Source organism: Caldimonas caldifontis (assembly GCF_002930615.1).
Lineage (GTDB): Bacteria > Pseudomonadota > Gammaproteobacteria > Burkholderiales > Burkholderiaceae_C > Caldimonas > Caldimonas caldifontis.
Map to the genome: position 1 here is coordinate 1 of NZ_PSNX01000014.1, position 54,253 is coordinate 54,253.

Sequence of the window (54,253 nt, forward strand, 5' to 3'; positions counted from 1 at the left end):
CAGCGAATTGCTCGGGCGTGATTTCCATGCCCCCAAGTGTCCAATGCCCCGACCATCATCGCAATTAGTGTGAACACGCCCTAGACGCGGTGATCCGCCTCATGGCCGATGCCATCGACGCCAAGAGCCCCTACACCGGCGGCCACTGCGAGCGCGTGCCGCAGCTGGCCACCCTGCTGGCCGATCGCATGATGGCCGACACGAGCGGGCCCTATGCCAGCTTCTCGATGACCGCGGACGAACGCTACGAGTTTCACCTCGGAGCCTGGCTGCACGACTGCGGCAAGGTCACCAGCCCCGAGCACATCGTTGACAAGGCCACCAAGCTCGAGACGATCTACAACCGCCTGCATGAGATCCGCATGCGCTTCGAAGTGCTGTGGCGCGACGCCGAGATCGAGCACCTCCAGCGTCTGGCCCGCGGCGAGGCGGCTGAGCCCTCGAAGCGCCTGCGCGACGAACGCCAGCGCGGCCTGCAGGACGATTTCGCCTTCATCGCCCAGTGCAACATCGGGGGCGAATTCATGGCCGATGACGCCATCGAGCGACTGCATGGCATTGGCCGCCAGACCTGGTTGCGGCACTTCGACAACCGCATCGGCGTGTCGGCCGAGGAACTCGAACGCCTGCGCCACACCGCTCCCGAGGCGCCCCCGCTGCCCGTGGCCGAGCCGCTGCTGGCGGACCGGGCCGAGCACCTCGTGCCCTGGACCGGCCCACGACCACCGGTCGAAAAGCACGATCCGGCCAACCGCTACGGCTTCGACATGGTCCTGCCCGCGCACAAGCAGCACCTCGGCGAATTGCACAACCTCAGCATCCGCCGCGGCACCCTCACCGACGAGGACCGCTTCCGCATCAACGACCACATCGTGCAGACCTACATCATGCTCAAGGGCCTGCCCTGGCCGCGACACCTGGCGCGTGTGCCGGAGATCGCCGCCACTCACCACGAAAAGCTGAACGGTCAGGGCTACCCGCGCCGCCTGGCGGCCCCCCAGCTCACCGTGGTCGACCGCATCATGGCGCTGGCCGACATCTTCGAAGCCCTCACCGCCGGCGACCGCCCCTACAAGGCCGCCAAGACCCTGTCGGAATCCTTGCGCATCATGGCCTTCATGTGCAAGGACCAGCACCTCGACACCGACCTCTTCCGCTACTTCCTGCGCAGCGGCGTCTGGCGCGACTTTGCACAGCGCCACATGCAGCCCGCACAGATCGACGCGGTGGACATCGCGGCGATCGAGCGTCTCCTCCCTGAAGGATCCATCGCCCGGGCTTCTGTCACCGGAGCCTGAGTCTGCAGGTTAGGGGGTTTTCGTTCATTGCATCATCCTGTCGGGATGGCGAAAGACCGCAGCCAGGGATCGAGGTGGGCGATATCAAAGGTGCCCGACTCGAACATCTGCATCATCTCCGCATGGATCTGCATCGGCACACGCCGCAAGCGCCAGCCATTGATGCGCAGGAACACATCGGCAGCCGCAAAGGCTATGCGCTTGTTGCCATCCACAAACGGATGGTTGATCGCAAGGCTTTCCATCAGGGCCGCCGCCTCGGCCACGATGTCATCGTAGTAGCCGGTCTGTGGTCGGAACAGTGCGGCCTCCAGTGCCCCGGGATCGCGTACGCCGGGCGCGCCGCCAAACCTTTGCATCAGCACCGTGTGCATGCCGAGCACATCGGCCACGGTCAGGTGATCGTGAGCCACGGGTTACTTGGCCAACTCTCGGTAGAGGCTGTCGAACTCATCCAGGCTGGATGCGAACGAGGCCATCACGTGCCGGCGGGGACGCTCCTTTTGCTGCCGGTCGATGTAGTCGCGCAGGGCGTCATCGAGCACCGCCTGGAACTGGCGGCCTTGGCTTTCTGCGATCTGGCGCAGCGCTGCCAATACATCAGGCGCGGCCTGGGAAGAAAACTTTTCACGGACAACAGTCGTCATGGCCACCTCCATCAGGATGCATCATGACATTTCATGATAGAGCAAGATGGAGATGTTTGCCACCGCCTGAACTGCGTTCGACGCCTGATCGCTGGCCATGTCTGGCGATGAACCAGCGCACACAAGTTGTTGATTTTTCTGAATTTTTGTCAGATGACCACCCGCAGCGCAGGTGGCTGCACCCCCGCGTGGCGCGGGGATCGCACGCAAGAAAAAGGGCCCGGAGACTATCCAGGCCCTTGATGTTGGTGGCGGAACACGGAACCGAACCCGCGTCCGTTTGCCGAGCCAGATCGTAACGCCTCGGCCTTGAGGACGTGATTTCGATCGGTTGGGTGTGATCAGCTGCCCGATGAATGCGACGCTACCGTCTCGCCGGACAGCGCAGCAGTCGTGAGTTCCGCCAGCCCTTCACGCAGCGCCTGGCCTGCGCCGGGTGGGAGCTGGGCCTCCAACAGGGCGTGACTCTGGCGCCAGATCCCGACAGCTTCTCGCATCAACGCCACGCCCGAAGACGAGATGCGCAGCCGCTTCGAGCGGCCATCTATCGGGTCGCGTTCCATTGTGATGAGCCCACGTCGCTCCAGCACCTTCGCGGCCGCGCTCAGCGTCGAGGGCTCCATCGCCAGGAACTCGGCCAGTTGCCCCATCGGCGGCGGATCGGGCTGGTTCAGTGCCATCAGCAGCGAGAACTGACCGTTGGTCAGCCCCGTCGGCTTGAGCGCCTGGTCGAAGTGCCGCGCCAGCCGGCGCGCCGCGCGTTGCGCGGCCAGGCACAGGCAGGTGTCGCGCACGTGAAGCACCGTCTCGCGCGGCAGCAGCTTGACAGTTCCCTTTTTTGCCACAATAGTTTGATATCGAAGTTTAGTGATGACTTTACTCTGTCCGAAAGGTGCCATCAATGACCTCACCCAACCCGATGCAGGGCGTGCTGCCTTACCTCTTCATGGCCGGCCGCACGGCCGAGGCCATGGACTTCTACGCACGCGCGTTCGGTGCCGAAGACATCGGCCGCATGCCCTTCGACGACGGAACCGTACGCCTGATGCACGGACAGGTGCTGATCAACGGCGGTGCACTGATGATGACCGACAACGGCATGAACCCAGGCGGCGCGGACAACGCGCACATCGAGACCAACTTCGGGCATCTGCAGCTGGTGGTCGATGATGGTCGCAGGTGGTGGGAACGTGCCACGGCTGCCGGCTGCACCGTGCTTGCGCCCTACGAGCGCCAACCGTGGGGCGATGACTGGGGGCTGCTGCAGGATCCCTTCGGAATCAGGTGGGGAATCATGCAGGACGGCTCGGTTGAACCGCGGACGACCTGAGGAGTCCGCGTAAACCCATTGCGTCCCGTGTCAGAAGGGGCACGGCGGATCGATCACTCACTGAAGAGGAGAGAACCTGTGATCCCCAAGAACACCATCTGCGTCTGGTACGACACTGAAGCTGAAGCCGCAGCGCGTTTCTATGCCTCGGTCTTCCCCGACAGCGAAGTGCAGCAGGTGATCCGTTCACCGATGGACAACCCCAGCAACAAGGCGGGCGAGGTGCTGGTGGTGCGCTTCACGGTCTGCGGCATCCCCTGCATCGGGCTCAATGGCGGGCCGATCTTTCCGCACACCGAGGCGTTCTCGTTCCAGATCGCCACCGATACGCAAGAGGAAACCGATCGCTACTGGAACGCCATCGTTGGCAACGGTGGGCAGGAAAGCGAATGCGGCTGGTGCAAGGACCGATGGGGCGTGAACTGGCAGATCACCCCGCGCACCCTGACCGAGGCACTGGCCGCCGGTGGCGCGGAGGCCGAGCGCGCCTTCGCGGCAATGATGACCATGCGCAAGATCGATTTGGCGGCGATCGATGCCGCGAGGCGGGGGTGATCAATGACCAAGTTTCTGATCGCGTTTCCGGCGGCGGCTATGGTGGTGCCTGCGGAAGAAATGGCCGCAGTCGATTGCGATGCGCATGCCGTGATCGCCCAGACCAAGGCCGAAGGCGTTTATGTGTTCGCAGCCCGGATCGATGGCGGCTTGCCGCCGGTGCGGGTTTCAGCCGACGGCACGGTCACGCAGGGCGGCTACCCAGCGGCGCGCCCGCTCGACGGTGGATTCGCGGTGCTCGAGCGTCCATCGCATGAAGCCGCCCTGTCCTGGGCGGCGCGTTTTGCTCGGGCATGCCGCTGCGACCAGGAAGTGCGGGCCTTCGGGTTCGATCCGCAGTCCTGATCTAGGTGAGTTGCGAGCTGACTTCCGGGCGATGTGTGAGCAAAACGATGGCGGCCCTGTCTTCACGTCTGAAGTCGATCCTCGATGCGCTGCCCCTTCGCCCCGGCTTGCGCGTGCTCGAGGTTGGCTGCGGCCCTGGCGCGCTCGCCCGTGCGATCGCGGCGCGGGTTGCGCCGGTCGGACACGTGCTCGGCCTCGACCGTTCGGAACGTGCCATCGCTCAGGCCATTGCCGGCTCTGCCGCGGAACTTGCTGCCGGTATGGTGTCATTTCGGCGAGGGGCGATCGAGGAGTTCGCGCTGGCTGCTGGCGAAGCGCCGTTCGACCTGATCATTGCCGTCCGAGTCGGCGCGCTGGACGGCCGCCACCCCGATGCGCAAGCCCAGGCTTGGCCACGCATTCGTGCCGCTCTCGCCCCGGGCGGCTGCATTTTCGTGGATGGGGTCGAACTCACGCACGCTGCCATCCCCGACGCCGCATCTCGATAGTCGGAGTGCCGGCGAAGCGCCTGGCAAATGAACGGGAAGATCCAGACGCATAACCATCGATCACTTTGGAGTCACACATGGCCCTCTCGACCCCTCCGATCGCACGCGCGACCATGCTCATTCGCCGGCCGGTGGCCGAAGTCTTCAATGCCTTCGTCGATCCGGCCGTCACCACCAGGTTCTGGTTCTCGCGCGCCAGCGGCCGCCTCGAGCCCGGTACTACCGTGACCTGGTACTGGGATCACTACGGCGTCTCGGGCGAGGTGACCGTCACGGCGCTGGAGCCCAACCGCCGCCTTGCCATCGCATGGCCGACGCCGGTGGAGTGGACCTTCACGCCCCGAGAGGATGGCACCTTCGTGTCCATCGTCGCCTCGGGCTTCACCGGCACGGACGATGAACAGGTGGCACAGGCGCTGGATTCAACCGAGGGGTTCAACCTCGTCATCTCCGCCTGCAAGGCCTGGCTGGAGCATGGCATCGAGCTGCGGCTGGTCACTGACAAACACCCAGACGAAATGCCTGGCGGCGAATGATCAATACGGCTCGGTGACGGCGCGCACAACCCTTGCGCTCACCCCCGGCGCACGTTACGCAATGACCTCGAGGGGCGACTGCGCGCCAACGACATCGAACGCCTGGTGCTTGAGCTGCGTCCCGAGCCGGCCGAACAACAAGCGGAGGCCATCGCATGAGCGACATTCACATCCAGAAAATCGGTGAACCGGACATCCTTCAGACGAGCGATGGCAGACTGACACTGTCCGTGCCGATCCAGATCAAGCGTCGCAGTGGCCGCGAGCTGGTCCCCTTGCCAAATGGCGAAACCGCCCCGGTCAGGCCGTGGGACGTTGCACCGACCTCCATTCAATTGGCGCTTGCCAGGGGGCACCGCTGGCTGGCGATGCTGGAATCGGGGGAAGCGAAGTCTTTGAAGGAGATCGCCGCACGGGAAGGCATCGACAACAGCTATGTCAGCCGGATGGTGAATCTGACCACGCTAGCCCCCGATATCGTGGCGGCCATCCTGGACGGCGCACTGCCGAACCACATCGCGTTGTTCGATCTGGCGGTTGATCCGCCGGCACTGTGGGATGAGCAGCGAGCACGGGTCGGGCTTTGACCCGTTTCACCCCACCACTGATGACCAGGGTCCACCAGCGGGCCAGTGTTGCGGGTAGTCGGCTTCAGCGTTCGCTGCCGCGATGACTGGAAGCAGGAAATCTCGAAGCGATGCCACGACGTCCTCCAGACGCAGCGCTTCGAGTCTGTTTTTTCCCAGAAACGCCTGCCACTGCGTCTGCTTTTGCGCGTCCTGAGCAAAAGCGTCGGTAAGCCCCAAGGGTGCATCCGAGGCCAACTTCGTTTTCCGGCGATCGAAGGTTGCCTGGATGGCGCGGCGTAGAGTGTCGCCGTCAAATTCGGTGTGCCGCGACAAGATCCAAAGGTCGAAGTAATCCTTCATCCGGCTGTTGGCTATACCCAACGAGGCCAACGCCTCCAGCTTTTCTGCCACCACGGTGTAGCGCGGATAGACGCGCAGTCTCGGCGCCGCGAACTCCGACAGCATCACGGGGTACTGGACATCTTCCGGCCCTGGTGTGACGGCATCGCCGAAACCGATGTCGACCTGAATCGGGCAGCGTGCTCCATCGATCAGTCCGAGCAAGGTGACGCGCACGCCGGCGTAGTTGGCCTCCTTGCGGATCTCCGCCGCTTGAACGGTGTCCGGTCGAAACGTAACACCGTCGTCAGTCTCCATCGCGCAGATGTCCTTGAAGACGGCCTCCAGGTGCGGCAACTCGGCCGAACCAAAACCCAGAAAATCCGCATCCCGCGTCGGCCGGTGCGGGATGTCGAACCACAAGTCGAACAGCAGCGCGCCTTCCAGCAGGAACTGGTCAGCATGGGGCGAGATGCTGAGTCGGTACAGCAGCCGCTCAAGGGCGTAGCGGGTCAAGACCAGATTGAAGTCTTGTCGGGTCTCGCGGGCACGGGTGAGCAGACGAGCCCGCACCGAAGCGGCCGTGTTGCGCTGGTTCATGACAGGCTTTCCATGTAGGGGCGCATCACATTGGCCACTCGGCACAGCGCGGCATAGCGCCAGAGTTCGTCCATGCTCACGCGCTTGGCTCGCCAGGCTTCCTGCAGGGCTTCCATCGCGACATCGAGGCCGATCTTGTTGCGGAACTTGAAGCAGTCGGCCACGGTGCGGGCGACGTTGGTCACGCGCACGGTCACGCCATCGATCTGGTGCTCTTCAATCCCATCGGTCAGCGCAGCACCGGAGAAGCGCACGATGCGCAGCGGCGGATAGTCCATCTTCGGCGCACGCGCCTTGTTGGGAATGGCGAGCCAGACCTCGAATGGCGACTGCGTGGTGAGGTCGTGCACCCGCAGTGCTGACAGCAGGCAGACGATGGCTTGCGGATGTTTGCGGGCCACCTCGGCCAGCGTGCCATGCTCGGATACGCTGCGATCGGGACAGGCATACAGACCGCGACCCACTCGAACAAGCAGGCCCCGCCGAACCAGCCGAGTGAGGGCGACACTGGGCAGTCCCAGCGCATCAAGATCGCGCGGGCGTATCAGGCCGTGCTGGGCGGCGAGATCCAGAATGGTCTGATGCGTAGTTTCCATGCCGCCATGGTGTTGCATTACGTCGGTAGTTGTCAATTTTTACCGACAAAACACAACACAAGCGGTTTCCTTTGCTATCCGATGCCGCAATCCAACCGCTTGATTCGTCCGTGCGTAACCCTTTGATCTCTATAGCGCTGACTTGTGACCTTTGCGGACTTCGGGCCGGTTTCAGGGAGCGAGGAATGGCCAGGAGAGCGTGAAATGTGGACCAGAACGGGCTGGAAGGCTGACCGGCGAAGTCCGCAGGCTTCCGCAGGAACCCCCAAGAACACGCGGGAACCGGCGCGATCGGGCAAGAAAAAAACCCCAACCGAGAACGGTTGGGGTTTCGTTATTGGTGGCGGGTGGTTGTCGGACGCAAACCGCGCCCTTTGAGCTTACGAGTCATGCCGAGGGCATCCGCGGACTTGCGCGTAGAGGGCCGACGGATGCCCTCCCATCAAGGCCGGAGGGGCGGCCACAGATGAGCGGTGTGCACCAGAGCCAGGACACACATGGCAGCGTGCGGGTTGTCCTGGGCGATGAAGTCGACGATGTCGGCGCGGTCCTGCTCGGCGGCGAGGGTCCACAGAACCCTCATGCGTCAGTGCCGCCGGCCTCGGCCCGCAGCGCGGCGCGGCGGGCGGCAAAGCGCGCTTGGACGTCGGCGTTGCTCACAACCAGGCCGGAGGCGATTTGCGCGCGCGCCGTCTCGACCTTGGCGCGCAGGAGGGCGTTGTACTCGCGGGCCTGCCGTTGACGCTCGACGAACTCGCGCATCAGATCCCGAACGATCTGTGACGCCGGGCGGTGGCTGGCCTCGGCCTCGGCCATGAAGGCCTCGCGCAGTTCAGGCTCCAGCTTCATGGTGAACACGGCTTCTTTGGGCATGACCGGCTCCTGGAGGGATGATGATGACGAAGGATAGACAACATCGGTACGAGCTAGCACGCAACCCCGGTCAACCGGGGCCGGGCCGCTCGGCTCGATTCAAGCCCGTTGACTGCCCACTAAGCGCCCAGGAGCCGGCGCGCCAGCACCGACTGCATGTCCCGGCGGCCATCGACGATCAGGTAGATCACGACCCGGCTGTCCAGGACGCGATAGATCACCCGGTAGGGCTTGAACGCCGTCTGGCGGTAGTCCTTGATGCCCAGCGCGACGAGTTCCCTGGGGTAGCTGCCACGCTCGGGGAACTGGGCGAGCCCGTCCACGACTTCCATCAAGCGGTCGAGAACGTGGTTGGCGTTGGCCACATTGTCGAACTCGGCGATGTGGTCGTAGAGCGCCTCCAAGTCCTGCTCTGCACCTTCGGTCAGCAGGACCTCGTAACGCGTCGGCCTGCCGACCATCAGGCCGTGGCCCGCTTCGCGCGCAGGCGCGCCACGACATCGGCGACCGGCTTGACGCGACCGGCCCCCACGTCCTGCTGCCCCAGCGCCAGGATCTTCAGCAGGGCCAAAGTCTCTTGCGTTTCCTCGAAGGACGCAACGTCCTGCAGCACGGCCTTGGCTTCGCCGTTCTGAGTGATGACCAGGGGCTCGCGCTGTTCGGCAAGCCGGGTGAGCACCTCGGCGGCGTTGGCCTTCAGGTAGCTGATGGGCTTGACTTGGGATGAGTAGCGCATGGTCGTTTTGTTGCGATCGACAAGACCGAATATAGTCTTTTAACGGTCCTTGCGCAATCTGTGCCCGTGTGTATGCGATCGGGAAGTTCAACCAACGGCGTTCAAGGCACCCTACGGCATACAGGCGATCCACAATGCCGCCCTGTGCTCCAAGGGCAAAGTCACTTCAATGCCCAAGCAAACATGGGCTACACCAGCCGAAAGTGCGCTTCCAGCGCTGTAACAAGCTTTTCCTTGAGATCTAGCGTGTCGTCGAAGCGCACTTGCTGCCAGTGGCGCAGGTTGAATCCGATGGCAGCGTCGCTCTGTATCTGCTTGTTGTCCGCTAACAGGATGAAGTTATCCTGCTCTGCAGTGCGGCCCTGGTTCAGGCCCATCAGGAAGCCGACCTCGTGGTACACGTTCTTGTTGCCCTGCGTCAGGTCGGCGATCAGCAAGCCGCAGCCGTTGACAACCTTCAGAATCTCGTCGGCGATGGTGTAACTGTGGCCCTTGTTCACGTGGTCGATGCGCACAGGGGTCAGGGCCAGATCGGCCTGGAGCCCGTGCTTGGCATTGACCGCATCGATGGCTTCCTTGATGGCCTTGTAGACCGGCTCCTCACCGGCCGGCGTGCCGAACTGCATCGAGACGAACACCTCGCGGCTGCGTGCCGAGAGCACGCTCTCGAACACATCCACCAGGCTGGCGGCATCCACCGCCTGGGTGCGCCCCAGGTGGTAGTGGTAGCCCAGGCCGCGCGTGGTGGTGGCCGGGCTCAGGCGGTCGATGCGGTTGGCCTCGATCCAGCGGGCAAAAGCCGGTAGCTGGCGCCCCTGGTTCTTGAGCGCGAAATAGACGAAGGCGGTCAGCACGCCATGACAACCGGCACCGCGCAGGGCGTGGCAGTCCGGCTTGGCATAGTGCGTGTTGACGTCGATCAGGGCCCCCCGAATGCGCCCCACTTCGCCCTGCAAGCCCTGGGCATCGGCCTGGCTGGCCACCAGCTGCTTGGCCTGGAGAAACTGCGCCAGCGCAAGGGCCAGCGTGTGCCGGTTCTTGAAATGCTCCGACAACCCGCCCAGAAAATCGGTATTGAACTGCGGCAGCAGGTGCCGCGCCAGCCAATAGGCCGGGCCGAAGCTCGGTTTGGTGAGCAGCTCCTCGTCGGTGAACAGCGCGCCCTCGCCCGCCTGCAAAATGAGCCGGAGATTCTCCTCGGAGGTCAGCGGGATCTGCTTGGCGTTGATGTTGTGGAACACGACCTTCTCGAAGCGCTGCTTCTCGGTGGGGTCTTCGTGCAGCACCACGCAAAACGGTGTCTCCAGCTGATAGGTGGCATCACCCGGTTTGAGGTCGCGCGCCGCGCTCAGGCGATGGTTGCCGTCGATGCGAAAAAGCCGCAAGCCGTCCTCTCGCGTCAACTGATCTTCGGGGATTTCCAGATAAGCCAGCGTGGGCGCTGCGTTGCCGCCCACGATCTCCAGACCCTTGGGCAATTTGGTTTTGAGCACCCGCACCGACAGGCCATCGACATTGGACTTGAAGGCTTTGCCGGCGTGCAGGTCGGCCAGGGGCTGCACGGACTTGCCGCGAGCCTTGTCGAAATTGAAGCTCAAGGACGCCGACAGCACCACCTCGGGGAAAAACAGAAATTGCCGGTCGGCCAGGAACTGCTTGATCTCGCTGCGGTGAGTCTCGATGAGGTTGCGCTGATAAGCCGCATCAAAACGCGAGCAACGCGCCAGCTCGCCCAGCGGCGCCACGCCGCGGATGACGGTAAAGCCACCCAGCGAGGTGTGCAGAAGGCCCGAAAGCATCATGGGTGCACTCCTTGCAAGAGTTGTTGTTCGAAGCGTTCGCGGGCGTTGCGCCAGACAATTTCGGCGTGGGCGTGCAAACGCAGCGCTTGCGCCTGTCGGGATGCCACCTCATCCACGATGGTTTGCTGTGTTGAGGGATCGGCCAGCGGTATCAGCAGATTGACCACGTCTTCATTGGCCAGCCTGGGATGGGTGTTGCCGGTCATCATGTGCTTGGTCTGCGCCACGATGAGTTTCGTGCGCAGCACCACGGCTAGATATGCCGGCAGCAACTTGCTGCCGTCGCGCACCCGCATCACGTGAAACTCGGTCGAGCACACACCGCCAAAAGTGGCTAACCAAACCTTGTTCAAGTACGGGCGCAGGCGGCCATACAGCACGTCGTCGGCTTGGAAGGCAAAGCATGCGCCGGTCGCAGTTTCCGCCGCTTCGGTCAATTGCCCGGTGTGACTGGCCACTGAAGCCAGGCCGATATAGCGCGCCGTCCCTGGGCTGGCAACCAACAGCCGCTCGAAGTTCACGAGTGCGCCAAGCGGTGCGTGCGGCAGTGACTGGATGGACCGGAGCGCCAACGTTCGTTCAGGGTGAAAGTAGTCGGCCGAAATGGATGCGCCGCGCCGGGCATCACCCAGGCGTATGGCGTAGCCCACGTGCGCCGGCCCCAGCCTCGGCGCAGCGGGCAATCTCAGTGCGGATTGAACGAGATCGTCAACCGAGGCGAGCAAGTCTTCGGCCTGCTGCAGCGCCTGGTCGCGCTCGGCGCGGGCGGCGTCGAGTTCGGCGACGAGGCGGCATTGCACATTGAGCGGCGGGAGGGGGATTTCGAGCTGTTCAAGAAATGAGGCGGGTACGCGTTGATGCCCCGATGATCCCGTGAATGCCGCTTGTGCCGCGTAGAGCAGCCTGGGCATGGAGAGCACGGCCCAAAGAAACCGTGGAAGTGCTCTTTCCCCCGCACGAATGACATGAAACTCAGTCGAGCCAAACCCAACGCCATTTTTCAGTCCACACACGACGGCAGATTTTCCGTTCTGCATGCAGGGGGTGATCTTTGCCCAGAGAAGGTCGTTATCCCGGAAGCAGCTGTATCCCTTTCGCACATCGGCAAGCGTGCGCACGGCGTGAGTAAAAGTATTTGTTCGCTCTGCAACCGACTCCATAGGTATGAAAGAAACAGGATCATCCCCAGTCAGGCCGTCTAAATCCGTTTTTGGATTGATCACAGATACCGCTGGGTCGCCCAGCCGAACCGGAGGCCAGCAGGATGTGCGCAATTCATCCCTCAGCTGCTGTAAGGCAACCGTCTGAGGGCTAACGGACAAAGCGCGATCTGCCACATCCCCCCGCCGCACCGCAAAGCAAATCGCTTGCCCTGCAGGGACGGGGGTCAGACGAAAAAAGGTTCGGGGTTGGCTTTGAACGCCGCGTACTGGCCGAGCAAGCCGCTACCAGCGACCACCTCGCGGTGGCGCTCGCTCCAGTGGCCGGGCTTCTTGCCTTCGCCAGGCACCCAGTCGAGGCGAACCTCCCAGTCGAACAGGTCGCAGCGCTGGCGTTCCACGCGGGTCTGCTGCGGCACTTCTTCCAGCACCTCCACCTGGTAGGTGGTGCGGCCGGTGGCGTCGTAGCCAATGTTCTCGGCCATGGCCATGAAGATGGCTTCATCGTCATGGGCCGGTTCGCTGGGCTGGCGCTTCTCCAGGAACACGACGCTGGATTTGACGCCTGCGCCGAAGTGCGCAAAGGCAAACTGCGGCAAGCTCACCACCGCCAGCACCTTGAAGCGCTCGAGCAGCCAGTCGCGCACGCCTTGCAGGCTGGCGTTGGTGAGCAAGCCATCAGGTAGCACCACGGCGGCCTGACCGCCGGGCTTGAGCAGTTGCCAGATGCGTTCGCAGTAGATGACCTCGGTCTTGACGCTGGCGCGCTGCTTGACGGCTTTCTTGCCTTTGCTCGGGTCGCTGTCTTCGAACGCGCTTTCGTCCTGCTCGGTTTGGCTTTTCCCGACGTAGCGCGAGAGCTCGTAGCTCTTGAGGTAGGCGTGCAGTTCTTCCTTGATGACCGCGCCAAACGGCGGGTTGGTGGGTATTTTGGAAAAGCCCTTGCGCTCGTCGCGGCGCACCACCTCTTCGATGCGGCCGGTCTCGGGGTTGAACTCGCTTTCGCGGTAGATGCCCATGACTTTGGCAAAGGCCGCGTTCTTCAGGGCGATGGCGCCAAGCGGTTCCAGCGCGTCGTGGCCGATGACGTTGGTGTGCCCGTCGTCGTGCACGATCATGTTCATCTTGGCCACGCGGGCGATTTCTTCGTTGATCTCGATGCCAAAGAGGCGCTTTTCGGCGAAGCTGTGCCAGTAGTTGAAGTGCTCGCGGCTGTCCTCGTCGTAGTACTGGCTGGCCTGCTTACGCACATGGTCGAGCGCGTGCAACAAGAACCCGCCGGAGCCGCACGCCGGGTCCATCACGTCGTCGTCGGCCTTGATGTCGAGCATCTGAATGGCAAAGGCGATGATATTGCGCGGCGTGAAGTACTGGCCGAAGTCGCCTTTGAAAAAGCCGTCCATGAACTGCTCGAAGGCCACGCCCTTGGTGTCTAGGTCGGTGGCCGTCAGGTTCACGCCCTCTAAGTGCAGCACGACGTTTTTGAGGGTGACGTCGTCGATCTTGATGTCTTCGTTGAAGACATCGGGCTCTTTCTGCCGTTCGATGGCATACAAGGCTTTGATGCGTTCGGCCAGTCGCTTGGGCGTCTCGAAGGTTTTGACCTGGAAGGCGTAGGGCTCGCCCTTCTTGCGTGGCGTTTTCTCGTCTCGGGTTTTGAGGAAGATGAGCTTGGTCAGTTCGCCAAAAGCCATGGGCGGTGAAAGCCGCCCGCCACCCCATAGGGTTTGGTGGCATTTTCGGATGGTCTTGATGAGGTCATCGCGGCTGACGGCGGCAATGTCTGGTTTGCCTGGTGCCTTGTGGTAGTACTTGTATTCCTCGGGCTTGCCGTATTGCGCAGGCAGGTCGGCAATGATGTTGGCCTCGCGTTCCAGAACGCCGAATTGGTCGGAACAATCAAAAAAGGCTCGCGTTTGCCCGGCGATCACGCCAACATATTCGGCACGAAATTTGTGGGCGTGGCCGTTTCCGAAGGCCTGCTCGATGGCCTGTTTGAACTCGGTGTCGGTGACACCGTCGCGCTTGCATTCGACGACGGCAAAGGGCTTGGTGCGCGCGGCGTCGCGAAAGACCACCAAGTCGGCACGGTCAACCGGGGTGCGGTCGGGCACGGTCACTTCCACGCCGATGCACTCGGGCGCGTAGCCTTTTTCATAAATCAGTTCAGCGTAATACGCGGCGCGGACCTTTTCCTCCGGGTCGGACCATTTTTCCGCGTGGTTGACCGCCACGTAGCGGATTTTTTCGGTCTTGCCACTCGTGATGAGCTGCAGGTGACCATCAGCAATGGCGCGCTGAATGAGTTCAGTAGGTTCCATAATGGTTGCGACCTTCAGTTTTTGTGTTGTCAGGTGCCGGTGCTTTCGTTTTCGCCGCCAGCATATACCGGAGCTGGGGCAGCCTCTTGCTGTGCGGAACCAGGGCGATGCAGTGGCGGCAGCGGTCTGCCGCGCTCCTGCTCATGCGCCGGCTCCAGACGTTTCGCTCGCCGACTGCTCCGCCGCCCCCATCCAGTAGCACAGCAGCGGCGCCGGAACGCGCATGATGCGCGTCGGCACATCGGCATCTTCGGCCAGCGGCAGGCCCTGCATCGGCCCGAAGTCGTCCAGCGCTTTGGTCACTACGTAGCCGCGCGCGATGCGCTTGGCCTGGCACAACTCGATCAGACCCTTGAGTTCACGTGCGCCGGTGTGCTGGGCGCGGTACTTCACCTCGAACGGAATGAGCTCGCCACCCACTTCAGCGACGAGATCGACTTCGTGCTCGCGCTTGCCGCGCCAGTAGGAGAAGCGCACGTTCTGCGCGTAGTAGCGGGCGAACAGGTGCTTGAACACGGCCGTCTCGGTGGCCACGCCCAGCGCCGCCGCATCCTCCAGGATGGCCTTGCCCTTGAGCATCACCGCCGGTGCGATGGCCGCGTCGGCCAAGTAGATCTTGAAGCGCGCGCGCAGCACGTCCTTGCCGTAGCCATAAGGCGCCAGGCGGTAGATCAGGTGGGTGGCCTCCAGCAGCTCGATGAAGTGCTGTGCCGTCGGGCGCTTGACTTCCAGGTTGCTGCACAGGTCCACCATGTCCAGCAGGCCGCCGTCGTGCAGGCACAGGTAGAGGAAGGTGTGTTCCAGGTCCAGCACGCGGCGCACGCCAAAGAGCGCGGTCATGTCGCGCTTCAAGACCTTGTCGATGATGTCCTCGCGCAGCAGGCGCTGCGCCTGCGTGACGCTGTCGACCTGCGCGGTCTGCGGAAAGCCGCCCCGCAGCAGGTATTCGTGAAAGTGGCCGACGTAGTCCTGCCCCAGCTCGGTGGCGCGGTAGAAGTCTGCCGGGGCCCAGTCGAACAGATCGCGCAGGCTGCGCAGCTTGGGCAACTCGGGCAGTTGCAGGCGCTTGATCTGCAGGTACTCGTAGAAGGACAGCGTGGTCAGCCGGATCGTGTGCCAGCGACCGACGCCGGATTCGGGGGCGGCCTCCACCAGCGGCATGGCCGATCCGGTGAAGGCGATGCGCCGGTCCTTGCGGAAGTCGACCTGGTGCTTGACCCACGTTCCCCAGTCCCGGATGAACTGGGCTTCGTCGAGCAGCAGGTATTCCGGCCCCTCGGCGCGCGGCTCGCGCTCGCGCCAGGCGTCGAGCACGGCGTCGATGCCGGCGAGCTTGAGGATCGGGTGGTCGAAGGTGGCATAAAGGATGTTGGCAGCGGGCACGCCGGCGCCCAGCAGCGCCTCCGCAGCCTGCAGCATCAGCGTGGTCTTGCCGATCTGCCGCGCGCCGGAGAGCATCACCGCCCGGGGCGCGGGCGGCGCGGCCAGCCAGGTGTGCAGCTCGCGGAAGGCCGCACGCCGCCATCTGGGCAGATCCGCAATGGACTCACCGCGCCACCAGGGGTTGAACTGGGCGAGGACGGCGACGAGCTCTTCTTTAGAAACTCTCATGCGGAAATTCTACCTGTCATCTGGATTTAGTTAAATCGTAGTTGTATTGTTTTGTCATATCAAGAAGAATTTCTTGTCGTCCGGGCGCTTGGCTTCCGCCCTCCGCAGCGCGTCAATCGCATCGTCGCGATCACCCGGAGATGCCGATGGAAACTTGCCCCAAGCTCACCCCGACCCAGGCCCTGCTGCTGCATGCCGCCGCTCGCCGCGCCGATGGGCGCGTGATCCCACCCGACACCCTGCGCGGCGGCGCGTGGGCCAAGGTGATGACCTCACTGCTGCAGCGTGGCTGGGTCGAGCCGGCAGGCCGTGGCCACGCGCTGACCGACGCCGGCTACGCCGTGGCCGGGCACAAGCGACCCGCACCCGCGGAGGATGGCCAGCCGGTCAACGCGTCTGACGCCCTCCAACTTCTGAAGAGCATCCCACTTCGCCCCGGCAGCAAGCTCGCCGCGCTGGTGGCGGGGCTGGGCCACCCGAATGGGGCCAGGTCAGAGCCCGCCATCATCCAGGCCATCCTGCCGGGCAAGCAGCCGCGCTGCATGAGCCTGCTGTGGCTCCAGCGCAACCCGTTGCCTATCGACTGGGCCGCGCAGCGGGAGATGGTGGCGCGGTTTGATACCTGACCGGGTTATGAGCCCTCGATCACCCGTGCCACATCACCGTGGCAGGCAGTGCACTGGCCCACCAGCAGCAAGTCGCCACCTTTGATGGCGCCGCTGAAATGCGTGATCGCGGTCTCGTGACGGCAGTGGCCGCACCAGACGTTGGACAGCAGCCGCTTGCGGGTGTCGGCAGGGATGGACTCCCAGCGCTGGCGGGCGGGTTTGGTGAAAGTCGGCAGTGATTCGATGGGCATGGTTCAACGGACCCAGCGACGGGCGTCCTTCAAGAGCAGCAACAATTGCTGTTCGCGCAGCGGTGACGCGATGAACCCGAACCGGGTGTAGAACCTCGCCGCTTCTTCATCGATGGGATGGGTCAGCATGGCACGGATGCCGGCCTGCTCGGCAATCAGCATCGTGCGACGAATCGCATCCTGAAGCATCCCGACGCCGATCCCGAGGCCCTGGTGCTCGCGTGACACGGCAAGCCGGGCCAGAATCACCACCGGCACCGGGTACTGTCCCATCCCTTTGCGAATGCGCTCCGGCGCCTCCAGCGTGTCGACCTGGCCCACGGTCAGGCTGAAGTAGCCCGCCACGCGGCCATCGTCCTCGGCAACGACAAAGGTCTTGGCGGAGCCACTGCCCTGCGCCTGGCGGGCGTGGCGCAACAGCCAGTCATTCAGCGCGGGCTTGCCGCAATCAAAACCCTCCAGCCGATGCTGCGCGGCCAGCGGCTCCGGTGCGCGCAACGTCACTTCGTGTCCCAGGGCGCCTTGCGAGCGAAGAGGTCACGCAAGCCGTCGTTAGCCTGCTCGGGGCGCTCCAGCAGATCCATCAGGGCCTGGTACTGGCTGCCCGAAACCATGAACAATCGTTGGTCCAGCAGGGTCTGCTCGGCGGCCAGGCACGCGCTATCGAGGATGAAGTCGGTCAGCGATTTGTGGGCCACCTCGGCGGCACGGCGCAGCACCGCCTCCTGTTCGGGGGTAGCGCGCAGCCCAAGTCGGGCGGAGCGAGCGGAAGGCGACGATGCAACGGCAGTCATGAAAGCACCTCTTTTGTTAGATCAACTGCCGCAATGTTAGTACAAATGACGCACGTCATCTAGTTGTACTGGTGACCGGCGGCCTTGGTTGACGATGAAACGCCGCGCGTAAGCCATTGATTTTGAAGGATCGGGTGCTGCGGCTACCCGCAGGCCAGACAGAGAACAGAGACGGCTCTGGCCGAGAAAGTGGCCGATTTCAGGCGTTTCGGCAGCAGGCCACCCGCAGGACGGATTGCCGGAACCCCGCGTGGCGTGGGAATTTCAGGCAAGAATAAGGGCCCGGAGACTTTCCGGGCCCTGGTGATTGGTGGAGCCGGGGGGAATCGAACCCCCGTCCGCAAGCCATCAACGGACAGTTCTACATGCTTAGCTGGCTGATTTGAGTCTCACGGCAGGGATCGCGCAGCAGCACGCTACCCCCATCGCCAGTCACTGGATCTCATCCTGCGGTGAGTGACCCACCACCGGACCAGCCGATATGAATGACCTCTCAGCCCTTGCGGGCCCGGCCTATCGGCCAACCGTTGAGAGGCTCACCGGTGTTAAGCGGCGAGGGCGAAACGTTCGTCGTTCGCAGTTACTTTGTTCCAGTGGATTTACGAGCGAACTGGTGCTCGGCATGCCCTGTTCCGAATCCGCACCCACGTCGAAACCAGGTCGGCCCCGGGAATCGGGAGTCGGATTGTATGTCGGGGCAAAGCAGACCGCTTCAAGCCCCCTTCAACCCCAACAGCGGCAGCAGATCCAGAGGTCGGGGAACGACATGGTCTGCCGCCCACGATGAGACGTCCGCATGTTCGCCCAGATAGCCATAGGCCGCAGCCACACAGGGCATGCCGGCCGCGCGTGCAGCCTGGATGTCGCGCAGGTCGTCGCCGACGTAAACGGCCTGCGTGGCCGCGGTCAGCAACCGCCGACAGGCTTCGAGCAGCGGTTCCGGGTGCGGCTTGGCATGCGGCGTGGTGTCGCCCGCGATCACCACCGCCGCGCGCTGCGACAGCCCCAAGGCTTCGAGCACCGGGCCTGTGAACCGCATGGCCTTGTTGGTGACCACACCCCAGCGCACCCCCGCGTGCTCCAGGCCGTCGAGCAGTTCAGGCACCCCTTCGAAAAGACGGGACTTCACGTCCAGGGCGGCAGCGTACTCGGCCAGAAATTCCTCGCGCAGGGCGTCGAACTCGGCATCGGCGGGCCCCTTGCCCAACGCCACACCGATCATCCCGCGGGCCCCGGCCGACGCCACCGGCCGCAGGCGATCCACGGACAGTGCCGGCAGCCCGCGTCGCTCGCGCATGCGGTTGGCAGCCCCGGCGAGGTCCGGTGCGGTGTCGGCCAGGGTCCCATCCAGGTCAAACAGCACCACCTGGGGAAGGCTCAGAAAGGCGCTCATGGCTTGCGACACGCGGTCATGTAGTTGACGCTGAGGTTGTCCGAAAGCCAGTACCGACCCGTGAACGGGTTGTACTCGAGCCCTCGACTGGCGCTCGGCTCGAGGTCGGCATCCCGGCACCACTGGGCCAGTTCCCTCGGCCGGATGAAGCGCGCGTATTCATGGGTGCCCCTCGGCAGCAACTTGAGCACGTATTCGGCCCCCACGATCGCAAAAAGAAAGGACTTGGGATTGCGGTTGAGCGTGGAGAAGAAGACCCACCCCCCGGGTTTCACCAGGGTGCTGGCCGAGCGGATCACCGACGCAGGGTCCGGCACGTGCTCGAGCATCTCCATGCAGGTGACGACGTCGAACTGAGCAGGCTGTTCTGCGGCCAGGGCCTCGGCAGAAACCTCCCGGTAGCTCACGTTGGGCGTGCTGGCCTCCAGGGCATGAAGCTGGGCCACCTTGAGGGGCTTGGCGGCCAGGTCGATGCCCAGCACATGGGCGCCTCGCCGCGCCATCGCATCGCTGAGGATGCCCCCTCCACAGCCGATGTCCACCACCCGCTTGCCGCTCAGGCCGGCCAGGGCATCGATCCAGTCCAGGCGCAGGGGATTGATCTGGTGCAGCGGCTTGAACTCACTCTCAGGGTCCCACCACCGGTGGGCGAGCTCGCTGAACTTGGCCAGTTCCTGAGGATCGGCATTGAGGGTGGTCTGTGTCATGGGCGCCATTGTGCACAAGGGCCAGGGGCAAGAAAAAACCCCGCCGAAGCGGGGTTTTGTGCGGGGTGCGCGAAATCAGCGGACGGCGCGCGTACCCACCACTTCGATCTCCACGCGACGGTTCTTCGCACGGCCCTCGCGGGTGCTGTTGTCAGCCACGGGCTGCTTCTCACCCTTGCCCTCGGTGTACACGCGGTTCTGTTCCACGCCCTTGGACACGAGGTAGTTCTTCACCGCTTCAGCACGGCGCACCGACAGGCGCTGGTTGTAGGCATCGTTGCCGACGGAGTCCGTGTGACCCACGGCGATGATCACTTCCAGGTTGATGCCCTTGATCTTGTCCACCAGGTCATCCAGGCGGGCACGGCCTTCCGGCTTGAGCTCGGCCTTGTCGAAATCGAAGAAGGCATCAGCGGCGAAGGTGACCTTCTCGCTGGTCGGAGCCGGAGCCGGAGCGGGGGCCGGTGCCGGGGCGGGCGCCGGAGCGGGGGCCGGTGCCGGGGCGGGCGCCGGAGCGGGTGCCGGGGCCGGAGCGGCCGGCTTCAGCGCACCGTCGCAAGCCTGGGCGGCCGTGGCGGGCGTCCAGGTGGCGTCACGCCAGCACAGCTCGTTGGTGCCGTTCTTCCAGAGCGTGCCGTCGGTTGCACGCCAGTTGTCCACCGTCTGGGCCAGCGCACCGGAGGCCAGAGCGGCCGAAGCAAACAGCGCCGCCACTTTGTTCAGTTTGTTCATGTTTCTCCTCGCAAGAAAAGCCGCAGACTGGCTGCGAAAAGTCCACCAAAAATGGGACGGATCAAGGAAACGCGCCGTAACGGCCGGGTTTCACTACCGACAAATCATTGTGCCATAGCGTGTCACTTGGACAAGTTTTTGTCCCTAGGCCCACTTTCGGCGGGGGCCCCTGTTGCTCTCGCACGACAACCCGCGCCGCTTAGAATGCCCGCTTGTCAGACATCGGCTGACACCGTCCTCGCACAGCCGCCCGGTTGTGCCGCCATCCCAGGGATCGCATGACTCAGTTCGCCAAAGAAACCCTTCCCGTCAGCCTCGAAGAGGAAATGCGGCGCTCCTATCTCGATTACGCGATGAGCGTGATCGTTGGCCGCGCCTTGCCCGACGCCCGAGATGGCCTCAAGCCCGTCCATCGGCGCGTGCTGTTTGCCATGCACGAGCTGAACAACGACTGGAACCGGCCTTACAAGAAGTCGGCCCGTATCGTCGGCGACGTGATCGGTAAGTACCACCCGCATGGCGACTCGGCGGTGTACGACACCATCGTGCGCATGGCCCAGGATTTCTCGTTGCGCCACATGCTGGTGGACGGCCAGGGCAACTTCGGTTCGGTCGATGGCGACAACGCCGCGGCGATGCGCTACACCGAAATCCGCCTGGCCAAGATCGCCCACGAGATGCTGGCCGACATCGACAAGGAGACCGTCGACTACGGCCCCAACTATGACGGCTCCGAGAAGGAGCCGCTGGTGCTCCCCACGCGGCTGCCCAACCTGCTGGTCAACGGCTCGGCCGGCATCGCGGTGGGCATGGCCACGAACATTCCGCCCCACAACCTCAACGAGGTGGTCGACGCCTGCCAGCATCTGCTGAAGAACCCGCAGGCCACGGTCGATGAGCTGATGGAGATCATCCCGGCGCCCGACTTCCCGACGGCGGGCATCATCTACGGCCTGTCGGGCGTGCGCGATGGCTACCGAACCGGCCGCGGCAAGGTGGTGATGCGCGCGCGCTGCCACTTCGAGGACATCGACAAGGGAGCGCGCCAGGCCATCATCGTCGACGAGATCCCCTACCAGGTGAACAAGAAGAACCTGCTCGAGCGCATTGCCGAGCTGGTTCACGAGAAGAAGATCGAAGGCATCAGCCACATCCAGGACGAGTCCGACAAGTCGGGCATGCGGGTGGTGATCGAGCTCAAGCGCGGCGAAGTGCCCGAGGTGGTGCTGAACAACCTGTACAAGCAGACGCAGCTGCAGGACACCTTCGGCATGAACATGGTGGCGCTGATCGACGGTCAGCCCAAGCTGTGCAACCTCAAGGACCTGCTGGCGATCTTCCTCGAACACCGCCGCGAGGTGGTCACCCGCCGCACGGTGTTCGAGCTGCGCAAGGCCCGCGAACGTGGCCATGTGCTCGAAGGCCTGGCCGTGGCGCTGGCCAACATCGACGAGTTCATCACCATCATCAAGAACTCACCGACGCCGCCGATCGCCAAGCAGGAGCTGATGGCACGCTCCTGGGACTCCTCGCTGGTGCGCGAAATGCTGGCCCGCGCCGAGGGCGAGACGGTCGGTGGCCGCGCGGCCTACCGCCCCGAGGGCCTGCCGCTGCACTACGGCCTGCAGGCCGACGGCCTGTACCGCCTGTCCGACGACCAGGCCGGCGAAATCCTGCAGATGCGCCTGCAACGCCTCACGGGCCTGGAGCAGGACAAGATCATCGGCGAGTACAAGGACGTGATGGCCCAGATCGCCGACCTGCTCGACATCCTGGCCAAGCCCGAGCGGGTGACCTTCATCATCGGCGAGGAACTCACGGCGCTGAAGCAGGAGTTCGGCCAGACGAAGGTGGGCGCGCGGCGCAGCCAGATCGAGCACAACGCCCAGGAACTCGACACCGAGGACCTGATCACCCCGCAGGACATGGTGGTGACGCTCAGCCACAGCGGCTACATCAAGAGCCAGCCGCTGGCCGAGTACCGCGCCCAGCGCCGCGGCGGCCGCGGAAAGCAGGCGACAGCCACCAAGGAAGACGACTGGATCGACCAGCTCTTCATCGCCAACACGCACGACTACATCCTGTGCTTCTCCAACCGTGGCCGGGTGTACTGGCTCAAGGTGTGGGAAGTGCCCCAGGGCGGCCGGGCCTCGCGCGGCAAGCCCATCGTGAACATGTTCCCGCTGCAGCCGGGCGAGAAAATCAACGTCGTGCTGCCGCTCACCGGCGAGTTCCGCAGTTTCCCGGCCGATCACTACGTCTTCATGGCCACCGCCCAGGGCACGGTCAAGAAGACGGCACTGGACGAATTCAGCAACCCGCGCAAGGCCGGCATCATCGCCGTGGATCTGGACGAAGGCGACTTTCTCATCGGTGCAGCGCTGACCGACGGTCACCACGATGTCATGCTCTTCAGCGACGGCGGCAAGGCCGTGCGCTTCGACGAGAACGACGTGCGCGCGATGGGCCGCCAGGCCCGCGGCGTGCGCGGCATGATGCTGGAGGACGGCCAGAGCGTGATCGCCATGCTGGTGGCCGAGGACGAGACGCAAAGCGTGCTCACCGCCACTGAGAACGGCTACGGCAAGCGCACCTCCATCGTCGAGTACACCCGCCACGGACGCGGCACCAAGGGCATGATCGCCATCCAGCAGAGCGAGCGCAACGGCAAGGTCGTCGCCGCCACGCTGGTGCGTGCCGAGGACGAGATCATGCTGATCACCGACAAGGGCGTGCTGGTGCGCACCCGCGTGGCCGAGATCCGCGAACTGGGCCGCGCCACCCAGGGCGTGACCCTGATCGCACTGGATGACGGCGCCAAGCTTTCCGGCCTGCAGCGCATCGTCGAAAACGACGCCGCCGAGCGCGAAGGCGACGCGCAGGCAGGAGAGGGCGAAGCTTCCGACTGATCCGCCACGGACCCTCAGGGGCTGCGCCATCGGCAAGCCTCTGTGCCTTGAACCTGCCGCCGCGCCACCATGAAACGCCCCTACAACTTCTCTGCCGGCCCTGCCGCCCTGCCGCAACCGGTCCTCGAGCAAGCTGCCGCCGAGATGCTGGATTGGCACGGCAGCGGCATGAGCGTGATGGAGATGAGCCATCGCGGACGCGAGTTCGGCGAAATCCTCGACCAGGCCGAAGCCGACCTGCGCGAACTCCTGGCCGTGCCAGCGCACTTCAAGGTGCTGTTCATGCAAGGCGGTGGACTGGGTGAAAACGCCATCGTGCCGCTGAACCTCTCGCGTGGCGGGCTGGTGGATTTCGTGGTGACGGGGTCGTGGTCGGGCAAGTCCTACAAAGAGGCGGCACGCTACTGCAATCCCGCACTGGCCGCCAGCAGCGAGGCCAGCGGCTACACCAGCCTGCCCCCGCCGGCCACCTGGCGCCTTCGTGGCGGCGCCTCGTACGTGCATGTGTGCACCAATGAAACCATTCATGGGGTGGAGTTCCAGCAGCTGCCCGATCTGCGGGCGCTGGGCTGCGACGCCCCGCTGGTGATCGACTGTTCCTCTCACATTGCCTCGCGACCCATCGACTGGTCGCGCGTGGGCCTGGCCTTTGCAGGCGCACAGAAGAACATCGGCCCGGCCGGCGTGACCCTGGTCATCGTGCGAGACGACCTCCTGGGCCACGCCCTTCCGGTGTGCCCGAGCGCCTTCGATTACCGCATCGTGGCCGACAACCGTTCGATGTACAACACCCCGCCCACCTACGGCATCTACCTCGCGGGGCTGGTGTTTCAATGGCTCAAGCGGGAAGGCGGCGTGGCCGAGATGGAGCGCCGCGCCATCGAGCGCTCGACCCTGGTGTACGACTTCATCGACGGCTCGGGCTGGTACGTCAACCGCGTGGACCGCTCGTGTCGCTCGCGCATGAATCTGCCCTTCTTCCTGCCCGATGACCGGCTCAACGAACCCTTCCTGGCGGGTGCACGCGAGCGAGGCCTGTTGCAGCTGAAGGGCCACAAGAGCGTGGGTGGCATGCGCGCCAGCCTCTACAACGCGATGCCCCTGGACGGCGCACGGGCGCTGGTGGACTACATGCGAGAATTCGCAGCTTCCCATGGCTGAGACCCCTACCCCCGACGAACTGCTGGCGTTACGCAATCAGATCGACACCGTCGATCGGGAACTGCTGGCGCTGCTCAACCGCCGTGCCGGTCTGGCGCAGGCGGTGGGTGAGCTCAAGAAGAAGGAAGGCTCGGTGGTGTTCCGCCCCGAGCGTGAAGCCCAGGTCATCGACGGTCTGAAGGCCGTGAACCAGGGGCCACTGAAATCCGAATCGGTGGCGCCGATCTGGCGCGAGATCATGTCGGCCTGCCGTGCCCTGGAAACGCCCACCCGCGTGGCCTACCTGGGTCCGGCCGGCACCTTCAGCGAACTGGCGGCACTGGGCTTTTTCGGGTCGTCCATCGTGCGCGTGCCTTGCGCCAGCATCGACGAGGTCTTCCGCACCACCACGGCCGGCGCCGCCGATTTCGGCGTGGTGCCCGTGGAGAACTCCACCGAAGGCGTGGTGGCCCGCTCGCTCGACCTCTTCCTGACCACCCCGCTGTTCATCATCGGCGAGACCAGCCTCTTCGTGCAGCACAACCTGCTGCGCAAGGAGAACTCCCTCCATGACATCGAGGCCGTGTGCGCCCACCCCCAGGCCCTGGCGCAATGCCATCTGTGGCTGAGCAACCACCTGCCCAACGTCGAGCGCCGCCCGGTGGCCAGCAATGCCGAAGGAGCCCGGCTGGCCAGCGAGAACCCGCGCCTGGCCGGCATCGCCAGCGAACGCGCGGCCAGCGAGTACGGCCTGCACGTGGTGGCGCCGGCCATCCAGGACGACCCGCACAACCGCACCCGCTTTGCCATCGTCACCCACCCCGATCGCCACCCCCAACCCAAGGCCTCGGGCCATGACTGCACCAGCCTCGTGGTGTCGGTGACCAACCGCCCCGGCGCCGTGCATGACATGCTGGTGCCCCTCAAGCACTACGGCGTGTCGATGAGCCGCTTCGAGTCGCGCCCGGCGCGCTCGGGCCAGTGGGAGTATTACTTCTACATCGATGTCCAGGGCCATCCCGACCAGGCCCACGTGGCGCAGGCCTTGAAGGAACTGCGCGACGTGTGTGCCTTCTTCAAGCTGCTGGGGACCTACCCCATCGACGTGCACTGATTCCGCCGGGAGTTGCAGGGAGATGTTCAACCAACTCGGCGTGATCGGCTGCGGCCTGATGGGCGGTTCCTTCGCCCTGGCGCTCAAGCGTGCCGGCCTGGTCAAGCGGGTCATCGGCTACAGCAAGTCGCCCTCGACCACCGACAAGGCCAAGCGCCTGGGCGTGATCGACATCGCGGCCGAATCGGCCCTGCTGGCCGTTTCGGGCTCGGACATCGTGCTCATGGCCGTGCCCGTGGCCGCCTCGGAAGCCACCTTCAAGGCCATCCGTCATCTGGTCGAGCCGGGTGTGCTCTTCATGGACGTGGGCTCGACCAAGCGCGACGTGGTCGATGCCGCACGCCGTGTGCTCAAGGACCGGGTTGCCTCCTTCGTGCCCGCCCACCCCATCGCGGGCAAGGAAGTCTCCGGCGTGGACCATGCCGATGCCCTGCTCTACAGCGGCCGCCAGGTCATCCTCACGCCGCTGAAGCAGACCGATGCCACCCTCGTGCAGAAGGCCACGGATGTGTGGTCCGCCATCGGAGCTCAGGTGCTCAAGATGACGCCCGAGAACCACGACGCCGCCTTCGCTGCCGTGAGCCACCTGCCCCACCTGCTGGCCTTCGCCTATTTCAGCGCGGTGCACAAGCAGCCAGCCGGTGCCGACTTCCTCTCGCTGGCCGGCCCGGGCTTCCGCGACTTCACCCGCATCGCCGCCAGCGATCCGGCCGTGTGGCGCGACATCCTCCTGGCCAACCGCGAGGAAGTGATGAAGCAGTCACTGCGCTTCCGGCACACGCTCGATGCACTCGAGCACGTCATGAAGACCGGCAACGCCGAAGCGCTGGAGGACCTGATCCGCAGTGCCTCGGAGGCCCGCGCCAGCTGGCAGATGTCCACCCCCAAACCCACCGGCTCGCGCTGACGCGCCGTGACCCAGAGCGCATCGGCGCATGTACACCACCGCCTTCCTCGACCTCCCGCCCCTGCGTTCGGCCGCAGGCAGCGTCCGCCTGCCCGGCTCCAAGAGCATCTCCAACCGCGTGCTGCTGCTGGCAGGCCTGAGCGCCGGCCGCACCCGGGTGCATGACCTGCTCGATTCCGACGACACGCGGGTGATGATCGAGGCGCTGCGGCAGCTGGGCTGCGGCATCGAACACGAAGGCCGTGCGCTGGTGGTCACCGGCCTGGGGGGGCGCCTCGTCACCCGGCAGGCGCAGCTCTTCCTCGGCAATGCCGGCACCGCCATGCGGCCGCTGGTTGCCGCACTCGCCGTGCTCAGTGGCCTGCAGGGCGGCCGCTTCGAACTGAGCGGCGTGCCACGCATGCACGAGCGGCCCATTGGCGATCTGGTCGACGCACTGCGCGGCCTGGGTTGCCAGATCGACTACCTGGGCCAGGACGGTTACCCGCCGCTGCGCCTGGCGGGTGGCACGCCGCGCGTGGATGCACCGATCCGCGTGCGCGGCGACGTCTCCAGCCAGTTCCTCACGGCCCTGCTGATGGCCGCGCCGATGCTGTCGTCACAAAGCCCGGTGCGCATCGAGGTGGTGGGCGAGCTGATCTCCAAACCCTACATCGAGATCACCCTGCGGCTGCTCGAGCGCTTCGGCATCCACGTGCAGCGCGACGGCTGGCAGGCCTTCACCGTGCCCGCGGGCTCGGCCTATCGATCCCCCGGCGACATCCATGTCGAGGCCGACGCCTCCTCGGCCTCCTACTTCGTCGCGCTCGGGGCCATCGCGTCCGACGCAACGGCCCCGCTGCGCATCGAGGGCGTGGGCGCCGACTCCATCCAGGGGGACATCCGCTTCGTGGACGCAGCCCAGGCCATGGGGGCCGTGGTCCGCTCGGGCCCCAACTGGCTGGAAGTGCATCGTGGCGCCTGGCCGCTGCGGGCCCTCGACCTCGACTGCAACCACATCCCCGATGCGGCGATGACCCTGGCCGTGATGGCGCTCTACGCCGACGGCCCCACCACGCTGCGCAACATCGCGAGCTGGCGCGTCAAGGAAACCGATCGCATCGCCGCGATGGCCACCGAGCTGCGCAAGCTCGGCGCCGAGGTGGTCGAGGGCGCAGACTTCATCACCGTCCACCCGCTTCGCGAGGTGCGTGCGGCAGCCATCCACACCTATGACGACCATCGCGTCGCCATGTGCTTCTCGCTGGCCGCCTTCCACGGGCTCGTCGCCGGCCTGGAGCCGCAGCCCCTGCGCATCCTCGACCCGCGCTGCGTGGCCAAGACCTTCCCCGACTACTTCGAGACCCTCTTTGCGGTGGCCCGCGCCGCCACGGCCGACATTCCGGTGCTGACCATCGACGGCCCCACGGCCTCCGGCAAGGGCACGCTCGCCGCCGAGGTGGCCCGGGCCCTCGGCTACCACCTGCTGGATTCGGGCGCGCTCTACCGTGCCACGGCGCTGGCCGCCCTGGAGGCTGGCGTCGATGCTGACGACGAAGCAGGGCTGGCGGCGCTGGCCGCCGGGCTGCCACTGCGTTTCGAGCCCGATCACGTCTGGCTGGCAGCACGCGATGTGAGCGACGACTTGCGCCGGGAGGACGTGGGCGCCATGGCCTCGCGCATCTCGGCCTTCCCGGCCGTACGAGAGGCCCTGCGGCAGCGCCAGCTCGACTTCCGCCGCCTGCCGGGCCTGGTGGCCGATGGTCGCGACATGGGCACGGTCATTTTCCCCGATGCCACCCTGAAGGTCTTCCTCACCGCCAGCGCCGAAACGCGGGCGGATCGGCGACATAAGCAATTGATTTCCAAGGGAATTTCTGCTAATCTTGCGACCCTTTTGCAGGATTTGCAGGCGCGCGACGCCCGGGATCGCTCCCGCAGCACCGCCCCCTTGAAGCCTGCCGAGGACGCGCAGTTGCTCGACAACTCGGCCCTGACCATCGAAGCCTCGGTGGCCCAGGTGCTGGAGTGGTGGGCGCAGCGCCGGCCGTTCTGAAGCCCCCTGAAGAACGGCCACAACCCTGACCGGACCTGCGGACCGGCACCAGGGTGGTGGGCCCGGTTTTCTCCCTCCTGCGCCTCAGGGGCGCGCTGGAAGGCCGGATTCGTCAACATAACCCGCAACCGACCCCGGTTGCGCACCGCCTGCCGCAGGCTGGCACCAGGAAATCTCTTCATGTCTCAAACCGCTGCCGCTGCCTCCCAAGGCATGGAATCGTTTGCCGCCCTGTTCGAAGAATCGCTGAAGCGCTCCGAAATGCGCGCCGGCGAGGTGATCACCGCCGAAGTCGTCCGCGTGGACTACAACTTCGTCGTCGTGAACGCCGGACTCAAGTCCGAGGCCTATGTGCCCATCGAGGAGTTCAAGAACGACCAGGGCGAACTCGAGGTCCAGGTCGGCGACTTCGTTTCGGTGGCCATCGATGCCATCGAAAACGGCTACGGCGACACCATCCTGTCGCGCGACAAGGCCAAGCGCCTGGCCTCGTGGCTGTCCCTCGAGCGCGCGCTCGAATCCGGCGACTTCGTCACGGGCACCGTCTCCGGCAAGGTCAAGGGTGGCCTGACCGTGCTGGTCAACGGCATCCGCGCCTTCCTGCCTGGGTCGCTGATCGACACCCGACCGGTGAAGGACATGAGCCCGTACGAGGGCAAGACCATGGAGTTCAAGGTCATCAAGCTCGACCGCAAGCGCAACAACGTGGTGCTGAGCCGCCGTGCCGTGATCGAAGCCTCCATGGGTGAAGAACGCGCCAAGCTGCTGGAAACCCTGCACGAAGGCGCCATCGTCGACGGCGTGGTCAAGAACATCACCGAATACGGGGCCTTCGTGGACCTGGGCGGGATCGATGGCCTGCTGCACATCACCGACATGGCCTGGCGCCGCGTGCGTCACCCCTCCGAGGTGGTGACGGTCGGCCAGGAACTGAAGGCGAAGGTCCTGAAGTTCGACGCCGAGAAGAACCGCGTCTCGCTGGGCCTGAAGCAGCTGGGCGACGACCCCTGGGTGGGCGTGTCGCGCCGCTATCCCAACGGCACCCGCCTGTTCGGCAAGATCACCAACATCGCCGACTACGGTGCCTTCGTCGAGATCGAGCCCGGCATCGAAGGCCTGGTGCACGTCTCCGAAATGGACTGGACCAACAAGAACGTCGCTCCCAGCAAGATCGTCTCGCTGGGCGACGAGGTCGAAGTCATGGTCCTGGAGATCGACGAGGACAAGCGCCGCATCTCCCTGGGCATGAAGCAGTGCAAGCCCAACCCCTGGGACGAATTCGCCCAGAACTACAAGCGCGGCGACAAGGTCAAGGGCCCCGTCAAGTCGATCACCGACTTCGGCGTGTTCGTGGGTCTGGCCGCTGGCATCGACGGCCTGGTGCACCTGTCCGACCTGTCCTGGAACGAGCCGGGCGAATCCGCCGTGCGCAACTACAAGAAGGGCCAGGAAGTCGAAGCCGTCGTGCTGGCCATCGACGTGGAACGCGAGCGCATCTCTCTGGGCATCAAGCAGCTCGACGCCGACCCGTTCACCAACTTCACGGCCGTCAATGACCGTGGCGCCACCGTCACCGGTGTGGTGAAGTCGGTCGATGCCCGCGGCGCCGAGATCCAGCTGGCCGACGATGTGATCGGCTACCTGCGCGCCTCGGAAATCTCCCGCGATCGCGTGGAAGATGCTCGCAACGTGCTCAAGGAAGGCGACGAAGTCACCGCGCTGATCATCAACGTGGACCGCAAGACCCGCGGCCTGCAGCTGTCGATCAAGGCCAAGGACAGCGCCGAGCAGCAAGAAGCCATGCAGCGCCTGTCGGCCGAAAGCGCTGGTAACGCCGGCACGACCAGCCTGGGCGCCCTGCTCAAGGCCAAGCTGGACAACCAGAACAACGGCTGATGCCGTCCCCGCACGCCGGCGAGCCGGCGTGCCCTCGCAACCCTTCGCGGGGTTGCGATGAAGGCCTGGCCACGGTCCTTCATCCCAGCCCCGCGCACTTTCTACTCCAACCGAGCGCGCCATGACCCGATCCGACCTCGTGAACCAGCTGGCCGAACGCTTCGGCCAGCTCACCCATCGCGACACCGAGTTTGCGGTCAAGACCATGCTTGACGCCATGGCCGACGCATTGGCCCGTGGCCATCGCATCGAGATCCGCGGCTTCGGAAGCTTCTCGATCAACCGCCGTCCGCCCCGCATGGGCCGCAACCCTCGCTCGGGCGAACAGGTCCTCATTCCTGAAAAGCTCGTGCCCCACTTCAAGCCTGGCAAGGCATTGCGCGAAGCCGTGGACCAGCGTCCGGTGGATGACGAACCCGCCGCCCGGCCGTCATCGGCCCCGGCCGAGTGACGCAGCCCGGCGAAGCCTCGAAAACGGCTTCGAGGGCCCGATAGAATCCCGCGCATGCGAGCCCTCACCTGGCTGTTTCGAGCCTTCCTCTTTTTCGTGCTGTTCGCCTTCGCGCTGAACAACCAGCACGAGGTCAGCCTGAAGTGGTTCTTCGGCTACGAAACCATCGCCCCGATGGTCTTTGTCGTCCTGGCGGCCTTCGTCCTGGGCTGTGCATGCGGCGTGCTTGCGATGGTGCCCAGTTGGTGGCGCCAGCGCCGCGCGGCACGTGCGCCGCAAGCGCCCGCGCCCGCCCCTGCAGCACCCCCTGCCGCCCAGCCACCGTTGGGCGGGGCCGAGGCCTACGCGCTCAACCATCCCCCGCGCGATGGAGTTTGACTTCCAGTGGCTCCTGCTGGGCCTGCCCCTGGCCTTCGGGCTGGGCTGGCTGGCCTCGCGCCTGGACCTGCGCCAGTGGCGGCGCGAGCAGCAGTCCTCTCCCAAGGCCTACTTCAAGGGCCTGAACCTGCTGCTCAACGAGCAGCAGGACAAGGCCATCGACGCCTTCATCGAAGCCGTCCAGCACGACCCCGACACTTCGGACCTGCACTTCGCCCTGGGCAACCTCTTCCGGCGTCGCGGCGAGTACGAGCGGGCCGTGCGCGTGCACGAACACCTGCTGGGCCGCGGCGACCTGCCCCGTGCCGAGCGTGAGCGCGCCCAGTACGCCCTGGCGCAAGACTTCCTGAAGGCAGGCCTCTTCGACCGCGCCGAGGCGGCCTATCGGTCGCTCGAATCCACGGCCTTCGCCACCGAAGCCAGATTGGCCCTGCTGACACTTTATGAGCGCTCGCGCGACTGGCCTGCGGCGATCGAGACAGCCACACGGCTGGAAGCGACCGGTGCGGGCTCCTTCGCCCAACGCATCGCCCACTACCATTGCGAACTGGCCCAGGAAGCAGAGGCGCGCGGTGACACTGATGCGGCCGAGCAGGCCTTGACCCGCGCGCGGCAGGCCGCCCCCCAGGCCGCACGCCCCATCGTGATGATCGGCGAACGGCTGGCCCGCCAGGGCCGCCACGACGAGGCCCTGGCGGCCTGGGCCGAACTGATGGCGGTCCAGCCGGCGGCGTTCGGGCTGGTCGCCCCCAGCTATGCCATCAGCGCGCGCGCCGCCGGCCTGGTGGACGAAGCCCGCACCCGCCTGGAGTCCCTTTACGCCCAGGCACCCAGCGCCGAGTTGCTGAAGGCGCGCCTGGAGCTGGCGTCAGACGGCATTGAGCGACGACGGCTCCTGGTGGAACACCTCGAACGGCTCGCCTCCATCACCGCCGCGGCCAGCCTCGTGGATGAAAGCCTGCGCCAGGACTCAGTCCTGGAGCGGGCCGAACTGCTGTCGGTCCAGAAGGCGATCGCCGCTGCCGCCCGCCCGCTGCAGCGCTACCGTTGCGCCGCCTGCGGCTTCGAGGCCCAGCACTACTTCTGGCAATGCCCTGGCTGCCAGGGCTGGGACAGCTACCCGCCGCGTCACATCGACGAGCTGTAGCCACCCCTGAGGCCTTACTCCCGCCAGTGCTCGGCCAACCAAGGCGCCGGCAGAGCCCGGCGCCACCCGTGCGTGGAACGGCCCGTGATGGCGTCGGGCGGATTGATCACACCGTGGAAGATGAGGATGCGCGCACCCGGTGGGATGGCGGGCATGCGCAGGTAGTTCATCGGCCAGTGCGGGATGCAGTGGTACTTCCAGCTCACGCACCATGCTGCGGGCCAGTAGGCGAGCTTGCCCTGCTCATGCAGCACCTCTGACAACCAGGCCTGCTCGTTGCGCAGCCGCGCGCGGATGGATTCGTGCTCGGTGCGGAAGCGCTCCAGCACCTCGGGGTGGGCCCCGATGCGAAAGCGGTAGACGGAGGAATTGCCGGTGATGCGCCAGGGGCGCTTCCAGTCGTGGATGATCAGGAAATCACCGGGCTGCTCGAAGAAGGGCGTGATGTCGTCGACGATCACCACGTCAAGGTCGAGGAAGAGGGCCGTGCCTTGCAGGCCGTGCAGATCGGCCGCCAGAGTGGTGAGCTTTTTCCAGCCCCGCTCGGGAATGCCCTCGGGCAGGGCGAGATCGGGAATAGGCAGGCACGACACCTCGGGCCGGATGCCCTCGCGGCGGTCGGTGAGGCACACGAAACGGAAATCGCCACGCAAATGGCGGCGCACCATGCCGTACAGACGATTGACGTATTCGGGGCCGTACTTGGTGCCCCACTTCATGCACAGCACAACCCGTTCCGCAGCGCTCACACATCCTCCATCCAGCATGGTCCCGGCGGATTGTCTCTCATGCCGCCAGAGGCTCTAGTTACGCCTGTTCACCAAGTCAGTCGCCTCATCCCTCGCACGGGGGGCGGGCGACCCCACGAGGTCTTCCTACACTGCAGATCCTGGCCATCTCAGCCGGCCATGGGCGAAACAAAATTCAGGAGGAATTTCATGAATCTATGCGTCAAACTGCTGTTCGCCTGGGTGGTGGCCCTGTGCGCCACACCTGCCTGGGCCGTCGGCGACGTCAACCGCCTCGAACCCGGCCGCCTGCAGGCCGTCAAGGGCATCGGGCCCAAGCTGTCGCAACGCATCGTCGAAGAGCGTCAGCGCTCGCCCTTCCGGGATTGGGACGACTTCATCGACCGCATGCCGGGCGTGGGCGAGCGCACGGCCCAGAAGTTTTCGGCCCAGGGCCTCACGGTGAACGGACAGTCCTTCGGCTCCGCGCCCGCCAACGCCCGCACACCGGCGCGCAACAGCGTCACGGCTTACGCGCCGCGCACGCCACCCGCGCCTGCACCGGAGTCAGCCACCTTGCGGCGCTGACGCTCTGCTTCAGTGCTTCGGTCCCTTGCCGGGGTGATCGTCACGGCCGCGGTGCGGCGGCCCGCCTTTGCCATGCTTCTTCTTTTCTTCCCAGTACTGGCGCTCACGGTCCTCGTCGTACTTGACGAAATAGACGGGCCGTGAACAGGCGTTGTACTTGTGGCAATGCTTGCCCCAGTTCTTCGCATGCCCGGGGGGCACGCGCATGTAGACCGGCGTCTGGTGCACGATCACGGCCGGCGGCGCGATGATGACCGGCTGCGGGTAGATCACCGCCGGCGGCGGGGCGTGGCCGATGTCGATGCGCCCGTAGAAGCCCGGCTGGTTGACGCTGACCGACACGCCCACGCTGGTGTTGGCGGCGGCCAGGAAGGGTGCGCCGGCAAGCGCGGCTGCAAGAAGGATCTGACCTGCTTTCATGAGAACGGCTCCTTGGAGCCCGGCGGATGGCCAGGAGCTCCTGTGGTGGTACGTGGACAGGATGCTAGCGGGAATCTGCCCTGAAAAATGGGAGAACTCCCCACCTGTCCGGCACTGTCTGACAGGTGGGTGGGATTTGTGTGGCGACCTGCCCTCGAAACGTAAACTCTCGTTACAGAAATGAGCGGTTACTCGTAGACGATGCTGGCCTGGCCTTCGTGGGCATCGCGCCGCCATACGTTCAGCGCCTCGTCGCTGGGGTAAAAACGCGCCGCCTCGCCCAGATCCACCTCGCCGTAGGCTTGGGCGCGCTGAACCGCCAGGCGCACGGTGAGGCCCTGGACGAGTTCGCCCTGCTCGGTCTGCACTCGGCGGGGCGGATGGGCCTGCAGCAACTCGCGCACCGCAATGGCCTGGCCGTTGACGGCCACGCGCAGGTAACGACCGAAACGGCAGCGCGCCGCGGCCAGGTCCCAGACCTGCTGCACGTTCAGGCGCAGGCCGCCTGAAAAGCGATCGGGCTGGACCTTGCCCTGCACGATGAGGAGTTCATCGTCCCTGAGCCAGTCGCGGTGAGCGTCGAGCAGGTCTTCGTTGGCCACGGCCTCGATGACTTCGGTCTTGTCGTCGAGCTTGAAGATCGCCACGCGGCCGCGCTGGCCGTTGACCACGCGCAGATCGCTGACGATGCCCGCGAGCAGTTGCGGCTCGCGGCTGTCGACCAGGTCGGCGATGCGCAGCCGCGCGAAGCGGCGCACTTCGGGGGCGTATTCGTCGAAGAGGTGGCCCGAGAGGTAGAAGCCGATGGCCGGCTTCTCGTGCATCAGGCGGGCCTTGATGCTCCAGGGTTCGGCGGCGACCAGCTCGGGCTCCTGGGTGGACGAGCCGTGGGCGTCGCCGAAGTCGAACAGGCCGCCCTGGTCGGCATGCGCGGCCTGGGTGTCGGCGTATTCGAAGCCCAGCGAGACGCTGGCCAGCAGGGCAGCGCGGTTGGGCTCCAGCCCATCGAAGGCACCGGCTTTGATGAGCGCCTCGACCACCCGCTTGTTGATGCGCGAGCGGTCCACACGGGCGCAGAAGTCGAAGAAGCTCTTGAATCGTCCGCCGGCCTCGCGCGCCTGCACGATGGCCTCGATGGCGCCCTGGCCCGTGCCCTTGATGGCGCCCAGACCGTAGCGCACCGTACGCTCGCCAGTGGGCTCGAAACGGTAGGTGCCGGTGTTGACATCCGGCATCTCGAAGCGGATGCCGAAGTTCTGCACCGCGTCATCGAAGAAGATCTTGAGCTTGTCGGTGTCGTCGATCGACACGCTCATGTTGGCTGCAAAGAACTCGGCCGGGTAATGCACCTTGAGCCAGGCGGTGTGGTAGGCCAGCAGGGCATAGGCGGCGGCATGCGACTTGTTGAAGCCATAGCCCGCGAACTTCTCCATCAGGTCGAAGATCTCGTTGGCCTTGCCGGCATCGATGCCATTCTTCGCCGCGCCCTCGGCAAAGATGACGCGGTGCTTGGCCATCTCCTCGGGCTTCTTTTTGCCCATGGCACGGCGCAGCAGGTCGGCACCACCGAGCGAGTAGCCGCCGACGATCTGGGCCACCTGCATCACCTGCTCCTGGTAGACCATGATGCCGTAGGTCTCTTTGAGCACGCCCTCCATCAACGGATGGGGATACTCCACCGGCTCGCGCCCATGCTTGCGGGCGCAGAAGGATGGGATCAGGTCCATGGGCCCGGGGCGGTACAGCGCCACCAGCGCGATGATGTCCTCGAAGACGCTGGGCTTGGCGTCGCGCAGCATGCCCTGCATGCCGCGGGATTCCAGCTGGAACACGGCCACCGTCTTGCCTTCGGAGAGCAGCTCGTAGGAAGCCTTGTCGTCCAGCGGGATCCTGGCGAAGTCGAAGTCCTTCTGGTCAGGGTACCGCGCGACGATGAACTCCTTGGCCATCTCCAGGATGGTCAAGGTGGCCAGGCCGAGGAAGTCGAACTTCACCAGGCCGATGGCCTCGACGTCATCCTTGTCGTACTGGGAGACGGCCGAGTCGCTGCCGGGCTGCATGTACAGCGGGCAGAAGTCGGTGATCTTGCCCGGCGCAATCAGCACGCCACCGGCATGCATGCCGATGTTGCGCACCATGCCTTCGACGCGCTCGGCCAGGGCCAGCAGCTCGGCCACCTCCTCCTCGTTCTTCTCGCGCTCCTCGATCTCGGGGGCTTCCTTGCGTGCGTAGATGACCCCGCCATCGGGGTTGTCGCCGGGGCGCTTGAGCGTGACCGTCTTGCCCGGCGGCGCGGGCACGAGCTTGGCGATGCCGTCCACATGGCCATAGCCCATGCCCAGCACGCGACCCACGTCGCGCAGCGCGGCCTTGGCCGCCATGGTGCCGAAGGTGGCGATCTGAGACACGGCCTCGCGGCCGTAGCGTTCCTTCACGTAGTCGATGACACGGTCGCGGTTGGCCTGGCAGAAGTCGATGTCGAAGTCGGGCATTGACACCCGCTCGGGGTTGAGGAAACGCTCGAACAGCAGGTTGTAGCGCAGCGGGTCGAGATCGGTGATCTTGAGGGCGTAGGCCACGAGCGACCCCGCCCCCGAACCACGCCCCGGGCCCACCGGACAGCCATTGTTCTTGGCCCAGTTGATGAAGTCGGCCACGATAAGGAAGTAGCCCGGGAAACCCATCTTCAGGATGGTGTTGATCTCGAAGTCGAGCCGTTCCACGTAGGTGGGCCGCTGCCGATCGCGCTCGGCCCCATCGGGATAGAGATGTCGCAGACGCTCCTCCAGGCCTTCGAGCGAGACCTGGCGGAAGTACTGCTCCATCGTCAGTCCGCCCGGGATCGGGAAGTTGGGCAGCTGAGGCTTGCCCAGCACCAGGCTGAGGTTGCAGCGCTTTGCGATCTCGACCGAATTGGCCAGAGCCGAGGGAATGTCAGCAAACAGGGCCTCCATCTCGGCCTGGGTCTTGAAGTACTGCTCGCGGGTGAACCGCTTGATGCGCCGCGGGTTGGTGAGGGTCTCGCCCTCGGCGATGCACACGCGGGCTTCATGGGCCTCGAAGTCCTCCGGCGTCTGGAACTGCACCGGGTGGGTGGCCACCACCGGCAGCCCAAGTTCGGCCGCGAGCGGCACGGCGGCGCGCACGTGGGCCTCGTGCGTGGCGAGGCCGGCGCGCTGCAGTTCAAGGTAGAAGCGCTGTGGGAAGAGCGCCGCCAGCCGCTGCGCCGCCGCCTTGGCGCGCGGCAAGTCGCCCGCCAGCAGCGCCTGGCCGACCAGGCCCTGGTCGGCGCCCGACAACGCGATCAGGCCGTCGCCCAGGGTCTCGAGCCACTCCCACTTCAGCCAGGCCTGGGCGCGTTGCACGTTCTGCGTCCAGCCCCGGGCCAGCAACTCGCACAGGTTCAGGTAACCCCGCGTGTCCTGGATCAGCAGCAACAGACGGCTGGGCTGGCGCTCTGCGCCACTGGCCGTGGCGGGCTCCATCCACACGTCGGCGCCAATGATCGGCTTCACCCCCGCACCGCGGGCTGCGCTGTAGAACTTGATCGCGCCAAAGAGGTTGGACAGGTCGGTGATGGCCAGGGCCGGCTGGGTGTCGGCGGCAGCGGCATCGACCAGGTCGTCGATGCGCAGGGTGCCGTCGACGACGGAAAACTCGGTGTGGGTGCGCAGGTGGATGAAGGCCATGCGGATCATTGTAGGCAGCCGCCCTGCCTACAATCACGGTCCCGTGAGCCCGTATCTGAACATCTCGGCGTATCTTTTCGTCTCGATCAGCGACTGCGAGCGCCTGCGCGAGAGCATCCGCTCACGTGCCGACGCGCTGGGCTTGCGCGGCACCGTGTTGCTGGCCGAGGAAGGTCTCAACCTCTTTCTCGCCGGAGAGGCACACGCCGTGCGCGGCTTCGTCGGCTGGCTGCGCACCGACCCCCGCTTCGCCGCGCTGGAGCCCAAGGAAAGCTGGTCGGACGCCGTGCCCTTCCAGCGGCTGAAGGTGAAGGTCAAGCGCGAGATCATCCGCATGAACCACCCGGCCATCCGGCCGCAGCAAGGCCGCGCGCCGGCGGTGGATGCCGTCACCCTCGCGCGCTGGCTGGACGAGGGTCAGGATGACGAGGGCCGCCCGGTGGTGATGCTGGACACGCGCAATGCCTTCGAGGTGGACCATGGCAGTTTCGACGGAGCCATCGACTGGCGGCTGGAGAAGTTCAGCGACTTTCCCGCCGCGGTCCAGACTCATCGGGACGAGCTTGCCGGCAAGACGGTGGTGAGCTTCTGCACCGGCGGCATCCGCTGCGAGAAGGCGGCGATCTACCTGCGCGAGGCCGGGCTCGATCACGTCTACCAGCTCGACGGCGGCATCCTGAAGTACTTCGAGCTCACCGGCGCTCGTCACTATCGCGGCGGCTGCTTCGTCTTCGACGAGCGCGAGGTCCTGACGCCCGATCTGGCGCCGCTCAGGACCTGAGCACCTCCAGGACTTCCGAGCGGAACTCTCGCGTGTAGAGCACCCAGATCACACCCGCGGTCAGCACCGCGAACGCCAGCGGCGAGAAGAACCACCCGATCAGCGCGAAGGCCATGTAGTAGGCACGCAGGCCATCGTTGAAGGTCTCGGCCGCCAGACCGACGACGCGTCCGGCCCGCTCGGCAAAGTCATCGCGTGAGGCCTCACCCCGTTCGAACACGCGAAAGTCCGGTGCCGAGGCGATCATCAGCGCCCCGAAGGTGTATTGCCGCAGCGACCAGGTGAAGCGGAAGAAGGCGAACACGAAGACGCCGGTGAGCACCAGCACCTTGAGGTCGAAGACCAGCACCGAGGTGCGCGCGGCAAAGGGGATCTCGGCCACCAGCTCGGTGGCCTTCTCGCTGGTGCCGAGCACCGCCAGCAGACCCCCGATGATCAGGATGGTCGTGGACGCAAAGAAGGAAGGGCTGCTGGACAGGCTCTGGATCACGATGCCATCGATCACGCGTACGTCGCGGTGTGTGGTCTGCAGCATCCACTGCCGGCGCAGCTGGTTGGTCACGCCGAGCACCGTCATCTCGGTCTGGCCGCGGTGGCGAGCAAACAGGGCGTAGGCCACCCAGGCCGCGAAGAACCAGCTGAGGGCCAGCCAGTCGGTCCAGGGCAGCAGGGTGATGATCTTGAGTGCGGCGTCCATGGGCGGCACTGTAGCCCAGGGGCGCCGTCCGCCCCACTCAGGGCGCCAGATCGAAGACGATGACCTCGGCCTGCCGGCCCTGCTCGACCACAAGCCGCGGCTCGGCCGCCAGCTTGGCAGCATCACCGGCCACCAGGCGCTGGCCGTTGACCTGCACCTCGCCGCGCGCCACGTGCACATAGGCCAGGCGCTTCGGGTCGAGCGCCAGCTCGGCGCGCTCCTCGCCGTCGAAGAGGCCCACGTACATCGCCGCATCGGCGTTCAGCTTCACCGAACCCTCGCGTGCGTCGGGCGAGGCCACCAGGCGCAGCCGGCCGCGCTTGTCCTCGGCCGGGAACATCTTCTGCTCGTAGCCCGGGTCGATGCCGCGCTCGTCGGGCAGGATCCAGATCTGCAGGAAATGAGTGGTGGCGGCTGGGGCGTGGTTGTATTCGCTGTGCAGGATGCCGCGGCCGGCACTCATGCGCTGCACCTCGCCCGGGCGGATGGCCGCGCCGTTGCCGATGCTGTCCTTGTGGGCGAGCTCACCTTCGAGCACATAGGAGATGATCTCCATGTCACGGTGCCCATGGGTGGCGAAGCCCGTGCCCGGCGCGATGCGGTCTTCATTGATCACGCGCAGGTTGCCAAACCCCATGTGGGCGGGGTCGTAGTAGTCGGCAAACGAGAAGCTGTGATAGCTGTTGAGCCAGCCGTGGTCGGCATGGCCGCGCTCGGCCGACTTGCGCAGAGTGATCATGGAGAACTCCTTTCTTCACTGCCGGTGTTTCTGAATTGTGGGGACGGGCCACGCCTCATCGAGCGCCCGGCCTTGATGGCATCATTCGAAGCATTTGAACCCCTCCTGCCCATGAGCGAACGCCGCAACGTCCTCACCCCCGAAGCGCTGGCCATGGTCGATGTGATCGCACGCACCGGCAGCTTTGCTGCGGCGGCGCGCGAGCTGGGCAAGGTGCCCTCGGCGCTGACGTACAGCGTGCGCCAGCTGGAGGAGGCACTGGATGTGCTGCTCTTCGACCGCCGCTCGCGCCAGGCCCAGCTCACCGCCGCGGGCCAGGAGCTGCTCACCGAAGGCCGGCGCTTGCTGCAGGAGATGGACGCCGTGGCCAACCGCGTGCGCCGCGTCGCCTCGGGGTGGGAGACGCAGCTGAGCATCGCCGTGGACAGCATCCTGTCCAGCCTCACGGTCTTCGAGTTGTGCGAAGCCTTCTATGCCTTGAATCCGCCCGGCGGGCCCGGCACGCGCCTGCGCCTGCGCAGCGAGGTGCTGGCGGGCACCTGGGAAGCCCTGGTTCACGGCCAGGCCGACCTGGCGCTGGGCGTGGCGGGCGAGCCCTCGCCGGTAGCCGGCATCGCCATCCAGCCTCTGGGCGAACTGATGATGGACTTCGTCGTGGCGCCGCACCACCCCCTGGCACGCGAAACCGAACCCCTCAGCGACACCGTGCTGGAGCGCCATCGCGCGGTGGCCGTGGCCGACACGGCCCAGCGGCTGGCCCCCATCACGATGAACCTGCTGCCCGGCCAGGACGTGCTCACCGTGCCCAGCGTGCCTGCCAAGCTCGAGGCCATCCTGCGGGGCCTGGGCTGCGGCTTCCTGCCGCGCGGCCTGGTGCGCCCCCATGCCGAGGTGGGCCGCCTGGTGGTGAAGGCCGTGGCGCGGCCGCGTTCGGCCGGGCGCATGCACTACGCCTGGCGCTGCCCGCCCGGCAACGGCAGCAACCCTGCCAACCGCCAGGGCCTGGGCCAGGCGCTGCAATGGTGGCTGGAGCAGATCGACCGGCCCGCCACGCGCAACGCCCTGCTGGAGCGCCACAGCGGCGGGCCGACGCTGGCATGAGCGCCCCCTATGTCGGGCGCTTCGCGCCCTCCCCCACCGGCCCCTTGCATGCCGGGTCCCTGGTGGCCGCCCTGGCCAGCTGGCTCGATGCCCGTGCCCAAGGCGGACGCTGGCTGGTGCGCATTGAGGACGTCGACCCCCCCCGCTGTGTGCCCGGCGCCGACCGGCTCATCCTCGATCAACTGGCCCGCTGCGGCCTCGTGCCCGACGAGCCCCCGGTGTGGCAATCGCAGCGTGCAGCCTTGTACGCCCAGGCACTGGAGCGGCTGAAGGCCGCAGGCTGGGCCTATCCCTGCGCTTGCAGCCGCAAGGACATCGACGCCGCGCTGGCCGCCCGAGGGATCGTACACGAGCGCCATGGCGAGCGGGTCTACCCCGGCACCTGCCGCGCCGGCCTCGCCGGCAGGCCCGCACGCGCCTGGCGGGTGCGCACGGTCGACGCCGACCACCACCTGATTGCAATCGACTGGACCGACCGCCGCCTGGGCCGGCAGCACCAGGACCTGAGCGCCACCGTGGGCGACTTCGTGCTCAAGCGCGCCGACGGTCTGTGGGCCTACCAGCTGGCCGTCGTGGTGGACGATGGCGAACAGGGCATCACCGACATCGTGCGCGGCGAAGACCTGGCGGACAACACTGCGCGCCAGATCCATCTGCAGCGCCTGCTGGGGCTGCCCACGCCGCGCTACCTGCACACGCCTCTGGTGCTCGACGCCCAGGGCGAGAAGCTTTCGAAGCAGACCGGCGCACCGGCGCTGGACACGCGTGATCCAGCGGCCGCCGTGCGCGCGGCCGCCTCGGTGCTGGGCCTGCAGGCCGACGCTGGCGACCTTGGCGATGTGCTGGCCGCGCTGGTGGCGGGCTGGCGCGCGCGCTGGCTGTGACACACTCCCGCGCAGGAGACAAGAGCATGCGCATCCTGCTGGTGGAGGACGAGCCCGAACTGGCCCGCTGGCTGGCCAAGACCCTGGCGCGGCACGCCGGCATCGTGGTGGACTGGGCCGACGACGGCGCGCTGGCCGACCGGCGCCTGGCCACCGAAGACTTCGATGCGGTGGTGCTCGACCTGGGCCTGCCGGGCCTGGATGGCCACGGCGTGATCGCCCGCATGCGCGAGCGCGACGACCGCACCCCGGTGCTGGTGCTTACCGCGCGCGATTCGCTCACCGAACGCGTGGGCACCCTGCACGAAGGCGCCGACGATTTCCTGCCCAAGCCCTTCATGGTGGAGGAACTCGAAGCCCGCCTGCTGGCCCTGGTGCGCCGCGCTCGCGGCAAGGAACACCCACGCCTGGCCTGTGGCCCGCTGCAGTTCGACACCGCCAGCCAGCGCTTCACCGTGGGCGGCGAGCCGCTGACCCTGTCGCCACGCGAGCACGCGGTGCTGCGCGCGCTGATCCAGAAGAGCGGCGAGCCGATGAACAAACAGCAGATCCTCGACCGCGTCTTTCCGGGCGAGGCCGATGTCAACCTCGAAGCCATCGAGGTCTATGTGCACCGCCTGCGCAAGAAGCTCGGCGGCACCGGCGTGCAGATCGTCACCCTGCGCGGCCTGGGCTATTGCCTCGAAGCCATCGAACCGGGTGACTCGATGGCCTCCCCCATCGCATGAAGCGCGTGCGCAGCCTCAAGTCGGCCCTGCTGTGGTGGCTGCTGCCGGGTCTGGTGCTGATCATGGGTGGCACGCTATGGTTTTCCAACCAGCTGCTGCGCGACCAGGTCGATCTGGCCTATGACCGCGCGCTCGCGGGGGCCCTGCGGGCGATCGATCTCAACACCTCCACGATCAGCGGCGGTCTGTCGGTGGAGCAGCCCTTCCTGCTGCTGGAGTTCTTCGAGCTGACCACCAACGCGCGCGTCTACTTCCGCGTGTCCACCGAAGACGGCCTGGCCGAGATCGGCAGCCCCTTCCTGCCCCTGCCGTCGCAGCCCCTGGTGTCGGGGCAGCCCCAGTTCTACTACGCTCAGCACGAGGAAACCCCCGTGCGTGTGGCGGCCCTGGCCCGGCCGGCCGATCCGCCGCTGCCCAGCGATCCACACGGCCGCATCGTCGTGCAAGTGGCGGAGAGCCTGGGCACACGCGAGGTCTTCCTCGACCAGGTGCTGCGCCGCTCCATCGAACGCGATGCCCTGGGCATCGTCATGAGCGTGGTGCTGCTCGTCACGGGCATCGTGATCACGCTGCGCCCGCTCACACGCCTGCGCGATGAGCTCGAATCGCGCCCCGCCGACGACCTGCGCCCCATCGACGACACCGATCTGCCCTCGGAGGTGCGTCCGCTGGTGGCTGCGGTGAACCGGCACATGGCCCGCTATGCCGAGATGGCGCGCACCCAGCGCCAGTTCCTCGACGATGCCTCTCACCAGTTGCGCACCCCCCTGAGCGTGCTGCGCACGCAGGTGGACTTTGCCCTGCGCGAGACCGAACCCGCCGAGGTGCGCCGCGCTCTGCAGGCCATGCACGAGGGCCTGGACCGTGCCGTGCGCATGGCCAACCAGATGCTCGCCCTCGCACGCGCCCGCGACGCCTCGCTGGCCGAAGGTGGGCTGGTGACCGAGCCCGTGGACCTGGTGGAGCTGGCCCAGGGCGTGGCCCGCCAGCTCCTGCCCAACGCACGCGCCAAGCGGCTCGACTTCGGCGTGGAGGCCCCCTCGTCGCCCCTGCCACTGCAAGGCAGCGAGTGGCTGCTGCGCGAGGCGCTGCTCAACCTGGTGGACAACGCGATCCGCTACACGCCCGCCGGCGGCGCCGTGACGGTACGGGTGCTGAGCGACGAGCGCCACGCCCTGCTGCAGGTGGAAGACCAGGGGCCCGGCATGAGTGCCCACGACATCGAGCGCGCCGGCGTGCGCTTCCGGCGCGGCGAGGCCGGTAAGCAGCAGGCCGGCGCCGGGCTGGGCCTGGCCATCGTGCACACCATCGCGCAGATGCACGGCGCGGCGCTGCGGCTGGAAACGCGTGACCCGCCCCCCGGTCTGTGCGCGACCCTGGTGTTTCCCCTAGGCCCTGCCCCGCGAGCTGAAAGCCAGCCGAAAGCCGGGGCTTCGTAGCCTTGGTCTGTCCGCCGCGGCCTGTGCCGGCCGCACCATCCACACTCACAGGAGACAGACCATGACCTCTCGCCTTCGACTGGCTGCAGCAGCCATGCTGGCCACCACCGCCCTGAGCTTTGGCCCTGCCGCCCTGGCCGAACCTGCCCGCCCCGAGTGCGTGGCCCCGGCCCAGCCCGGCGGCGGCTTCGACCTGACCTGTCGGCTGGCCCAGACGGCCCTCACTGACAGCGGCGCGCTCAAGGCCCCCCTGCGCATCTCGTACATGCCCGGGGGCGTGGGTGCCGTGGCCTACAACAACATCATCACCCAGCGCCCGGGAGAAGCCGGCACCATCGTGGCTTTCTCAGGCGGCTCGCTGCTGAACCTGGCCCAAGGCAAGTTCGGGAAGTACAGCGTGGACGATGTGCGCTGGCTGGCCGCTGTGGGCGCCGATTACGGCGTGGCCATGGTGCGTGAAGACTCGCCCTACAAAGACCTCAAGGGTCTGATGGCCGCCTTGAAGGAAGACCCCAGCAAGATCGTGCTGGGCGGGGGCGGCTCCGTGGGCAGCCAGGACTGGATGAAGGCCGCCCTCACGGCCAAGGCTGCGGGCGTGGACTACAAGCGCATGCGCTATGTGGCCTTCGAAGGCGGCGGCGAAGTGCTCACCGCCTTGCGCGGCGGACACATCCAGGTCCAGATGGGCGATGCCTCGGAAGCTGCTCAAGCCCTCGAAAGCGGTGCGCCCGTGCGCGTGCTCGCGGTGTACAGCAAGAAGCGCCTGCCCGGACGACTGTCGAGCGCTCCCACGGCCATCGAGCAGGGCTTCGAGATCGACTGGCCCATCATCCGCGGCTTCTACGTCGGGCCGAAGGTGTCAGACGCCGACTACCAGTGGTGGGTGAGTGCCTTCAGCAAGGCCATGTCGGCACCGGGCTATGCCGCACTCCAGCAGCAACGCGGACTCTTCCCCTTCGACATGGTGGGCGCCGAGCTCGACCGCTTCGTGAAGGAGCGCACCAAAGCCTACGGTGAACTGGTCACCGCCTTCGGGTTGGTCAAGTAAGCCACCCCACCTGACGCCGAGCCCGCCCGCGCGGGATCGGCGCACGTCCCCCTGTCGTCACGGGAGCCTTCCATGACCCTCAATGACCGTGTGCTGGGCGCCTTCGCCCTGCTGTTTGCCGCCTTGCTCGCGTGGCAGGGCTGGGGCCTGGAAGCCCCGTTCTCGTATGAACCTGTGGGCCCGCGAGCCTTTCCGCTGCTGCTGGCTGGTGTGATCGCGCTGTGCGGGCTGTGGCTGATGGTTCGCGGGCGCGAGCAGGCCGAGCCCAACCCACCGGGCGCCAACGTGCGCATCACGTGGATGGTGGTCCTGGTCGCCGCTTACGCCCTCATCTTCGCCAGCCTGGGCTTCATCGTGGCCACGGCCTTGATGGCGGTCTTCGTCGGGCGGCTCTTCGGCGGGCGCTGGCGCGACTGCCTCCTGGGAGGACTTGGCCTGGGCGTGGGGTTCTACCTGCTGTTCGACAAAGTCTTCGATGTCGTCCTGCCCATGGGTCTTCTCACCGTCGGAGGCTGACATGGATGTCCTTCAACACCTCGGCCTCGGCTTCAGCGTGGCCTTTTCGCCGGTCAACCTGCTGGTGGCCGCCATCGGCGCCTTCCTGGGCACCATCGTCGGCGTGCTGCCGGGCCTCGGTCCCATCAACGGCGTGGCCATGCTCGTGCCCATCGCCTTCGCGATGAACCTGCCGCCGGAAACCGCCCTCATCCTGCTGGCAGCCGTCTACGTGGGCGCCGAATACGGCGGGCGCATCACCTCCATCCTCATCAACGTGCCCGGCGAAGCCGCGTCGGTGATGACCACGCTGGACGGCTACCCGCTCGCCCGCCAGGGCCTGGCCAGCGTGGCGCTGTCGCTGTCCGCCTGGGCCTCGTTCATCGGCTCCACCGTGGCCATCCTGGGCATCGCCGCCTTCGCGCCGCTGGTGGCCAAATGGGCCCTGGCCTTCGGGCCGGCCGAGTACTTCGTGCTGATGATCTTCGCCTTCTGCGCCCTGAGCAGCCTGCTGGGCGACAAGCCCGTCAAGGGGGCCCTGGCAGCGGCCATCGGCCTGGCGATTGCCAGCGTGGGCGTGGATGCCAACTCGGGCGTCTACCGCTACACCTTCGACCTGCCCGAACTCGCCGACGGCATCGACTTCGTCGTGGTGGTGATCGGCCTGTTTGCCATCGCCGAGATGCTGCAGATGCTGGAGAACCTGCTGACCGGCCAGAAGGTCGAGGTGCCGCCGAGCGCGCGCAAGCTCTTCAACTTCAAGGAACTGCGCTTCACCTGGTGGACCACCCTGCGCTCCTCCCTGATGGGCTTCGGCATCGGCGTGCTGCCCGGCGCAGGCGCCAGCGTGGCCTCGGCCGTGGCCTATGCCAACGAGAAGCGCCTGCACGAAGGCAAGGACCCGGACGCGAAGTTCGGCAAGGGCGACCTGCGCGGACTGGCCGCGCCCGAGGCAGCCAACAACAGCGCGGCCACCGGCTCGTTCATTCCCATGCTCACGCTGGGTGTGCCCGGCTCGGGCACCACGGCGGTGATGATGGGGGCGCTCACCCTCTACAACATCACACCCGGCCCGGTGCTCTTCGACGCCCAGCCCGCCCTCGTGTGGGGCCTGATCGCTTCGCTCTTCATCGCCAACGTGATGCTCTTCGTGATGAACGTGCCCATGGTGCGGGTCTTCGCCTCGATGCTGGCGATTCCCGGCTGGCTGCTGGTGCCGGGCATCCTGGCGATCAGCTTCATCGGCGTGTACGCACTGAGCTCCAGCACCTTCGATCTGCTGCTCATGGTGGGCATCGGCGTCATCGGCTACTTCCTGCGCAAGATGGGCATGCCCATGGCGCCCATGGTGCTGGGTGTGGTGCTGGGCAACCTGATGGAGCAGAACCTGCGCCGCGCGCTGTCGATCACCAACGGCGAACTGCACATCCTGTGGTCCAGCCCGGTGACGGTGTCGCTGTGGATCCTGGCCGCCGCCGTGCTGGTGGTGCCGCCCCTGCTGCGCAAGCGCCGCGCGCTGAGCTTGCAGCACGCCTGACGTGGCCACGGGGTGCCGCCGGACGCATCCGGCGGCATCACCCCCCGATACCGGGGCCCGGGCCTGCCCCGTTCACACACGGGCCCTCCCTACAATGCCCGCGCACCCGCACACAATGCAAAGCACGGGGAGGGATGGATGTCCTGGATCGGATTGATCATTGGCCTGGTGGCGGCCTGGTTCCTGGCCGACACCCTGGGTGGCGAAGCCGGCCTGGTGGCCCTGGGGGCCTTGATGGGGGTCCTGCTCGCGCGGCTGTACCGCCGGATCGACCTGCTGGAGCAGCGGCTCAAGCTCCTGCAGCCCGCTCCAGCCCCCGAGGCAGCGCCTCCCATGGCCCAAGCGACGCCCACGCCGGCCGCGGTGCGGCCCCCCGTGCCGCCGCCCAAGGCGACCACGACCGAAGACGGTTTCGAGGACTGGGCCGCAACGCTGCCGCCCACGCTGCCGCCCACCCCGTCTCCCCCGCGGGTCGCCGACGCACCGCCCGCACCGGCCCCGCCCCTCGAACCCGACGAACGCAGCGCGGCCGTCACCACCTCGCTCGCCCAGACCGCGCTGGCGTGGCTGCGCGGCGGCAACACCATTGTGCGCGTGGGCGTGCTGATCCTCTTCCTCGGCGTGGCCTTCCTGCTGCGCTATGCGGCCGAACATGCCCTGCTGCCCATCGAGCTGCGCCTGGCCGGGGTAGCCCTCGGTGGCGTGGTCCTCACCGTCATCGGATGGCGGCTGCGCGAGCGTCGCCGCGGCTACGGCCTGAGCCTGCAGGGCGCGGGCATCGGCGTGCTCTACCTCACCATCTTCGCCGCCTTCCGGCTCTACGGCCTGGTGCCTGCAGGGCTCGCGTTTGCGCTGCTGGCGGCCCTGTCGGCCGCGGGTGCGGTGATGGCCGTGGTGCAGCAGGCGCTGCCACTGGCGGTGCTGGGCTTTGCCGGCGGTTTCCTCGCGCCCATCTTCGCCTCCACCGGCCAGGGCAGCCACGTGGCGCTGTTCAGCTACTACCTGGTGCTCAACCTCGCCATCGCCTGGATCGCCTCGCGCCAGGCCTGGAAGCTGCTCAACCTGGTGGGCTTCGTGCTCACCTTCGGCATTGCCAGCCTCTGGGGCTGGCGCTCGTGGCAGCCCGAGCACTTCGCCACCACCGAACCCTTCCTGATCGCGCATTTCGCGCTCTACCTCTACATCTGCGTGCAGTACAGCCGACAGTTGCTGCGGCCCGATGCACCACGCGGACTGCCGGTGGTGGATGGCGGCCTGCTGTTCGGCCTGCCCATCGTCACCTTTGGCCTGCAGGCCGGCCTGGTGAGGCACCTGCCCTATGGCCTGGCGGTGTCCGCCGCGGTGCTCTCGGCCGTCTACCTCGTGCTGGGCCGCTGGCTGTGGAAGCGCAGCGGGGGGCAGCTCCTGCTGCTCATCGAGGGCCTGCTCGCGCTGGGCGTGGTCTTCCTGCTGCTGGTCACACCGCTGGCCCTGGACGAGCGCTGGACCGGCGCAGCCTGGGCCGTGCAGGGCGCCGGCATCGTCTGGATCGGCCTGCGCCAGCGGCGCTGGTGGGCCACTGGCCTGGGCCTGCTGTTGCAACTCGTGGCCGCAGCCCTGTTCTGGGACCACCACGTGCGCCCCGCCGATGCCCGGCTTTTCGCCCATGCGGCGTGGCTGTCCACGCTGATGCTGGGGGGTGCGGCCCTGGTGTCTGCCTGGCTGCTGCATCGGCTGGCGCCGAACCGGCCCTCGGACAGCGCCTCGACACCCGTGTGGAACCGCACCCCGCCCGCCGCGCTGTGGCAGGCTGTGCATTGGGGCATGCTGGCGCTTGGGCTGCTGCAGCTGCTCTCAGGGTTGTGGGCCGAGGTGTGGCACGCACGGTGGACGTGGCCGAGGCAGAACACGCAGCTCGTGCTGCTGTGGCTCGCCTCGGCAGTTGTGCTGGAACTGACGCAGCGCCGCCTGGCCTGGCCGGCGCTGCGCCTGCCGGCGAGGGTGCTCTGGGTGGGCGCCACGCTGGCGGCCGCAGGCGGCCTGCTCGACCACCTGGTCAGCCCTGCTCACCAGTGGGAGCAGTTCACGCGCTCGGGTGGCTGGCTGGCCGTGGTGGCCGTGCTGGCAACGGGCCTGTGGCTGCTGCGTCGCCTGAAGGGCAGCCCAGGCGACAGCCATTGGCTGGACCGCGCCACCGGCGCCGAGCGGCTGCTGCTGGCCTGGTTTGCGATGCTGCAGGGTGGGGTGCTGCTGCATGCGCTGGCCCACACGCAGATCGGCTCGCACCTGGCCTGGACGGCGCTGGCCCCCATCGTGGTGCCCACGGCCCTGGCCTGGGTCCTGTTGAACCGCACCGGCCCCACATCACCGTGGCTGCGCGGGCTGCACGCACCGTGGCTGGTGCTGCTGGTGCTGTGGAGCGGGCTCGTCAACCTGGGCCACTCGGCCGCAATGACCCCCCTGCCTTACCTGCCCCTACTCAATCCGGTGGACCTCGGTCACGTGCTGGCGCTGCTCTATGCCCTGCGGCTGTGGCGCACGGCCGGTCCGCTGCCCTCGTTCTGGCAAGGCCCTGCGGCCGGTCTGGCCGCCGCCGTGGCCTTCGCCTGGGTGAACGCGGTGCTGGTGCGCAGCCTGCATCACTGGAGCGGCACACCGATGTGGCTGGAGGGCGCGCTGCGCAGCGACACCGTGCAGATGGCGCTCACCATCCTGTGGACGCTGCTGGCGCTTGCCGCGATGCTCTGGGCCACGCGCAAGGCCGGGCCTGCGATGGCGCGCGCCGTCTGGCTGGCCGGCGCTGCGCTGCTGGCCGTGGTGGTCCTCAAGCTCTTCTTTGTCGATCTCGCCAGCCTCGATACGCTGCGTCGCACCGTCACCTTCCTCGGCGTGGGCGTGCTGATGCTGGTGATTGGCTACGTGTCTCCGCTGCCGCCGGCAGCATCGGCCCGGGAGGCCCGCCCATGACGCTGTTTCAACGCTGGACCCTGGCCACCGCGGCCTGGGCCTGGGCCCTGGCGGCCTGCGCAGCCCCCACCGCCCAGGCGCCGCTGAGCCTGACCGCTGGCGAAGGCCTGCAAAGGGTGGAGATCCCGCTCGAGCTGCTGCGCGCCTCGACCCGGGACGGCTGGGCCGATCTCCAGGTGCTCAATGCCCAGGGCGAGGTCGTCCCCCAGGCCTGGGCCTTGCCACCCCCCATCCAGGAGCGCGAGCGCAGCGCCCCGCTGCCCCGCTTTGCCTGGCCCGATGCGAGCCCCGGCGATCGAGGCGACGCGGGCGTGCAGGTGCAGGTGGATGCCCAGGGCGCCATCGTGCGCATCCAGGGCCCGTCGACGACCGCCGCCGAAGGCCCCGCCTCCGGGCGCTGGTTGCTCGACCTCGGCCCGGATGCCCATCGAAGCGCCGAATGGCTCGCCGCACTCGAGCTGGCCTGGGAGGCCCCCCGCGAGGGCAGCCACTTGCGCGCCCGCGTGGAATCCAGCGCCGACCTGAAGCAGTGGCAGCCTGTCACCGACGCCGCGCTGCTCGACGTTCCCGGCGTGGGCGGGGCCCCGGGCGAGCGCCTGGTCCAGCGACGCATCGAGTGGCCGTCATCGGCCCCGGCGCTTCGCTACCTGCGCCTGAGCCTGCAGCCGCCGGCCCCGCTGAGCGGTGTGCAGGCCCTGTGGCGCACCCGCGAGGCCAGCCCGGCCACCGCGACCACGCCCCTGCGCTTCGAGCCCGAGGCGGGCACGACCCCACCCCGCGCCTGGTCGCTGGATCTTGGCGGCGCCGTCCCGCTGCAGGAACTGCGGCTGATGCTGCCGCAGCGCAACAGCGTGGCCAGCCTGGTGCTCGAACAGCGCACCGATGACAAGACACCATGGCGGGCGGTGGCGCGCTTCACGGCCTACCGGCTGGACCGCGATGGCCAGGAATGGCGTTCACCCCCCGTGCGCTGGACCGCCCCACCCGCGCGCCACTGGCGACTGCGCCTGGACGAACGCAGTCCGGCCCTCGGCACCGACGCCCTGGAAGCCACCGCCGTCTGGACCCCGCCGCAGCGGGTGTTCGCTGCACGTGGCGAGCCGCCCTTCCGGCTGGTGGCCGGGGGGCCTGTCGTCGAACCGCTTGCGCTCCCGCAACTCCTGCCGGCCTATGAAGCGGGCCTCGAGTACCGCCTGCCCCAGGCCGTTGCCGGCGAGGTGAGCCTCACCCCGGCCGTGCCGCTGGGGTGGCGCGAGCGCCTGGTCCAGGCCACCGCCGCCGACTGGCGGCGCTGGGCCCTGTGGGCCGTGCTGGCCCTGGCCGTGATCGTGCTGGCGGTGCTGGCGCGTCGGCTGATGCGCGACATCCAGCCGCCCTCGCAGGGGTCCTAGAAAGGATCCGGCAGCGGTGGCAGTCCATGCTGCCTGCGTGCGCGGTTGCACCGCTCGTTCGGCTCGCCCTGCTCGCCATGCCAGTTGAATTCCCGGCACGGCGAAGGTCGCAGCGCATAGATGCGGCACGACACCGCCCGGCCGATCTCGCCGTCCAGGGCGATGCAGCGCGGCGCAGTACGATCGGTGCCCCGCATGGCCACACGCATCGGCGTCACTGCCGTCGTCAGCGCCGAGGGGACGGTACCGCCCGGATGGTCGTCCGCCTCACCCCAATAGAAGGACACGCGAAAGGCAGCGCAGCAGGCCCCGCAGTCCAGGCAGGGCGATGGCGCCGCGGCCTCAGACCTTGAGCAAGTGCTCCCGGTAGTAAAGCAGCTCATCGATCGACTCGTGGATGTCCGCCAGTGCCGTGTGCTTCTGCGCCTTCTTGAAACCTCCCAGCACCTCGGGCTTCCAGCGGCGCGCCAGCTCCTTGAGCGTGCTCACGTCCAGGTTGCGGTAGTGGAAGAAGGCCTCCAGCTGCGGCATGTAGTTGGCCAGGAAGCGGCGGTCCTGGCAGATGGAGTTGCCACACATCGGTGAGGTGTTCTTGGGCACATAGCGCTTCAGGAACTCGATCACGTCGTGCTGGGCCTGTGCCTCGTCCACGGTGGACGCCTTGACGCGATCGATCAGGCCCGACTTGCCGTGCGTGCCCTTGTTCCAGGCATCCATCGCGTCGAGCACCGCATCGCTCTGGTGGATCGCAAAGACCGGCCCTTCCACCCGTTGCTGCAACTGCGCGTCGGTGACCACCACCGCCACCTCGAGGATGCGGTCGCGGTCGGGGTAGAGGCCCGTCATTTCCAGGTCGATCCAGACCAGGTTGGTGTCGCTCAAGGCCAGAGGGGCGGCATCGGTGGGGGTGGCGGCAGGGGTGGCGTCGTCGTTCATGCAGGCTCCTGTGTTGGGGCGCGATTTTCGGTGATCCGTCCAAGGTCTTGCCGGAAGCCTACACTTTCACCCCATGCATTCCGACACCCTGGCCTCGCTTTTTGCGGCCTTTCTCATCGCCACCCTGGTGGTGAAGTTCTGGCTCGCTTCCCGACAGATCCGCCACGTGGCCCGCCACCGCGATGCCGTACCCGCCGGCTTTGCGCAGACCATCACCTCGGCGGCCCACCAGCGTGCGGCCGACTACACCATCGCCAAGACCCGCTTCGGCCTGCTCACGACCGCCTTCGGCGCCGCCGTGCTGCTGGGCTGGACGCTGCTGGGCGGCCTGGATGCGCTGAACCTCGCCGTGCGCGATGCCGTGCAACCGGCCTTCGGTGACCTGGCCTACCAGCTCGCCCTGCTGGCGGCGGTGGCCGTGATCGGCTCGCTGCTCGACCTGCCCTTCGACGCCTGGGCCACCTTTCGCATCGAGCAGCGCTTCGGCTTCAACCGCATGAGCTGGGGCCTGTTCCTGGGCGACCTCGCCAAGGGCGCCCTGGTGGGCACCCTGCTCGGCCTGCCCCTGGCCGCGCTCGTGCTGTGGCTGATGGGTGCCGCCGGCCCCAGCTGGTGGCTGTGGGCCTGGGCCGTGTGGGTGGGCTTCAACCTGCTGATGCTGGTGCTCTATCCCACGCTCATCGCCCCTTTGTTCAACAAGTTCGAACCGCTGGCCGACGAGGGCCTGCGCCAGCGTGTGGAAGGCCTGATGGCGCGCTGCGGTTTTGCCGCGAAGGGCCTGTTCGTGATGGACGGCTCCAAGCGCAGCGCCCACGCCAATGCCTATTTCACGGGCTTCGGCGCCGCCAAGCGCGTGGTGTTCTTTGACACCCTGCTGAACAAGCTTTCGCCCGGCGAGGTCGAAGCCGTGCTCGCGCATGAGCTGGGCCATTTCAAGCGCCGCCATGTGCTCAAGCGCATGGTGGGCCTCTTCGGTGTCAGCCTGCTGGGCTTTGCGCTGCTGGGCTGGCTGTCGAACCAGGCCTGGTTCTACACCGGGCTGGGCGTGCAACCCAACCTTGCCGCCCCCAACGACGCGCTGGCCCTGCTGCTCTTCATGATGGCCGGCCCGGTGTTCGGCTACTTCGTCTCGCCGCTGATGGCGGCCGTCTCGCGCCGCCACGAGTACGAAGCCGACGCCTACGCCTGCGCCCAGGCCAACGGGCACGACCTGTCGAATGCGCTGCTCAAGCTTTACGAGGACAATGCGGCCACGCTGACGCCCGACCCCTGGTACGTGCGCTTCTACTACTCTCACCCGCCGGCCGTGCAACGCCTGGCCGCCATGAAAGCCCTCACCCCATGAACCCCCTGTTGACGCAAAAATGCAAGCCGCTCGAAGGCGGCCAGCCCATGGGCCCGAGCGAGATCGAGGCTCACCTGCGCCAGTCCGATGGCTGGACCCTGAAGGACGGCGCCATCGAGAAGACCTACACGTTCAGGAACTACCACGAGACCATGGCCTTCGTGAATGCCCTGGCCTGGATCGCCCACGCCGAGGATCATCACCCCGACCTGCTCGTCAAGTACAGCAGCTGCCAGGTGCGCTTCAACACGCACTCGGTGGGCGGCATCTCGATCAACGACTTCATCTGCGCGGCCAAGGCCGACGCCTTGCTGGGCTGAGCCGCGCTTGGGCAAGCCGGTCGAACTGGATGTGGGGTTGGTGGTGGCCGGTCATGGCCGCCACTACATCGTCGAAACGCCGGAGGGCCGGCGGCTGACCTGCCACCCGCGCGGCAAGAAGAGCGAGTGCGTGGTGGGCGACCGCGTGCGCTGGCAGGCTGCGCAGTCGAACA

General features: G+C 66.6%; 56 protein-coding genes, 1 other RNA gene and 1 pseudogene (1 of these 58 cut by a window edge). 31 read left to right on the forward strand and 27 right to left on the reverse strand.

Going from position 1 to position 54,253, the window contains the following annotated elements; translation table 11 throughout:
* Positions 1 to 83: 83 nt before the first annotated feature.
* Positions 84 to 1,298 (forward strand): annotated as a pseudogene (locus C1704_RS14165) (HD-GYP domain-containing protein); the annotation flags it as partial.
* Positions 1,299 to 1,330: 32 nt separating this feature from the next.
* Here the strand turns inward: C1704_RS14165 and C1704_RS14170 are convergent.
* The 3 genes from C1704_RS14170 to C1704_RS14180 all read right to left on the reverse strand — a co-directional run bounded on the left by C1704_RS14170 (position 1,331) and on the right by C1704_RS14180 (position 2,790).
* Positions 1,331 to 1,690: a type II toxin-antitoxin system death-on-curing family toxin gene (locus C1704_RS14170; protein ID WP_245876500.1), complete on the reverse strand. Its 360-nt coding sequence runs from the start codon at positions 1,688 to 1,690 to the stop codon at positions 1,331 to 1,333.
* A 24-nt stretch (positions 1,691 to 1,714) separates the two neighbouring features.
* Positions 1,715 to 1,945, reverse strand: coding sequence for a hypothetical protein (locus C1704_RS14175; protein ID WP_104303468.1), 231 nt, complete (start codon positions 1,943 to 1,945; stop codon positions 1,715 to 1,717).
* Positions 1,946 to 2,286: 341 nt separating this feature from the next.
* Positions 2,287 to 2,790 carry a MarR family winged helix-turn-helix transcriptional regulator gene (locus C1704_RS14180; RefSeq protein ID WP_245876501.1) on the reverse strand — a complete coding sequence of 168 codons (504 nt, stop codon included), beginning with the start codon at positions 2,788 to 2,790 and terminating at the stop codon, positions 2,287 to 2,289.
* 56 nt (positions 2,791 to 2,846) lie between these two features.
* On the opposite strand from C1704_RS14180, the gene C1704_RS14185 reads away from it, so the two are divergent.
* The 6 genes from C1704_RS14185 to C1704_RS14210 all read left to right on the forward strand — a co-directional run bounded on the left by C1704_RS14185 (position 2,847) and on the right by C1704_RS14210 (position 5,786).
* Positions 2,847 to 3,275: a VOC family protein gene (locus tag C1704_RS14185; protein WP_104303396.1), complete on the forward strand. Its 429-nt coding sequence runs from the start codon at positions 2,847 to 2,849 to the stop codon at positions 3,273 to 3,275.
* A 78-nt stretch (positions 3,276 to 3,353) separates the two neighbouring features.
* Positions 3,354 to 3,830: a VOC family protein gene (locus C1704_RS14190; RefSeq protein ID WP_211286946.1), complete on the forward strand. Its 477-nt coding sequence runs from the start codon at positions 3,354 to 3,356 to the stop codon at positions 3,828 to 3,830.
* 3 nt (positions 3,831 to 3,833) lie between these two features.
* Positions 3,834 to 4,175 (forward strand): YciI family protein, encoded by a 342-nt coding sequence (locus tag C1704_RS14195; protein WP_104303397.1) that lies wholly within the window; start codon positions 3,834 to 3,836, stop codon positions 4,173 to 4,175.
* A 47-nt stretch (positions 4,176 to 4,222) separates the two neighbouring features.
* Positions 4,223 to 4,663: a class I SAM-dependent methyltransferase gene (locus C1704_RS14200; protein ID WP_104303398.1), complete on the forward strand. Its 441-nt coding sequence runs from the start codon at positions 4,223 to 4,225 to the stop codon at positions 4,661 to 4,663.
* Between the two features lie 77 nt (positions 4,664 to 4,740).
* Entirely contained in the window at positions 4,741 to 5,199 is a 459-nt protein-coding gene (locus C1704_RS14205; protein WP_104303399.1) for an SRPBCC family protein, read from the forward strand.
* A gap of 155 nt (positions 5,200 to 5,354) precedes the next feature.
* Positions 5,355 to 5,786, forward strand: a complete 432-nt coding sequence (locus C1704_RS14210) for a LacI family transcriptional regulator (protein ID WP_104303400.1) — start codon at positions 5,355 to 5,357, stop codon at positions 5,784 to 5,786.
* Between the two features lie 6 nt (positions 5,787 to 5,792).
* On the opposite strand, the gene C1704_RS14215 is transcribed toward C1704_RS14210, so the two are convergent.
* The 10 genes from C1704_RS14215 to C1704_RS14255 form a co-directional block, all read right to left on the reverse strand.
* Positions 5,793 to 6,707, reverse strand: a complete 915-nt coding sequence (locus C1704_RS14215; protein ID WP_104303401.1) for a nucleotidyl transferase AbiEii/AbiGii toxin family protein — start codon at positions 6,705 to 6,707, stop codon at positions 5,793 to 5,795.
* Positions 6,704 to 7,303 (reverse strand): type IV toxin-antitoxin system AbiEi family antitoxin domain-containing protein, encoded by a 600-nt coding sequence (locus C1704_RS14220; RefSeq protein ID WP_104303470.1) that lies wholly within the window; start codon positions 7,301 to 7,303, stop codon positions 6,704 to 6,706. The genes C1704_RS14215 and C1704_RS14220 overlap by 4 nt, the downstream gene beginning before the upstream one ends.
* Before the next feature lie 442 nt (positions 7,304 to 7,745).
* Complete coding sequence (locus tag C1704_RS17490) at positions 7,746 to 7,886, reverse strand: type II toxin-antitoxin system RelE/ParE family toxin (protein ID WP_146076091.1); 141 nt, start codon at positions 7,884 to 7,886, stop codon at positions 7,746 to 7,748.
* Entirely contained in the window at positions 7,883 to 8,176 is a 294-nt protein-coding gene (locus C1704_RS14225) for an antitoxin of toxin-antitoxin stability system (protein ID WP_104303402.1), read from the reverse strand. The genes C1704_RS17490 and C1704_RS14225 overlap by 4 nt, the downstream gene beginning before the upstream one ends.
* 119 nt (positions 8,177 to 8,295) lie before the next feature.
* Positions 8,296 to 8,637 carry a type II toxin-antitoxin system RelE/ParE family toxin gene (locus C1704_RS14230; protein ID WP_104303403.1) on the reverse strand — a complete coding sequence of 114 codons (342 nt, stop codon included), beginning with the start codon at positions 8,635 to 8,637 and terminating at the stop codon, positions 8,296 to 8,298.
* Positions 8,637 to 8,912, reverse strand: a complete 276-nt coding sequence (locus tag C1704_RS14235; RefSeq protein ID WP_104303404.1) for a type II toxin-antitoxin system Phd/YefM family antitoxin — start codon at positions 8,910 to 8,912, stop codon at positions 8,637 to 8,639. The genes C1704_RS14230 and C1704_RS14235 overlap by 1 nt, the downstream gene beginning before the upstream one ends.
* Positions 8,913 to 9,100: 188 nt before the next feature.
* Entirely contained in the window at positions 9,101 to 10,714 is a 1,614-nt protein-coding gene (locus C1704_RS14240) for a ParB N-terminal domain-containing protein (RefSeq protein WP_104303405.1), read from the reverse strand.
* Positions 10,711 to 11,937, reverse strand: coding sequence for a restriction endonuclease subunit S (locus C1704_RS17495; protein ID WP_146076092.1), 1,227 nt, complete (start codon positions 11,935 to 11,937; stop codon positions 10,711 to 10,713). Before C1704_RS17495 ends, C1704_RS14240 begins: the two co-directional genes overlap by 4 nt.
* 164 nt (positions 11,938 to 12,101) lie before the next feature.
* Complete coding sequence (locus C1704_RS14250; protein WP_104303407.1) at positions 12,102 to 14,195, reverse strand: type I restriction-modification system subunit M; 2,094 nt, start codon at positions 14,193 to 14,195, stop codon at positions 12,102 to 12,104.
* A 141-nt stretch (positions 14,196 to 14,336) separates the two neighbouring features.
* Positions 14,337 to 15,806, reverse strand: coding sequence for an ATP-binding protein (locus tag C1704_RS14255; RefSeq protein ID WP_104303408.1), 1,470 nt, complete (start codon positions 15,804 to 15,806; stop codon positions 14,337 to 14,339).
* Positions 15,807 to 15,952: 146 nt separating this feature from the next.
* Between C1704_RS14255 and C1704_RS14260 the strand changes: the two genes are divergently transcribed.
* On the forward strand, positions 15,953 to 16,432 hold the full coding sequence (locus C1704_RS14260; protein ID WP_104303409.1) for a hypothetical protein: 480 nt from the start codon (positions 15,953 to 15,955) through the stop codon (positions 16,430 to 16,432).
* Between the two features lie 5 nt (positions 16,433 to 16,437).
* Here the strand turns inward: C1704_RS14260 and C1704_RS14265 are convergent, their stop codons facing one another.
* The 7 genes from C1704_RS14265 to ompA form a co-directional block, all read right to left on the reverse strand.
* On the reverse strand, positions 16,438 to 16,665 hold the full coding sequence (locus tag C1704_RS14265; RefSeq protein ID WP_104303410.1) for a hypothetical protein: 228 nt from the start codon (positions 16,663 to 16,665) through the stop codon (positions 16,438 to 16,440).
* 3 nt (positions 16,666 to 16,668) lie between these two features.
* Positions 16,669 to 17,169, reverse strand: coding sequence for a GNAT family N-acetyltransferase (locus tag C1704_RS14270; protein ID WP_104303411.1), 501 nt, complete (start codon positions 17,167 to 17,169; stop codon positions 16,669 to 16,671).
* Positions 17,166 to 17,459, reverse strand: a complete 294-nt coding sequence (locus C1704_RS14275) for a type II toxin-antitoxin system TacA family antitoxin (protein ID WP_104303412.1) — start codon at positions 17,457 to 17,459, stop codon at positions 17,166 to 17,168. Before C1704_RS14275 ends, C1704_RS14270 begins: the two co-directional genes overlap by 4 nt.
* A gap of 308 nt (positions 17,460 to 17,767) precedes the next feature.
* Positions 17,768 to 18,127, reverse strand: a transfer-messenger RNA (tmRNA) gene (ssrA, locus tag C1704_RS14280).
* Between the two features lie 44 nt (positions 18,128 to 18,171).
* Positions 18,172 to 18,852 (reverse strand): phosphoglycolate phosphatase, encoded by a 681-nt coding sequence (gph, locus tag C1704_RS14285; RefSeq protein ID WP_104303413.1) that lies wholly within the window; start codon positions 18,850 to 18,852, stop codon positions 18,172 to 18,174.
* Positions 18,849 to 19,559, reverse strand: coding sequence for a bifunctional 2-polyprenyl-6-hydroxyphenol methylase/3-demethylubiquinol 3-O-methyltransferase UbiG (ubiG, locus tag C1704_RS14290; protein WP_104303414.1), 711 nt, complete (start codon positions 19,557 to 19,559; stop codon positions 18,849 to 18,851). Before ubiG ends, gph begins: the two co-directional genes overlap by 4 nt.
* Positions 19,560 to 19,634: 75 nt before the next feature.
* On the reverse strand, positions 19,635 to 20,291 hold the full coding sequence (gene ompA / locus C1704_RS14295) for an outer membrane protein OmpA (protein ID WP_104303415.1): 657 nt from the start codon (positions 20,289 to 20,291) through the stop codon (positions 19,635 to 19,637).
* A gap of 278 nt (positions 20,292 to 20,569) precedes the next feature.
* Here ompA and gyrA point away from each other — a divergent pair, with 278 nt between their 5' ends.
* The 9 genes from gyrA (at position 20,570) to lapB (ending at position 32,268) form a co-directional block, all read left to right on the forward strand.
* Positions 20,570 to 23,200: a DNA gyrase subunit A gene (gene gyrA / locus C1704_RS14300; protein WP_104303416.1), complete on the forward strand. Its 2,631-nt coding sequence runs from the start codon at positions 20,570 to 20,572 to the stop codon at positions 23,198 to 23,200.
* Positions 23,201 to 23,269: 69 nt separating this feature from the next.
* On the forward strand, positions 23,270 to 24,361 hold the full coding sequence (gene serC / locus C1704_RS14305) for a 3-phosphoserine/phosphohydroxythreonine transaminase (RefSeq protein WP_104303417.1): 1,092 nt from the start codon (positions 23,270 to 23,272) through the stop codon (positions 24,359 to 24,361).
* The gene (pheA, locus tag C1704_RS14310; RefSeq protein WP_104303418.1) at positions 24,354 to 25,454 is read left to right on the forward strand and encodes a prephenate dehydratase; all 1,101 of its coding nucleotides are present in this window, start codon (positions 24,354 to 24,356) and stop codon (positions 25,452 to 25,454) included. Before serC ends, pheA begins: the two co-directional genes overlap by 8 nt.
* 22 nt (positions 25,455 to 25,476) lie before the next feature.
* Positions 25,477 to 26,361: a prephenate dehydrogenase gene (locus C1704_RS14315; RefSeq protein WP_104303419.1), complete on the forward strand. Its 885-nt coding sequence runs from the start codon at positions 25,477 to 25,479 to the stop codon at positions 26,359 to 26,361.
* Positions 26,362 to 26,389: 28 nt separating this feature from the next.
* Positions 26,390 to 28,396 carry a bifunctional 3-phosphoshikimate 1-carboxyvinyltransferase/cytidylate kinase gene (locus C1704_RS14320; protein ID WP_104303420.1) on the forward strand — a complete coding sequence of 669 codons (2,007 nt, stop codon included), beginning with the start codon at positions 26,390 to 26,392 and terminating at the stop codon, positions 28,394 to 28,396.
* Between the two features lie 180 nt (positions 28,397 to 28,576).
* The gene (gene rpsA, locus C1704_RS14325) at positions 28,577 to 30,292 is read left to right on the forward strand and encodes a 30S ribosomal protein S1 (protein ID WP_104303421.1); all 1,716 of its coding nucleotides are present in this window, start codon (positions 28,577 to 28,579) and stop codon (positions 30,290 to 30,292) included.
* 121 nt (positions 30,293 to 30,413) lie between these two features.
* A complete protein-coding gene (locus C1704_RS14330; RefSeq protein ID WP_104303422.1) occupies positions 30,414 to 30,743 on the forward strand; it encodes an integration host factor subunit beta in 330 nt (109 codons plus the stop codon).
* A 54-nt stretch (positions 30,744 to 30,797) separates the two neighbouring features.
* On the forward strand, positions 30,798 to 31,121 hold the full coding sequence (locus tag C1704_RS14335; protein ID WP_104303423.1) for a lipopolysaccharide assembly protein LapA domain-containing protein: 324 nt from the start codon (positions 30,798 to 30,800) through the stop codon (positions 31,119 to 31,121).
* The gene (lapB, locus tag C1704_RS14340; protein WP_104303424.1) at positions 31,111 to 32,268 is read left to right on the forward strand and encodes a lipopolysaccharide assembly protein LapB; all 1,158 of its coding nucleotides are present in this window, start codon (positions 31,111 to 31,113) and stop codon (positions 32,266 to 32,268) included. Before C1704_RS14335 ends, lapB begins: the two co-directional genes overlap by 11 nt.
* A gap of 14 nt (positions 32,269 to 32,282) precedes the next feature.
* On the opposite strand, the gene C1704_RS14345 is transcribed toward lapB, so the two are convergent.
* Complete coding sequence (locus tag C1704_RS14345) at positions 32,283 to 33,035, reverse strand: glycosyltransferase (protein WP_104303425.1); 753 nt, start codon at positions 33,033 to 33,035, stop codon at positions 32,283 to 32,285.
* A 171-nt stretch (positions 33,036 to 33,206) separates the two neighbouring features.
* Between C1704_RS14345 and C1704_RS14350 the strand changes: the two genes are divergently transcribed.
* On the forward strand, positions 33,207 to 33,584 hold the full coding sequence (locus C1704_RS14350; RefSeq protein ID WP_104303426.1) for a ComEA family DNA-binding protein: 378 nt from the start codon (positions 33,207 to 33,209) through the stop codon (positions 33,582 to 33,584).
* A 9-nt stretch (positions 33,585 to 33,593) separates the two neighbouring features.
* Here the strand turns inward: C1704_RS14350 and C1704_RS14355 are convergent, their stop codons facing one another.
* On the reverse strand, positions 33,594 to 34,004 hold the full coding sequence (locus C1704_RS14355) for a hypothetical protein (RefSeq protein ID WP_104303427.1): 411 nt from the start codon (positions 34,002 to 34,004) through the stop codon (positions 33,594 to 33,596).
* Positions 34,005 to 34,192: 188 nt separating this feature from the next.
* On the reverse strand, positions 34,193 to 37,693 hold the full coding sequence (dnaE, locus tag C1704_RS14360; protein WP_104303428.1) for a DNA polymerase III subunit alpha: 3,501 nt from the start codon (positions 37,691 to 37,693) through the stop codon (positions 34,193 to 34,195).
* Between dnaE and C1704_RS14365 the strand changes: the two genes are divergently transcribed.
* Entirely contained in the window at positions 37,692 to 38,474 is a 783-nt protein-coding gene (locus C1704_RS14365) for a sulfurtransferase (protein WP_104303429.1), read from the forward strand. The two genes, dnaE and C1704_RS14365, sit on opposite strands and share 2 nt — an antisense overlap.
* Here the strand turns inward: C1704_RS14365 and C1704_RS14370 are convergent.
* Positions 38,464 to 39,171: a DUF599 domain-containing protein gene (locus C1704_RS14370; RefSeq protein ID WP_104303430.1), complete on the reverse strand. Its 708-nt coding sequence runs from the start codon at positions 39,169 to 39,171 to the stop codon at positions 38,464 to 38,466. The genes C1704_RS14365 and C1704_RS14370 overlap by 11 nt on opposite strands.
* A 37-nt stretch (positions 39,172 to 39,208) precedes the next feature.
* Positions 39,209 to 39,910: a pirin family protein gene (locus C1704_RS14375; protein WP_104303431.1), complete on the reverse strand. Its 702-nt coding sequence runs from the start codon at positions 39,908 to 39,910 to the stop codon at positions 39,209 to 39,211.
* 111 nt (positions 39,911 to 40,021) lie between these two features.
* Here C1704_RS14375 and C1704_RS14380 point away from each other — a divergent pair, with 111 nt between their 5' ends.
* The 9 genes from C1704_RS14380 to C1704_RS14420 all read left to right on the forward strand — a co-directional run bounded on the left by C1704_RS14380 (position 40,022) and on the right by C1704_RS14420 (position 51,479).
* Complete coding sequence (locus tag C1704_RS14380; RefSeq protein ID WP_104303432.1) at positions 40,022 to 41,011, forward strand: LysR family transcriptional regulator; 990 nt, start codon at positions 40,022 to 40,024, stop codon at positions 41,009 to 41,011.
* Positions 41,008 to 41,895 (forward strand): tRNA glutamyl-Q(34) synthetase GluQRS, encoded by an 888-nt coding sequence (gluQRS, locus tag C1704_RS14385; RefSeq protein WP_104303433.1) that lies wholly within the window; start codon positions 41,008 to 41,010, stop codon positions 41,893 to 41,895. The genes C1704_RS14380 and gluQRS overlap by 4 nt, the downstream gene beginning before the upstream one ends.
* Before the next feature lie 26 nt (positions 41,896 to 41,921).
* Positions 41,922 to 42,623, forward strand: coding sequence for a response regulator (locus tag C1704_RS14390; protein ID WP_104303434.1), 702 nt, complete (start codon positions 41,922 to 41,924; stop codon positions 42,621 to 42,623).
* The gene (locus C1704_RS14395) at positions 42,620 to 44,062 is read left to right on the forward strand and encodes a sensor histidine kinase (protein WP_104303435.1); all 1,443 of its coding nucleotides are present in this window, start codon (positions 42,620 to 42,622) and stop codon (positions 44,060 to 44,062) included. Before C1704_RS14390 ends, C1704_RS14395 begins: the two co-directional genes overlap by 4 nt.
* Positions 44,063 to 44,123: 61 nt before the next feature.
* Positions 44,124 to 45,110 (forward strand): Bug family tripartite tricarboxylate transporter substrate binding protein, encoded by a 987-nt coding sequence (locus tag C1704_RS14400; RefSeq protein WP_104303436.1) that lies wholly within the window; start codon positions 44,124 to 44,126, stop codon positions 45,108 to 45,110.
* Between the two features lie 72 nt (positions 45,111 to 45,182).
* The gene (locus C1704_RS14405; protein WP_104303437.1) at positions 45,183 to 45,626 is read left to right on the forward strand and encodes a tripartite tricarboxylate transporter TctB family protein; all 444 of its coding nucleotides are present in this window, start codon (positions 45,183 to 45,185) and stop codon (positions 45,624 to 45,626) included.
* Position 45,627: 1 nt separating this feature from the next.
* Entirely contained in the window at positions 45,628 to 47,142 is a 1,515-nt protein-coding gene (locus C1704_RS14410; RefSeq protein ID WP_104303438.1) for a tripartite tricarboxylate transporter permease, read from the forward strand.
* Between the two features lie 138 nt (positions 47,143 to 47,280).
* Complete coding sequence (locus C1704_RS14415) at positions 47,281 to 50,088, forward strand: DUF2339 domain-containing protein (protein WP_104303439.1); 2,808 nt, start codon at positions 47,281 to 47,283, stop codon at positions 50,086 to 50,088.
* Positions 50,085 to 51,479 carry a DUF3999 family protein gene (locus C1704_RS14420; protein WP_104303440.1) on the forward strand — a complete coding sequence of 465 codons (1,395 nt, stop codon included), beginning with the start codon at positions 50,085 to 50,087 and terminating at the stop codon, positions 51,477 to 51,479. The genes C1704_RS14415 and C1704_RS14420 overlap by 4 nt, the downstream gene beginning before the upstream one ends.
* Here the strand turns inward: C1704_RS14420 and C1704_RS14425 are convergent.
* Both C1704_RS14425 and orn read right to left on the reverse strand, forming a co-directional pair.
* Positions 51,476 to 51,862, reverse strand: a complete 387-nt coding sequence (locus tag C1704_RS14425; RefSeq protein WP_104303441.1) for a YkgJ family cysteine cluster protein — start codon at positions 51,860 to 51,862, stop codon at positions 51,476 to 51,478. The two genes, C1704_RS14420 and C1704_RS14425, sit on opposite strands and share 4 nt — an antisense overlap.
* Positions 51,822 to 52,415 (reverse strand): oligoribonuclease, encoded by a 594-nt coding sequence (gene orn, locus C1704_RS14430; RefSeq protein ID WP_104303442.1) that lies wholly within the window; start codon positions 52,413 to 52,415, stop codon positions 51,822 to 51,824. The genes C1704_RS14425 and orn overlap by 41 nt, the downstream gene beginning before the upstream one ends.
* Before the next feature lie 73 nt (positions 52,416 to 52,488).
* Between orn and C1704_RS14435 the strand changes: the two genes are divergently transcribed.
* The 3 genes in view from C1704_RS14435 to rsgA are tightly spaced (at most 7 nt apart) and all read left to right on the forward strand, a layout consistent with a single transcriptional unit that may run on beyond the window.
* On the forward strand, positions 52,489 to 53,760 hold the full coding sequence (locus C1704_RS14435) for a M48 family metallopeptidase (protein ID WP_104303443.1): 1,272 nt from the start codon (positions 52,489 to 52,491) through the stop codon (positions 53,758 to 53,760).
* Positions 53,757 to 54,080, forward strand: a complete 324-nt coding sequence (locus C1704_RS14440; protein ID WP_104303444.1) for a 4a-hydroxytetrahydrobiopterin dehydratase — start codon at positions 53,757 to 53,759, stop codon at positions 54,078 to 54,080. Before C1704_RS14435 ends, C1704_RS14440 begins: the two co-directional genes overlap by 4 nt.
* A 7-nt stretch (positions 54,081 to 54,087) precedes the next feature.
* Positions 54,088 to 54,253 carry the 5' portion of a ribosome small subunit-dependent GTPase A gene (gene rsgA, locus C1704_RS14445; protein ID WP_104303445.1) on the forward strand. 752 nt of this gene lie beyond the right edge of the window, so only the first 166 of its 918 coding nucleotides appear in the window; the start codon lies at positions 54,088 to 54,090; its stop codon lies off the right edge, out of view.

Excerpts from the sequence above, each read along its gene's own strand:
- C1704_RS14250 (WP_104303407.1), bottom strand. The coding sequence starts at position 14,195 with ATGGAACCTACTGAACTCATTCAGCGCGCCATTGCTGATGGTCACCTG.
- gyrA (WP_104303416.1), top strand. The coding sequence starts at position 20,570 with ATGACTCAGTTCGCCAAAGAAACCCTTCCCGTCAGCCTCGAAGAGGAA.
- C1704_RS14390 (WP_104303434.1), top strand. The coding sequence starts at position 41,922 with ATGCGCATCCTGCTGGTGGAGGACGAGCCCGAACTGGCCCGCTGGCTG.
- gluQRS (WP_104303433.1), top strand. The coding sequence starts at position 41,008 with ATGAGCGCCCCCTATGTCGGGCGCTTCGCGCCCTCCCCCACCGGCCCC.
- C1704_RS14355 (WP_104303427.1), bottom strand. The coding sequence starts at position 34,004 with ATGAAAGCAGGTCAGATCCTTCTTGCAGCCGCGCTTGCCGGCGCACCC.
- C1704_RS14415 (WP_104303439.1), top strand. The coding sequence starts at position 47,281 with ATGTCCTGGATCGGATTGATCATTGGCCTGGTGGCGGCCTGGTTCCTG.
- C1704_RS14330 (WP_104303422.1), top strand. The coding sequence starts at position 30,414 with ATGACCCGATCCGACCTCGTGAACCAGCTGGCCGAACGCTTCGGCCAG.
- C1704_RS14400 (WP_104303436.1), top strand. The coding sequence starts at position 44,124 with ATGACCTCTCGCCTTCGACTGGCTGCAGCAGCCATGCTGGCCACCACC.
- C1704_RS14370 (WP_104303430.1), bottom strand. The coding sequence starts at position 39,171 with ATGGACGCCGCACTCAAGATCATCACCCTGCTGCCCTGGACCGACTGG.
- C1704_RS14200 (WP_104303398.1), top strand. The coding sequence starts at position 4,223 with ATGGCGGCCCTGTCTTCACGTCTGAAGTCGATCCTCGATGCGCTGCCC.
- C1704_RS14350 (WP_104303426.1), top strand. The coding sequence starts at position 33,207 with ATGAATCTATGCGTCAAACTGCTGTTCGCCTGGGTGGTGGCCCTGTGC.
- ubiG (WP_104303414.1), bottom strand. The coding sequence starts at position 19,559 with ATGACACAGACCACCCTCAATGCCGATCCTCAGGAACTGGCCAAGTTC.
- gph (WP_104303413.1), bottom strand. The coding sequence starts at position 18,852 with ATGAGCGCCTTTCTGAGCCTTCCCCAGGTGGTGCTGTTTGACCTGGAT.
- C1704_RS14205 (WP_104303399.1), top strand. The coding sequence starts at position 4,741 with ATGGCCCTCTCGACCCCTCCGATCGCACGCGCGACCATGCTCATTCGC.
- serC (WP_104303417.1), top strand. The coding sequence starts at position 23,270 with ATGAAACGCCCCTACAACTTCTCTGCCGGCCCTGCCGCCCTGCCGCAA.
- C1704_RS14255 (WP_104303408.1), bottom strand. The coding sequence starts at position 15,806 with ATGAGAGTTTCTAAAGAAGAGCTCGTCGCCGTCCTCGCCCAGTTCAAC.
- lapB (WP_104303424.1), top strand. The coding sequence starts at position 31,111 with ATGGAGTTTGACTTCCAGTGGCTCCTGCTGGGCCTGCCCCTGGCCTTC.
- pheA (WP_104303418.1), top strand. The coding sequence starts at position 24,354 with ATGGCTGAGACCCCTACCCCCGACGAACTGCTGGCGTTACGCAATCAG.
- C1704_RS14215 (WP_104303401.1), bottom strand. The coding sequence starts at position 6,707 with ATGAACCAGCGCAACACGGCCGCTTCGGTGCGGGCTCGTCTGCTCACC.
- C1704_RS14320 (WP_104303420.1), top strand. The coding sequence starts at position 26,390 with ATGTACACCACCGCCTTCCTCGACCTCCCGCCCCTGCGTTCGGCCGCA.
- C1704_RS14380 (WP_104303432.1), top strand. The coding sequence starts at position 40,022 with ATGAGCGAACGCCGCAACGTCCTCACCCCCGAAGCGCTGGCCATGGTC.
- C1704_RS14395 (WP_104303435.1), top strand. The coding sequence starts at position 42,620 with ATGAAGCGCGTGCGCAGCCTCAAGTCGGCCCTGCTGTGGTGGCTGCTG.
- C1704_RS14410 (WP_104303438.1), top strand. The coding sequence starts at position 45,628 with ATGGATGTCCTTCAACACCTCGGCCTCGGCTTCAGCGTGGCCTTTTCG.
- C1704_RS14175 (WP_104303468.1), bottom strand. The coding sequence starts at position 1,945 with ATGACGACTGTTGTCCGTGAAAAGTTTTCTTCCCAGGCCGCGCCTGAT.
- C1704_RS14345 (WP_104303425.1), bottom strand. The coding sequence starts at position 33,035 with ATGCTGGATGGAGGATGTGTGAGCGCTGCGGAACGGGTTGTGCTGTGC.
- C1704_RS14220 (WP_104303470.1), bottom strand. The coding sequence starts at position 7,303 with ATGGAAACTACGCATCAGACCATTCTGGATCTCGCCGCCCAGCACGGC.
- C1704_RS14420 (WP_104303440.1), top strand. The coding sequence starts at position 50,085 with ATGACGCTGTTTCAACGCTGGACCCTGGCCACCGCGGCCTGGGCCTGG.
- C1704_RS14195 (WP_104303397.1), top strand. The coding sequence starts at position 3,834 with ATGACCAAGTTTCTGATCGCGTTTCCGGCGGCGGCTATGGTGGTGCCT.
- C1704_RS14240 (WP_104303405.1), bottom strand. The coding sequence starts at position 10,714 with ATGATGCTTTCGGGCCTTCTGCACACCTCGCTGGGTGGCTTTACCGTC.
- C1704_RS14185 (WP_104303396.1), top strand. The coding sequence starts at position 2,847 with ATGACCTCACCCAACCCGATGCAGGGCGTGCTGCCTTACCTCTTCATG.
- C1704_RS14425 (WP_104303441.1), bottom strand. The coding sequence starts at position 51,862 with ATGAGCTGCTTTACTACCGGGAGCACTTGCTCAAGGTCTGAGGCCGCG.
- C1704_RS14260 (WP_104303409.1), top strand. The coding sequence starts at position 15,953 with ATGGAAACTTGCCCCAAGCTCACCCCGACCCAGGCCCTGCTGCTGCAT.
- C1704_RS14440 (WP_104303444.1), top strand. The coding sequence starts at position 53,757 with ATGAACCCCCTGTTGACGCAAAAATGCAAGCCGCTCGAAGGCGGCCAG.
- C1704_RS14405 (WP_104303437.1), top strand. The coding sequence starts at position 45,183 with ATGACCCTCAATGACCGTGTGCTGGGCGCCTTCGCCCTGCTGTTTGCC.
- C1704_RS14435 (WP_104303443.1), top strand. The coding sequence starts at position 52,489 with ATGCATTCCGACACCCTGGCCTCGCTTTTTGCGGCCTTTCTCATCGCC.
- C1704_RS14365 (WP_104303429.1), top strand. The coding sequence starts at position 37,692 with ATGCGGATCATTGTAGGCAGCCGCCCTGCCTACAATCACGGTCCCGTG.
- C1704_RS14210 (WP_104303400.1), top strand. The coding sequence starts at position 5,355 with ATGAGCGACATTCACATCCAGAAAATCGGTGAACCGGACATCCTTCAG.
- C1704_RS14235 (WP_104303404.1), bottom strand. The coding sequence starts at position 8,912 with ATGCGCTACTCATCCCAAGTCAAGCCCATCAGCTACCTGAAGGCCAAC.
- ompA (WP_104303415.1), bottom strand. The coding sequence starts at position 20,291 with ATGAACAAACTGAACAAAGTGGCGGCGCTGTTTGCTTCGGCCGCTCTG.
- C1704_RS17490 (WP_146076091.1), bottom strand. The coding sequence starts at position 7,886 with ATGAGGGTTCTGTGGACCCTCGCCGCCGAGCAGGACCGCGCCGACATC.
- rpsA (WP_104303421.1), top strand. The coding sequence starts at position 28,577 with ATGTCTCAAACCGCTGCCGCTGCCTCCCAAGGCATGGAATCGTTTGCC.
- C1704_RS14265 (WP_104303410.1), bottom strand. The coding sequence starts at position 16,665 with ATGCCCATCGAATCACTGCCGACTTTCACCAAACCCGCCCGCCAGCGC.
- C1704_RS14335 (WP_104303423.1), top strand. The coding sequence starts at position 30,798 with ATGCGAGCCCTCACCTGGCTGTTTCGAGCCTTCCTCTTTTTCGTGCTG.
- C1704_RS14315 (WP_104303419.1), top strand. The coding sequence starts at position 25,477 with ATGTTCAACCAACTCGGCGTGATCGGCTGCGGCCTGATGGGCGGTTCC.
- dnaE (WP_104303428.1), bottom strand. The coding sequence starts at position 37,693 with ATGGCCTTCATCCACCTGCGCACCCACACCGAGTTTTCCGTCGTCGAC.
- C1704_RS14230 (WP_104303403.1), bottom strand. The coding sequence starts at position 8,637 with ATGGTCGGCAGGCCGACGCGTTACGAGGTCCTGCTGACCGAAGGTGCA.
- C1704_RS14225 (WP_104303402.1), bottom strand. The coding sequence starts at position 8,176 with ATGCCCAAAGAAGCCGTGTTCACCATGAAGCTGGAGCCTGAACTGCGC.
- orn (WP_104303442.1), bottom strand. The coding sequence starts at position 52,415 with ATGAACGACGACGCCACCCCTGCCGCCACCCCCACCGATGCCGCCCCT.
- C1704_RS14375 (WP_104303431.1), bottom strand. The coding sequence starts at position 39,910 with ATGATCACTCTGCGCAAGTCGGCCGAGCGCGGCCATGCCGACCACGGC.
- C1704_RS14275 (WP_104303412.1), bottom strand. The coding sequence starts at position 17,459 with ATGACTGCCGTTGCATCGTCGCCTTCCGCTCGCTCCGCCCGACTTGGG.